The sequence below is a fragment of the Flavobacterium pectinovorum genome, from assembly GCF_022802975.1.
Taxonomy (GTDB): Bacteria; Bacteroidota; Bacteroidia; order Flavobacteriales; family Flavobacteriaceae; genus Flavobacterium; species Flavobacterium pectinovorum_B.
Genome location: NZ_JAFEVZ010000009.1, coordinates 115344 through 173014 on the forward strand (window position 1 = coordinate 115344; position 57671 = coordinate 173014).

General features: G+C 33.2%; 42 protein-coding genes and 1 pseudogene (2 of these 43 cut by a window edge). 30 read left to right on the forward strand and 13 right to left on the reverse strand.

The window, feature by feature from the left end; all coding sequences use genetic code 11:
• The 4 genes in view from FLV_RS14010 to FLV_RS14025 are tightly spaced (at most 57 nt apart) and all read left to right on the forward strand, a layout consistent with a single transcriptional unit that may run on beyond the window.
• On the forward strand, positions 1-962 hold the 3' portion of the coding sequence (locus FLV_RS14010; RefSeq protein WP_243234690.1) for a GNAT family N-acetyltransferase. It extends 16 nt beyond the left edge of the window; the window shows 962 of its 978 coding nt (coding positions 17-978); its start codon lies beyond the left edge, outside the window; the stop codon is at positions 960-962.
• Positions 959-2080, forward strand: a complete 1122-nt coding sequence (locus FLV_RS14015) for a DegT/DnrJ/EryC1/StrS family aminotransferase (RefSeq protein ID WP_243234692.1) — start codon at positions 959-961, stop codon at positions 2078-2080. The genes FLV_RS14010 and FLV_RS14015 overlap by 4 nt, the downstream gene beginning before the upstream one ends.
• 18 nt (positions 2081-2098) lie before the next feature.
• A complete protein-coding gene (locus tag FLV_RS14020; RefSeq protein WP_243234693.1) occupies positions 2099-3415 on the forward strand; it encodes a CDP-glycerol glycerophosphotransferase family protein in 1317 nt (438 codons plus the stop codon).
• A 57-nt stretch (positions 3416-3472) separates the two neighbouring features.
• Positions 3473-4924 carry a lipopolysaccharide biosynthesis protein gene (locus FLV_RS14025; RefSeq protein WP_243234694.1) on the forward strand — a complete coding sequence of 484 codons (1452 nt, stop codon included), beginning with the start codon at positions 3473-3475 and terminating at the stop codon, positions 4922-4924.
• A gap of 24 nt (positions 4925-4948) precedes the next feature.
• On the opposite strand, the gene FLV_RS14030 is transcribed toward FLV_RS14025, so the two are convergent.
• Positions 4949-6079, reverse strand: coding sequence for a glycosyltransferase (locus FLV_RS14030; protein ID WP_243234695.1), 1131 nt, complete (start codon positions 6077-6079; stop codon positions 4949-4951).
• A gap of 39 nt (positions 6080-6118) precedes the next feature.
• Here FLV_RS14030 and FLV_RS14035 point away from each other — a divergent pair, with 39 nt between their 5' ends.
• The 3 genes from FLV_RS14035 to FLV_RS14045 are packed head-to-tail and all read left to right on the forward strand — an operon-like array spanning position 6119 to position 8698.
• Positions 6119-7207, forward strand: coding sequence for a glycosyltransferase (locus FLV_RS14035; RefSeq protein WP_243234697.1), 1089 nt, complete (start codon positions 6119-6121; stop codon positions 7205-7207).
• Positions 7208-7217: 10 nt separating this feature from the next.
• Entirely contained in the window at positions 7218-7610 is a 393-nt protein-coding gene (locus tag FLV_RS14040) for a sugar 3,4-ketoisomerase (protein WP_243234701.1), read from the forward strand.
• Positions 7607-8698: a glycosyltransferase family 4 protein gene (locus FLV_RS14045; protein ID WP_243234702.1), complete on the forward strand. Its 1092-nt coding sequence runs from the start codon at positions 7607-7609 to the stop codon at positions 8696-8698. The genes FLV_RS14040 and FLV_RS14045 overlap by 4 nt, the downstream gene beginning before the upstream one ends.
• On the opposite strand, the gene FLV_RS14050 is transcribed toward FLV_RS14045, so the two are convergent.
• On the reverse strand, positions 8695-9579 hold the full coding sequence (locus FLV_RS14050; RefSeq protein ID WP_243234704.1) for a glycosyltransferase family 2 protein: 885 nt from the start codon (positions 9577-9579) through the stop codon (positions 8695-8697). The genes FLV_RS14045 and FLV_RS14050 overlap by 4 nt on opposite strands.
• A complete protein-coding gene (locus FLV_RS14055; protein ID WP_243234708.1) occupies positions 9579-10262 on the reverse strand; it encodes a cell division ATP-binding protein FtsE in 684 nt (227 codons plus the stop codon). The genes FLV_RS14050 and FLV_RS14055 overlap by 1 nt, the downstream gene beginning before the upstream one ends.
• Before the next feature lie 353 nt (positions 10263-10615).
• Here FLV_RS14055 and FLV_RS14060 point away from each other — a divergent pair, with 353 nt between their 5' ends.
• The 3 genes from FLV_RS14060 to FLV_RS14070 all read left to right on the forward strand — a co-directional run bounded on the left by FLV_RS14060 (position 10616) and on the right by FLV_RS14070 (position 16470).
• The gene (locus FLV_RS14060; protein WP_243234710.1) at positions 10616-13630 is read left to right on the forward strand and encodes a tetratricopeptide repeat protein; all 3015 of its coding nucleotides are present in this window, start codon (positions 10616-10618) and stop codon (positions 13628-13630) included.
• Positions 13631-13717: 87 nt separating this feature from the next.
• Positions 13718-14581, forward strand: coding sequence for a PhzF family phenazine biosynthesis protein (locus tag FLV_RS14065; RefSeq protein ID WP_243234712.1), 864 nt, complete (start codon positions 13718-13720; stop codon positions 14579-14581).
• A 134-nt stretch (positions 14582-14715) separates the two neighbouring features.
• Positions 14716-16470, forward strand: coding sequence for a TonB-dependent receptor (locus tag FLV_RS14070; protein WP_243234715.1), 1755 nt, complete (start codon positions 14716-14718; stop codon positions 16468-16470).
• Positions 16471-16537: 67 nt separating this feature from the next.
• Here FLV_RS14070 and FLV_RS14075 read toward each other — a convergent pair whose 3' ends face one another.
• The gene (locus tag FLV_RS14075; protein WP_243234716.1) at positions 16538-17083 is read right to left on the reverse strand and encodes a DUF2911 domain-containing protein; all 546 of its coding nucleotides are present in this window, start codon (positions 17081-17083) and stop codon (positions 16538-16540) included.
• A 175-nt stretch (positions 17084-17258) separates the two neighbouring features.
• On the opposite strand from FLV_RS14075, the gene FLV_RS14080 reads away from it, so the two are divergent.
• From FLV_RS14080 to secDF, 6 genes are all read left to right on the forward strand, one after another.
• Positions 17259-17708 (forward strand): GreA/GreB family elongation factor, encoded by a 450-nt coding sequence (locus FLV_RS14080; RefSeq protein WP_243234718.1) that lies wholly within the window; start codon positions 17259-17261, stop codon positions 17706-17708.
• A 330-nt stretch (positions 17709-18038) separates the two neighbouring features.
• Positions 18039-19712 (forward strand): asparagine synthase B, encoded by a 1674-nt coding sequence (asnB, locus tag FLV_RS14085; protein ID WP_243234720.1) that lies wholly within the window; start codon positions 18039-18041, stop codon positions 19710-19712.
• A 213-nt stretch (positions 19713-19925) separates the two neighbouring features.
• Positions 19926-21542 carry an asparagine synthase B gene (gene asnB, locus FLV_RS14090; RefSeq protein WP_243234721.1) on the forward strand — a complete coding sequence of 539 codons (1617 nt, stop codon included), beginning with the start codon at positions 19926-19928 and terminating at the stop codon, positions 21540-21542.
• Between the two features lie 318 nt (positions 21543-21860).
• Positions 21861-23801, forward strand: a complete 1941-nt coding sequence (gene gyrB / locus FLV_RS14095) for a DNA topoisomerase (ATP-hydrolyzing) subunit B (protein WP_243234722.1) — start codon at positions 21861-21863, stop codon at positions 23799-23801.
• A 138-nt stretch (positions 23802-23939) separates the two neighbouring features.
• Positions 23940-24875, forward strand: coding sequence for a malate dehydrogenase (gene mdh, locus FLV_RS14100; protein ID WP_243234726.1), 936 nt, complete (start codon positions 23940-23942; stop codon positions 24873-24875).
• Positions 24876-25102: 227 nt separating this feature from the next.
• Positions 25103-28075 carry a protein translocase subunit SecDF gene (gene secDF / locus FLV_RS14105; RefSeq protein WP_243234727.1) on the forward strand — a complete coding sequence of 991 codons (2973 nt, stop codon included), beginning with the start codon at positions 25103-25105 and terminating at the stop codon, positions 28073-28075.
• Between the two features lie 421 nt (positions 28076-28496).
• Here secDF and lgt read toward each other — a convergent pair whose 3' ends face one another.
• The 6 genes and pseudogenes from lgt to FLV_RS14135 form a co-directional block, all read right to left on the reverse strand.
• Complete coding sequence (lgt, locus tag FLV_RS14110) at positions 28497-29459, reverse strand: prolipoprotein diacylglyceryl transferase (RefSeq protein WP_243234733.1); 963 nt, start codon at positions 29457-29459, stop codon at positions 28497-28499.
• Positions 29460-29525: 66 nt separating this feature from the next.
• Positions 29526-29765, reverse strand: a complete 240-nt coding sequence (gene yidD / locus FLV_RS14115; protein WP_056186540.1) for a membrane protein insertion efficiency factor YidD — start codon at positions 29763-29765, stop codon at positions 29526-29528.
• Between the two features lie 22 nt (positions 29766-29787).
• A complete protein-coding gene (gene cysS / locus FLV_RS14120) occupies positions 29788-31266 on the reverse strand; it encodes a cysteine--tRNA ligase (RefSeq protein ID WP_243234738.1) in 1479 nt (492 codons plus the stop codon).
• A 135-nt stretch (positions 31267-31401) separates the two neighbouring features.
• Positions 31402-31685: pseudogene (locus FLV_RS14125) on the reverse strand (four helix bundle protein).
• A 95-nt stretch (positions 31686-31780) separates the two neighbouring features.
• Positions 31781-32452 (reverse strand): GTP cyclohydrolase I FolE, encoded by a 672-nt coding sequence (folE, locus tag FLV_RS14130; protein ID WP_243234745.1) that lies wholly within the window; start codon positions 32450-32452, stop codon positions 31781-31783.
• Between the two features lie 201 nt (positions 32453-32653).
• Complete coding sequence (locus FLV_RS14135) at positions 32654-33850, reverse strand: pyridoxal phosphate-dependent aminotransferase (RefSeq protein WP_243234746.1); 1197 nt, start codon at positions 33848-33850, stop codon at positions 32654-32656.
• 123 nt (positions 33851-33973) lie between these two features.
• On the opposite strand from FLV_RS14135, the gene FLV_RS14140 reads away from it, so the two are divergent.
• The 5 genes from FLV_RS14140 to FLV_RS14160 all read left to right on the forward strand — a co-directional run bounded on the left by FLV_RS14140 (position 33974) and on the right by FLV_RS14160 (position 41739).
• Positions 33974-35293: a PDZ domain-containing protein gene (locus tag FLV_RS14140; RefSeq protein WP_243234747.1), complete on the forward strand. Its 1320-nt coding sequence runs from the start codon at positions 33974-33976 to the stop codon at positions 35291-35293.
• Between the two features lie 145 nt (positions 35294-35438).
• The gene (locus FLV_RS14145) at positions 35439-38066 is read left to right on the forward strand and encodes a gliding motility-associated C-terminal domain-containing protein (protein ID WP_243234749.1); all 2628 of its coding nucleotides are present in this window, start codon (positions 35439-35441) and stop codon (positions 38064-38066) included.
• Between the two features lie 29 nt (positions 38067-38095).
• Positions 38096-39025, forward strand: coding sequence for a type IX secretion system membrane protein PorP/SprF (locus FLV_RS14150; protein ID WP_243234750.1), 930 nt, complete (start codon positions 38096-38098; stop codon positions 39023-39025).
• A 10-nt stretch (positions 39026-39035) separates the two neighbouring features.
• Positions 39036-41165, forward strand: a complete 2130-nt coding sequence (locus FLV_RS14155; RefSeq protein WP_243234751.1) for an OmpA family protein — start codon at positions 39036-39038, stop codon at positions 41163-41165.
• A 94-nt stretch (positions 41166-41259) separates the two neighbouring features.
• A complete protein-coding gene (locus FLV_RS14160; RefSeq protein ID WP_243234752.1) occupies positions 41260-41739 on the forward strand; it encodes a hypothetical protein in 480 nt (159 codons plus the stop codon).
• Positions 41740-41825: 86 nt separating this feature from the next.
• On the opposite strand, the gene FLV_RS14165 is transcribed toward FLV_RS14160, so the two are convergent.
• Complete coding sequence (locus FLV_RS14165; protein WP_110348558.1) at positions 41826-42206, reverse strand: DUF1573 domain-containing protein; 381 nt, start codon at positions 42204-42206, stop codon at positions 41826-41828.
• A gap of 284 nt (positions 42207-42490) precedes the next feature.
• On the opposite strand from FLV_RS14165, the gene FLV_RS14170 reads away from it, so the two are divergent.
• The 3 genes from FLV_RS14170 to FLV_RS14180 all read left to right on the forward strand — a co-directional run bounded on the left by FLV_RS14170 (position 42491) and on the right by FLV_RS14180 (position 47723).
• Positions 42491-45124, forward strand: a complete 2634-nt coding sequence (locus FLV_RS14170) for a valine--tRNA ligase (RefSeq protein ID WP_243234753.1) — start codon at positions 42491-42493, stop codon at positions 45122-45124.
• Between the two features lie 152 nt (positions 45125-45276).
• Positions 45277-47130 carry an AAA family ATPase gene (locus FLV_RS14175; protein ID WP_243234754.1) on the forward strand — a complete coding sequence of 618 codons (1854 nt, stop codon included), beginning with the start codon at positions 45277-45279 and terminating at the stop codon, positions 47128-47130.
• Positions 47127-47723, forward strand: coding sequence for a retron system putative HNH endonuclease (locus FLV_RS14180; RefSeq protein WP_243234755.1), 597 nt, complete (start codon positions 47127-47129; stop codon positions 47721-47723). The genes FLV_RS14175 and FLV_RS14180 overlap by 4 nt, the downstream gene beginning before the upstream one ends.
• Before the next feature lie 98 nt (positions 47724-47821).
• On the opposite strand, the gene FLV_RS14185 is transcribed toward FLV_RS14180, so the two are convergent.
• On the reverse strand, positions 47822-48499 hold the full coding sequence (locus FLV_RS14185; RefSeq protein ID WP_243234756.1) for a DUF4294 domain-containing protein: 678 nt from the start codon (positions 48497-48499) through the stop codon (positions 47822-47824).
• 82 nt (positions 48500-48581) lie between these two features.
• Between FLV_RS14185 and FLV_RS14190 the strand changes: the two genes are divergently transcribed.
• From FLV_RS14190 to FLV_RS14215, 6 genes are all read left to right on the forward strand, one after another.
• Positions 48582-49670 (forward strand): M42 family metallopeptidase, encoded by a 1089-nt coding sequence (locus FLV_RS14190; protein ID WP_243234757.1) that lies wholly within the window; start codon positions 48582-48584, stop codon positions 49668-49670.
• 64 nt (positions 49671-49734) lie between these two features.
• The gene (locus FLV_RS14195) at positions 49735-50415 is read left to right on the forward strand and encodes a response regulator transcription factor (protein ID WP_243234758.1); all 681 of its coding nucleotides are present in this window, start codon (positions 49735-49737) and stop codon (positions 50413-50415) included.
• Complete coding sequence (locus FLV_RS14200) at positions 50412-51770, forward strand: sensor histidine kinase (RefSeq protein WP_243234759.1); 1359 nt, start codon at positions 50412-50414, stop codon at positions 51768-51770. Before FLV_RS14195 ends, FLV_RS14200 begins: the two co-directional genes overlap by 4 nt.
• Positions 51771-51961: 191 nt before the next feature.
• A complete protein-coding gene (locus tag FLV_RS14205) occupies positions 51962-53209 on the forward strand; it encodes a TolC family protein (protein WP_243234760.1) in 1248 nt (415 codons plus the stop codon).
• A gap of 11 nt (positions 53210-53220) precedes the next feature.
• The gene (locus tag FLV_RS14210; RefSeq protein WP_243234761.1) at positions 53221-54306 is read left to right on the forward strand and encodes an efflux RND transporter periplasmic adaptor subunit; all 1086 of its coding nucleotides are present in this window, start codon (positions 53221-53223) and stop codon (positions 54304-54306) included.
• Positions 54307-54309: 3 nt separating this feature from the next.
• Complete coding sequence (locus tag FLV_RS14215) at positions 54310-57408, forward strand: efflux RND transporter permease subunit (RefSeq protein ID WP_243234762.1); 3099 nt, start codon at positions 54310-54312, stop codon at positions 57406-57408.
• Between the two features lie 148 nt (positions 57409-57556).
• On the opposite strand, the gene FLV_RS14220 is transcribed toward FLV_RS14215, so the two are convergent.
• On the reverse strand, positions 57557-57671 hold the end of the coding sequence (locus FLV_RS14220) for an ankyrin repeat domain-containing protein (protein ID WP_243234764.1). The gene runs 269 nt beyond the window's last position; only the last 115 of its 384 coding nucleotides appear in the window; its start codon lies beyond the right edge, outside the window — the gene reads right to left on this strand; the stop codon is at positions 57557-57559.

Consider the following 57671-nt stretch of genomic DNA (forward strand, 5'->3'; position numbering starts at 1 on the left):
TAAAAAAATATTCTGAAACCGATTTTAAAACCTGGAACAGCTTTATTGTTCAGGCTAAAAATGCTACTTTTTTATTTCATCGTGATTTTATGGAATATCACAAAGACCGTTTTGAAGATTATTCCTTAATGGTTTTTGAAGGAGAAAAACTGGTTGCCGTTTTGCCGGCTAATGTATCAGGAGAAACACTGTACTCGCATCAGGGACTTACTTATGGAGGTTTGGTTTATAATGAGAAGCTTAAACTGGCTTCGGTAGTTACAATTTTTCAGAAGGTTTTGTTTTTTTTGAATGAGAATAATATTCAAAGAATACAGTTAAAGTTAATACCTTCAATTTACCATCAAAAACCAGCTGAAGAGTTGAATTATGCTTTGTTTTTGTTGAATGCAAAATTAATTAGACGGGATTCTTTGGCGGTTATTGATTTGTCGATTCCTTATTCATTATCGAAAATTAGGAGAAGAGGAGTAAAAGCAGGAATGAGTAATGGTTTGGTTATTAAAGAAGTGGGGGGGTTTGCTGGTTTTTGGAACGAAGTACTAATTCCAAACCTAGCTCAAAAACATCAGGCTAAACCAGTACATAGTCTGGAAGAGATAACCAAATTGAAAACATTGTTCCCTGAACAAATCCGTCAATTTAATGTTTATGAAAATGATATTATTGTTGGAGGAACCACTATTTTTGAAAGTACAACAGTAGCTCATAGTCAATATATTTCTGGGAAAGAAAACAAAAACGAATTAGGAGGACTTGATTTATTATTTTATCACTTGATAACTGAAGTCTTTAAAAACAAACGTTTCTTTGATTTTGGAATTTCAAATGAAGATCAGGGTCGAAAACTAAATGATGGTTTGTCTTATTGGAAAGAAAGTTTTGGAGCGAGTAGCATTGTTCATGATTTTTATGAGGTTGAAACTGCTAATTATGGACTATTGGAAACCATTTTGATATGATACAATTCCTCGATTTAAAAAAAGTAAACGCACTTTACGAAACGGAATTTCATGAAAAACTGAAATCGGTTTTAGAAAAAGGCTGGTATATTTTGGGCAACGAAGTTGCAACTTTCGAAAATAATTTTGCCAATTATTGCGGAACAAAACATTGCATTGGAGTAGGTAATGGTTTTGATGCCTTGGTTTTAATTTTTAAGGGCTATATTCAATTAGGAAAGCTGCAAAAAGGTGATGAAATAATTGTTCCTGCTAATACTTATATCGCCAGTATTTTGGCAATTTTAGAGGCTGATTTGGTTCCTGTTTTAGTAGAACCCAAGATTGAGACTTACAACATCAATCCCGATTTAATTTCGGAGAAAATCACATTCAAAACTAAGGCAATTTTAGCTGTTCATTTGTACGGACAATTAGCAGAAATGGATAAAATAAATCAAATAGGCATTCAATATAATTTGATTGTTGTGGAAGACGCAGCTCAGACACATGGGGCTATTTTAGTCGAAAGTCGAAAGCCAAAAGTCGAAAGTCAAAAGGCCGGAAATTTGTCAAATGCTGCAGCTTTTAGCTTTTACCCTGGGAAGAATTTAGGAGCTTTGGGTGATGGGGGAGCGGTTACAACCAATGACAGTGAGTTAGCAAAAACGATTCAATCTCTTCGAAATTACGGGTCGGAAGCCAAATATCAAAATGAATATATTGGTGTCAATTCAAGATTAGATGAATTGCAAGCCGCTTTTTTGAATGTGAAATTGCCTAATTTAGACGCTGAAAATAATTCACGAAGAAGAATAGCAAAGCGTTATTTATCTGAAATTAAAAATGAAAAGATTATACTGCCTTTTTGGGATTTATCTGAAAATCATGTCTTTCACTTGTTTGTTATTAGAACAGAAAACAGAAACCATTTGCAACAGTATTTATTAGAAAACGGAATTCAAACGATGATTCATTATCCCATTCCACCACACAAACAAAAAGCTTTTTCTAATTGGAATCATTTGTTATTCCCCATCACCGAAAAAATACATAATGAAATTTTAAGTTTACCTATAAGTCCAGTGATGGCTGTGGATGAGGTGGGTCTTGTTGTTTCAGTTTTAAATCGATACTAACTTGGGCTTTATAAAAAAATGAGAAAATTAAAATTAATTGTTAAGCAATATTTACCTGCAGAAGTGTGGGGCTTACTTGTTAAAGCAAAAAGTAATGTGTATCATAGTTGTATCGATTTATACAACCTATATTTTATTAAAATAGCACCTAGAAGACACCGGAAAGCACTTGAAATAGTAAGAAAAAAAGAAGTGATAAAAGTAGCTTTCTTTTTGAATCATGAATCGGTGTGGAAATATGAGGTGTTGTATGATTTAATGTTGCAGCATTCTCGATTTGAACCTAAAATATTTGTTTGCCCAGTCGTAAATTTCGGTATGGAAAATATGCTGTTTGAAATGGATAAAGCCTTCGAGGCTTTTAAAAAAAAAGGTTATAACGTTGTTAAAACATATAATAATGACACAGGAGAATATTTAGATATTAAAAATACCTTTTCTCCGGATATAGTTTTTTTTACAAATCCACATGAGGGGTTACAAGATTACAGATATTATATTTATCAATTTGCAAAAACTTTAACCTGTTATGTTCCTTATAGTATTACAACAACTAATTATGAGTTTGCCTATAATTTAGGTTTTCATGGTCTTGTTTGGAAAATTTTTTCAGAAACTCCCTTTCATAAAGAAATAGCGTCACACAATAAATGGGGCAAAGGAAAAAATAGTGTTGTAACAGGCTATCCAGGATTCGACCCACTTTTAATTAATAAAACGCCAAAAGAGGTATGGAAAAATAAAAATCCACTTTTAAAAAGAATTATATGGACACCACATCATTTAATGAACGAGTTAAGCAAACTGTCTAATTTTTTAGAATATTATGATTTCTTTTTAGAAATAGCTGATATTTATAAAGATAAATTGCAAATTGCATTCAACCCACATCCTTTATTAAGAGTCAAGTTAGAAAATGATCCGAACTGGGGCAAAGAAAAAACTGATAATTACTTCAATAAATGGGAAAAATTAGAGAATGGTCAGTATGGAGATGGTTATTATATAGATCTTTTTTTAACCTCAGATGCACTGATTCATGATACTGGGTCGTTTATGGCTGAATATCTTATTACAGAAAAACCAGTTCTTTATATGATTAGAAATGAATCTATTATGGATTACTGGAGTGTTTTTGGAGAAAAAACATTAGCAGTCCATTATCTATCCAGAAACCAAAAACAAGTAATTGATTTTATTGAAAATGTGGTGCTGAAGGAAAACGATTCGTTGAAAGAAGAACGCAATGCTTTTGTGAAAAATACGTTGTTGCCAAAGAAGAACTTAACTGCATCTGAAAATATATTAAATTATTTAGAAGAAGAGATTTTTTAATAATTCACATAAAATAGACGTTCAGCTTTAGAATAAATAAATTTTAAATTTTTTTAAATGCACAATACCTCTCTAAAATCAGCTGCAACGAAAGGGATTTTATGGTCAGCAATTGATAAATTTGCTGTTCAAATAGGCCAATTTATTGTGAGTATAGTTCTTGCTAGAATTTTGGTGCCTGAAGATTTTGGATTAATAGGAATGTTGTCCATTTTTATTGCGCTTTCTCAAGCTTTTATCGAAAGCGGTTTGGGAGTAGGTTTAATTCAAAGGCAAAATAGGGAAGAAATTGATTTTTCGACCATGTTTGTGTTTAATTTAGCTGTAAGTTGTTTCTTTTATTTATTGTTGTTTTTTACAGCTCCTTATATTGCTTCTTTTTTTGGGCAACCACAGTTAACCATTTTGACAAGGATATTAGGATTGAGTTTGTTTATAAATGCTTTAGCAATAGTACAACGAACAAAATTAACAATTGAAATTGATTTCAAATCCATTGCCAAAAGTAATGTAATAGGGTTTGTGATTGGGGGATTATGCGGAGTAATTGCTGCAATAAGTGGATATGGGGTATGGTCCTTGGTTATTCAAACCCTAATCGGATCATTGGCTTCGTCACTGTCTTTATGGTTTTTTAGTAATTGGAATCCTTCTATTGCTTTTTCAAAAAAATCATTTAAATCATTATTCGGTTACGGTTCAAAATTATTGATATCAGGTATTTATGCTCATATATTAAACAATGTAAATAATATTTGCGTTGGTAAATTCTATCCTTTAGCTTCTTTGGGTTATTATACTAGAACAAAGAATTTTGCTGATATTTCTTCGGGAACAATTGTTAGTGTTATGCAACAGGCGACATTTCCAATACTAACAATGGTGCAAAACGATAAAGATAAATTGATTTCTATTTATAGAAGACTGATTCGTATGTCAGCTTTTTTTATTATTCCGATTATGACTCTTCTTGCCTTGCTGGCAAAGCCAATTGTTATACTGTTACTTACTGAGAAATGGATTGCTCTAATTCCACTTTTGCAATGGATGGTTTTTGCACGCATTTTTTCCCCAATGAGTACACTCAATATGAATTTATTAAATGCGGTGGGGCGTTCGGATTTATATCTAAAAGTTGATTTATCTAAATTACCATTAACTGTTTTAGGTATGATAATTACAATTCCTCTGGGAGTAAAAGCTATGATAATCGGGCATGTTGTTACATCTGCATTAGCTTTTTTAATAAACGCCTATCTTCCGGGGAAATTCTTTGGTTATGGTCCATTTCAGCAATTGAAAGATATGTTGCCTTTTTTTGTTGCTACAATCGGAATGGTTATTTCGGTAACATTTATGGTTTACTTAATAGATAATTTAGTCTTACAATTATTTATTGGAGGGATAATAGGGGTAATTACATATTTATTTATTTGTTGGTTATTAAAATTAGAAGAGTTAACAGAAGTTTGGAAACTATTTTTAAAGTTAAAAAATAGGACTTTGTAAAAGAGTTAATTGATTTTCTGTTAGTTATTGCCAAATTTCTAAATAGCGTTGAGCTATTTTTATATAATCATGTTCCTTTTCTACGAATAATCTAGCTCGTTTTCCAATCGCAATTATTTCATCTGGATTTTCTATTAAAAAAGACAACTCTTTTACTAAATAATCTACATCTGGTTTGGCATTAATACAAACAGCTTTGGTTATTTTATAATAATCTACAAACTCTGGTTCTGCACCAGTAAAAACTACTTTCCCTTTTGTCATTGCTTCGAGGGCATTATATCCTTGGTCATAACTGTATGCTTGATCTAAAAGAATATGAGCTTTGTTGTATAATTTAATATACTCTCGATAAGGAATGTTTTTAGTAATTGTAATTTCGACTTTTTCGGAATATTTTTGAGAAATAATTTCTAAAGCTTTTTCAAAATAATAAATGCCTTTTTGGTAGTAATTAAATTCGTTAATGCCTAAAAAAATATTTATTTTATTCTCTATTTTTAATTCTTCAAAATTATTTTTTTTTAAATTTATTGGATATGGAATTAACCCTAGGTACTTTTGATGTTTTTTTATAGCTTCTATATAATCTAAATCATTGGCAATAATTCCGTTGCAATTTGCTAATACAAATTCATGTACTTTTTTATGGTTTTCTTTTAATAAATCAAAATAAGAAGCGTATTCTTTGGTTAAGTTCGGATTTTTAAAAAAAGCTTGTAGTATTGACTTTTTGTTTTTGTTTTCAATATCATATTTCATATTCAAAAAATCTGCACCACAGGATAGAACAAAAACTTTTTTGTTTTGTTGGAAAATTTTTTTCAACAAAATAAATTCTATCTTTTTATTTGTTTTTATAGGATTTTCACTTATAAATTGAACGATTTCGAAATTTTTAAAATTATTAGATAATAAATAAAAGCGTAACCCTATTTCTAATGTTGCAATGTCAAAACCCAAGATTCTGAAGATAGATTGTCTAAAAATATTTATAAACTTTGTATTGCAAAATTTTGATTCAGTTGAAAAATCTACTGGAAATTTCCTGAAATCACTATTTGATACTATAGAAACATCATGCCCGAGTTCAAGGAGTCCTTCTTTTAATGAATTATGAAACCGGCTATATTCCCCGATAAGTAAAATGCGCATAAATGATTATATTTGAAGCTAAAATAGATAATAAATTAAATGAGTGACAGAAAAAGTACATTTAAAATTGCATTGATTGGAGATTGTTTAGCCGGTGGGGGTGCTGAAAAAGTACATGCTACATTGTCTACTTTTTTTTTTCAAAATAAAATAGAAGTTCATAATGTCATTTTTATCGATTGGGTCACCTATGATTTTTCTGGAGAATTGGTCAATTTAGGAAAAATGAAATCGGTTACGATTTTAGATAAATTAAAACGTCTTTATTTCTTGAAAAATTATTTACTTCAAAACAAGTTTGATTTTATTATCGATTTTAGATATAGAGTGAATGCTATAAATGAGATTTTGATTTCTTATTTAGTTTATAAATCACCAACAATTTACACAGTACATAGCGGAATTATTGAAAATTATATTCCCAAGAGCAGTTTTTTGGCTAATTTAATTTATGGTAAACAGACAATTGTAACTGTCAGTAAGTCAATTGAAAATATTTTGAAAAAGAACTTAAATTCTGTGTTAACAACAATTTATAATCCGTTTGATATCGATAAAATTCAAATTTTGGCTAATGAATTTATTCCTGAAGAAAAGAATTATATTTTGGCAGTTGGGCGAATGAACGAAAAAGTAAAACAATTTGATAAACTTATTGAAGCTTATAGTATTTCAACGCTGCCCAATAAAGAAATCAAATTACTCATAATTGGTGAAGGAAAATATTTGGAAGAGTTGAAAGAATTGGTTTTTGAAAAGAAACTACAAGACAAAGTAATTTTTAAAAATTATCAATCTAATCCACATCCTTATCAAAAAAAAGCACTTTTTACGGTTGTTTCAAGTAAAAATGAAGGCTTTCCAAGTGTGATTATCGAAAGTTTAATCGTAGAGACACCCGTAGTGTCTTTTGATTGTTTTTGTGGACCTGGTGAAATTATAGTAAATTATGAAAATGGTGTTTTGGTAGAAAATCAAAATATTATGGGATTAGCACAAGCGATGGATGAAATGGTTGAAAATAAATTATTATATTCCAATTGTAAAAAAAATGCTTTGCAGTCCGTTACAACTTTTTCAGTAGCGAACATTGGAAAACAATGGTTAAATTTGATGCAATTAAAATAAGTAAGCAAAAATGAAGGTTACTATTATTGAAATTCCTAAAATTGAGAATAGTCTTGGGAATATTGCCGTTATTGAAAATGATACCGTACCTTTTGAAATTAAAAGAGTATATTATCTTTTCGATATTCCAAGTAATGCTACTCGTGGAGGGCATGCTCACAAGAAATTACAGCAGGTTTTAATTGCAATTAGTGGTAGTTTCGACGTGGTCTTAAATAATGGGAAAACTCAAAATACGATAACACTGAATAAGCCAGATAAGGGATTGCTTATTGAAAACAATACTTGGAGAGAGTTAGAAAATTTTTCTTCGGGAGCAGTGTGTCTTGTTTTGGCTTCAAACGAATATGATGAGGATGATTACTTGAGGGATTATGAAGAATTTTTAACTTCTATAAAATGAAAATTCTTTTTATAACGCCAAAAATTAATAACCAAGGTGGTGTGGCAAGAGTTCTTTCGTTAAGGTCAAACTATTTTATACAAAATAAAAATTATCAAATACACATTCTAACCCAAAACAGCAGAAACTTCCCATTGTTTTTTGATTTTGATAAAAGAATTGTATTGCACGATATGTCTCTTTTAGGTAATCCAATAAAGTTTTTGCTTAGCTATAGGAAAGGGCTAAATGAATTGGTTGCAAAAATAAATCCTGATGTTATTTTTGTGTTAGACAATGGTTTAAAATCTTATTTACTTCCTTATTTTTTAAAAACAACTATTCCTCTAATTTTAGAAATTCACGGTTCTAAATATGTTCAAGAAAAGAAAGTGACAAATAAATTATTTGATTTTTTTTCTATCAAGATTAAAGAAATCGGAATAAAAAGATACACTAAAGTCATTTTTTTGTCAAATGAAAGTGCTTTAGAATGGAATTATAAAAAACCAATAATAATTTCCAATCCAATTTCATTTTTGACTAATGATTTTTCAAACTTATCATCAAAAAAAGCAATTGTAGTTGCCAGACATTCCTATGAAAAAGGATTGGATAGAATGTTGAATATCTGGAAACGAATCATTGAAAAATACCCTGATTGGAATCTCGAAATTTATGGAAAATCGAATGAAAATCAAGATTTACAAGAAATGGTAAATTCTTTGGGTATTGGTAGTAATGTTACTTTTTTTGAACCCGTAAAAAATATTTTAGAAAAATATTTAAATTCTTCTTTATTTCTTATGACTTCACGGTCAGAAGGATTCCCAATGGTTTTGTTAGAAGCCATGGCTTTGGGTTTGCCAGTTGTGGCTTATGACTGCCCTTGTGGACCAAGAGCGATTATTAAAAATGGCGAAAACGGATTTCTAGTAGAAGATAGTAATGCAGATTCATTTGTTGAAAAGCTTGAATTGCTAATGAACGATGAAAACTTGAGAATTCAAATGGGGTTGAGTGCTAGGGAAAGTGTGAAAAAATACAATTTAGAAAACATAATGGTGCAATGGAAAACTCTTTTCGAAGAAATGGATAGTGAAATTTAGGATTCAATACTGCAGTAATAGCCTAATTTATATAAGTCAAATAATCTCAATGATGGTTTTGAAGAAAGCAAGTTATTTGTGATTGGTCTCTCTGTTTTTTTGAATAAAAAGGATATAAGCGAAGTTAAATATAGCTTTTTCAATAAATTATAAATTTTCAAAATTTTACTTTCTGAATGGTCTAAATTAGTATTTTGGGTGATGAATTTTAAATTTTCTAAAGCAATTTTGGTCTTGTTTAAAAACTGTTCGGAAGTTTCTAATCCTAAATGATAGGTAGGATTTTCGATGTGCTTAACGATAACGCCTTTCTTTTTTAAATCGGATAAAAACACCAAATCTTCATAGCCGTATCTCGTAATAGATTCATCAAATTGATTCGAAAGAAATACATTTCTTTGAATCAATAAATTAGAAGTCAAAGCCGAATACGCAGGATTTCTATTTCGGTCGTTTACAGATAAAGCTTCTCTTTTTTGTCCATAAACCCAACGCAGTAAAGCCTCTTTTTCAGGTTTTTCGTTTTTGTAAACAATTCCTCCAAATATAATTGAGTTATTAGCAGTAGCTTTTAAATAGTTTTCAATAAATTTTTTTTGAGTAGGGAAAGTATCACAATCTAAAAAAAGTATCCATTCAAATTTTGCTTTAGCAACTAAAGAGTTTAAGTTTTTACCTCTTCCAAGATTTGACTCGTTGCTAAAAAAAGAGCAGTTTTTAAGTGACGTAATTTCTTCGTTTGCACTATTTAGTTTAGAATCAGAACAGTCATCCTGAACTAAAATTTCATAATCAATTCCTAAACAATCAGCTTGTTCCTTAAGTTCTGAAACAAGCGGAAAAGCATTGTAATTATAAGTAGGAATAAGTATGGAAAGCATTACACTGAACGCTGTACAACTTCAAAAATTCTCTCATCTTCACATTTTAGTGTTTTAGATGGGAATTTCATCAGCAAGGCATAATCGTGCGTTGCCATGATAATCGTTTTTCCGTTGGCGTTGATTTTTTTCAAAACCTCTAAAACTTCAGAACTTGTCTGCGGATCTAGATTTCCTGTTGGTTCGTCGGCAAGGATAAATTCAGGGTCGTTTAACAAAGCTCGTGCAATAGCAACACGCTGTTGTTCACCACCAGAAAGTTGATGTGGCATTTTGTTCATAAAATCCTTCATGCCAACTTTGTCCAAAACTTCATCGATTTTGTGCTGCATGGCTTCTTTTTCTACCCAGCCGGTTGCTTTAAGGACAAATAACATATTGTCTTTTACAGTTCTGTCCGGAAGCAATTTGAAATCCTGAAATACAATCCCGATTTTACGTCTCAAATACGGAATCTGGCTTTCTTTTAGTGTAGCCAAATCAAATTCTACAATATGTCCTTCACCTTCAGAAAGAGGTAAATCACCGTACAAAGTTTTCATGAAACTACTTTTTCCGGAACCGGTTTTTCCAATTATATAGATAAATTCTCCATGTTCAACTTCTAAATTGATGTGTGATAAAATTTTTCTTCCTTCCTGAAATATAGTGACATCTTTAAGAGATAGTACGGTTTCTGACATAATAAACTGATTTGAATGTAAAAGTAGTAAGTTAACGCTTGGATTCAAAATAAATTTTAATCATTTCTCAGAAAATATTGAAACGAAAATTTGAAGCATGTAAGTGATATAAGTTCATTTTAACAAATGGCATAAAGGAGTTTTTTATTTACTAAACTTATAGGAGTTTATCATATTAACTAAATGATAAAATGCCTCGTTTATAATTACTTATATGATTTACAGGGTTGAGAAAAATCCTTTCAGAAGCTGTTAAATCAAAGCTGTTAAAATTTTTGTTCATAATAAAAGCAAGAAACATTTCGTTATAAACCGTATAAAAATAATACATTTGAATACTAAATATAATTAAAATGCGTAAACTTTCCTGGGTCTTTTTAATACCATTTGCCCTTTTTTCGGCTATGGTTTCGGCACAAAAATCAGCTATATATACCTACGAATTAAAGGACTTTGACAAAGCACTGGCTTTATACAAGGACAAACAATATGCTTCGGCCCAACATATTTTCGAATATGTAAAAAATCAGCCCAATACTGAAGAGGTTAAATCAGATTGTGCTTATTACATTGCCAACTGCGCTATTAGAACCAATCAGGCAAATGCAGATGAACTGATGGAAAAATTTGTTAGCGATTATCCAACAAGTACCAAACAAAATCAGGCGTATATTGAGGTCGCCCATTATTTTTTCGAACAGGCAAATTACCCAAAAGCCTTGCAATGGTTTGACAGAGTTGACGAAAGTTATATGAGCAAATCTGATTTGGATAAGTTCAATTTTCAAAAAGGATACAGCTATTTCAATGCCAAAAAGAAAAAAGAAGCCACAGCCTATTTTAACAAGGTGGTAAATTCAGAAGAATTTGGTTCGCAAGCTAAATATTACTTAGGTTTTATGGCCTATGAAGGCGATGATTATAAAGAAGCGACCAAATATTTTGACGAGGTTTCGGGCGAAGAAAAATACAAAGAAAAGCTATCGTATTTTCAGGCTGATATGAATTTCAAATTAGGTAATTTTCAAAAAGCAATCGATTTGGGGTTAGCAGCCATGAGCCAATCAAATGAACTTGAAAAATCGGAGCTAAATAAAATTATTGGCGAGAGTTATTTCAATTTAAAACAATACGGTAAAGCGATTCCGTTTTTAGAGCAATACGCAGGACGCAAAGGAAAATGGAACAATACCGATTTCTACCAGTTAGGCTACGCATATTACGAGCAAAAAGAGTACGAAAAAGCCATTTCGCAATTCAATAAAATCATTGAAGGAAAAGATTTTGTAGCGCAAAACGCCTATTATCATTTAGGTTTAGCCTATTTAAATACGGGTAAAAAACAAGAAGCTTTAAATGCTTTTAAAAATGCTTCTGAAATGGATTTTAATGCCCAAATTCAGGAAGATGCAGCTTTGAATTATGCTAAATTAAGTTATGAAATTGGAAACGTTTATCAAACCGTTCCCGGAATTTTACTTGATTTCTTAAAAAAATATCCAAACAATTCAAGCAGGGCCGAAGTTGAAAAGCTATTGGTAGATTCTTATATTTCTTCTAAAAACTACAAAGAAGCTTTAGTTTTACTCGAGAAAAACAGAACTCCGGAAAATAAACCCGCCTATCAAAAAGTACTTTTTTACAGAGGTTTAGAATTATACAATGAATCTAATTATACCGAAGCATTAAAAATGTTTAACGGAGCTGTTAAAGAACAAAAAAATCCTGAGTTTACAGCCCGCGCCACTTTCTGGAAAGCAGAATCTGAATATGTAACTGATGATTTTCAGAATGCATTATTAAGCTATAAACAATTCGCCGGTTTAGCTGCTGCAAAAACAACAGACGAATATAAAAATATCAATTATAATATTGGATACACGTATTTTAAACTGAAAGAATACGATCAGGCAGGAAATTCTTTTCAGGCTCAAATTGATAATGCTCCGGCAGATAAAGTTCGTTTAAACGATTCGTATCTGCGTTTGGGTGATTGCCGATTTGTAACTTCAAAATATGCTCAGGCAATGGAAGCGTACGGAAAAGCAATCAATGCCAAAGGAGTTGATGCAGATTATGCACAATTTCAAAAAGCGATTTCTTATGGTTTCATGTCCAGAAATGATAAGAAAATTGACGAGTTGAATAATTTTCTTCAGATGTATAAAAAATCAGAATATCGTGACGATGTTTTGTTTGAATTGGCTAATACGTATGTAACTGACAAAAAGAACGATCAGGCTATTAAAACCTACGATCAGTTAATTTCAGAATATAAAAACGGTTCGTTTACTTCAAAATCAATTTTGAGACAAGGTTTGATTTATTACAATTCAGATCGTGATGAACAGGCTTTGACGAAATTTAAAAAAGTAGCTGCTGAGTTTCCAAAAACACCTGAAGCCCTTGAAGCAGTTTCGACAGCCCGATTGATTTATGTCGATTCAGGAAAAGTAGATGAATATGCAACATGGGTAAGAACATTGGATTTTGTATCAGTTACAGATGCAGAATTGGATAATGATACTTATGATGCTGCTTTTAAACAATACAGTCAAAACAACAGCAAACAGTCTATTACAGGTTTTGCGGGCTATGTAAGTAAATTTCCATCAGGATTACATTCATTGGAAGCAAATTTTTATCTGGCACAATTGTATTATGCAGAAGGTTCAGAAACCAAATCGGTTTCAAATTATCAATATGTAATCGATCAGCCTAGAAATGAATTTACGGAACAGGCTTTAAACAGATTAGCTCAGATTTATCTAAAAGCCAAAGATTGCGATAAGTCCATTCCGGTTTTAATACGTTTAGAAAATGGAGCAGATTATCCTCAAAATAAAAGTTTTGCTCAGGCTAATTTGATGAAATGTTACTACGACAAAAAAGATTACGATAATTCAGTTGTATATGCTGACAAGGTTTTACAAAATCCAAAAGCAGATGCCAATGTAAAGTCTGATGCTCAAATTATCGTAGCACGTGCCGCAATGCAAACCGGTGAGGAAGACAAAGCAAAAGCAGCTTACGCAAAATTATCAGCAACATCCAAAGGAGAACTGGCAGCAGAAGCCTTGTATTATGATGCGTATTTTAAAACGAAAGAAAACAAATTTGAAGCATCAAATGCAGCGGTTCAAAAACTGGCTAAAAATTATTCCGGTTATAAATATTACGGAGCAAAAAGTTTGGTGTTGATGGCGAAAAATTTCTACGGATTGAAAGACAGCTATCAGGCAACTTATATTTTAGATAATGTAATTAACAATTTTACAGATTATCCGGATGTAGTTGAAGAAGCTAAAAGAGAATTGAGCGCAATCAAATTGGAAGAGTCTAAGACCAATTCGTCGATTACAAAATAGTTTTATAAGTGAGAAGTAAGATGTTATCTGTAAAATGAAAAGAACACAAAACATATTTTACATCTCACAAAACACATTTTACAAATTATGAGTTTACCTTTTTATATAGTTGATGTTTTTACAGATAAAAAATACGCCGGAAATCAATTGGCTGTTTTTTTAGATGCCCAAAATTTAAGTTCAGATGAAATGCAAAAGATTGCCTGCGAAATTAATTTTGCAGAAAGCACTTTTGTAACCAAATTGGATAAAGAAAATAATAAAGCCGAAATTAAAATTTTTACTCCATCTCAGGAAATGCAGTTTGCGGGTCATCCGATAATTGGAACTTCATGGGTTTTGATGAATAAAATTTTTGAAAATTCGCCAGAAAACATAAAATTAAATGTTCCGATTGGGCCAATTTTGATTCAACAGTCTGAAGATTTGATTTGGTTAAAAGCTGCACAGCCGAAATTTTGGGATATTTTTTCGAAAGAAGATTTTACATTGTTCAGTAATTTGAAAAATAGTGATTTTGAAAATCAATTTCCAATTCAGGAAGTGACGACAGGAAGCGCTTTTGTAATGGTTGGATTAAGCAGTAAAAGAGCCTTGGAAAGTTTGGTTTTAGATAAAGACAAAACCGATAAATGGCTGAAAAATAACTGTAAAACAGCTCATCAAGGTTTGTATTTTTATTATTTGGAAGGTTCAAAACTGTTTAGCAGATTGATGTATATAGAGCACAATCAATTAAAAGAAGATGCGGCTACAGGAAGTGCCAGTACATGTTTGCAGGCTTATCTTTTAAAAAATCACAAACCTGAATTAGAATTAATCAATTATCAGGGGGATTATATAAATCGTCCTTCTCAAATTCATTTCAAAGGGAAATTAACCGGAAACGATTTTGATGTTAAAATAGGAGGAAAAGCTCAGTTTATTGCTAAAGGAGAATGGGAAGTCTAATTAGAAAATTAGTTAATTAGAGAATTAAAAAATTAAAAAATGTACAATGTAAAATGTGAAAAGTAAAATGTGAAAATCTTAATAAAAAGAACATTTTACGTTTTACAAAATGCATTTTACGCAAAAAATAAAATATGAAAATTAATTTCCAGAATAAAACAATCATTTTGATTTTACTGTTTGTATTTCAGTTTTCATTTTCACAAAAGAAAAATGAAAATATTGGAACCGAAACTGTAAATGTAGTAAAGCCGTATTCGCCAACAATATCCGATGCTTTTAAAGTAAAAGAAACTCCTTCGCTGGACGATAGCGGTAATCAGCCAAAAGAAACAATTAAATATAGTATTTTATCAGTTCCTGTGGCTTCGACTTTTACGCCTTCAAAAGGAAAAGCGGCCAGTGTAGAAAAATCTAAGCAAGAACGTTTGTTTAATAATTATGCAACTGTGGGCGTTGGAAATTACAGTACATTAAATGCTGAATTGTTTGTGAATCAGGATTTAGGGAATGATGATTTTGTATCTGCAATGTTGCGTCACCATTCATCGCAGGGTGGAATTAAAGAGGTGCTTTTGAATGATGAATTTTATGACACTGCATTAAATGTTGGTTATGGGCAAAACAATCGAGATATGTCCTGGAATGTAGAATTAGGATACCAAAACCAGATTTATAATTGGTATGGACTTCCTGAATATTTTGGTTCGAATTTAATTCCGCAGGATCGTATCGATTTAATAAATAAAATTAATCCGGGACATACTTATAATACAATTTCTTTGGGTGGAAACATGGAATTTAACGAAAGTATTTTTAGTAAAGTAGCAGCAAAATTTACTCATTTTTCAGATAGTTTTTCTTCTTCAGAAAATCGTTTTTACCTAAAACCGACTTTTAAAGTTGATGTAATGGATCAGTCAATCAATACGAATGTGATTGTTGACCACGTAAGTGGAAGTTTTGAAAATAATTATTTTAAAACTAATACTGATGCTGTAAAATATAGTTTGACAAATTTTGGAATTGAGCCAAGTTTTGTAGTGACTGAAAACGACTGGACTCTTGAATTAGGAGCAGGATTATATTACGCATTGGACTCTGAAAATAGTGGAAACAAGTTTTATATCTACCCAAAAGTGAATGCTTCCTATAAGTTGGTTGGAGATTTAATGATTTTCTACACAGGAGTAAATGGAAGTTTGATCCAAAACTCTTATGCTGATTTTGTGACCGAAAATCCGTTTTTATCGCCAACTTTAAATATGACACCATCAAGTACGCAATATAATGTTTTTGCAGGTTTGAAAGGTAAACTGGCTAATAATGTAAACTATAATCTGACAGGTTCTTATTTGAATGAAAAAAACAAAGCGCTGTTTAAAAGTAATGATTATACAGAAGATTTTTCAAACGAAAATTATGCTTACGGAAATTCTTTTGGAGTTGTTTATGAAGACATTAGAACATTTCGTTTTTACGGAGAATTAAAAGCTGATTTTTCTGAAAACGTTACTTTTGGAATTAACGGAACTTTTAATAGTTACAAAACTGATGCGCCAGCAGAAGCATGGAACTTACCAACAATTAGATTAAGTTCTAATCTTGATGTAAATATCACCAAACAATGGTATGCGGGTTTGAACGTTTTTTATGTAGGTGAGCGTAAAGATATGCAGGTTGATTTATTAAGTGCAACTATGAATGCCCCTGTTACTTTAAAGAGTTATTTTGATGCCAATGCACACTTAGGATACAAATTTAGCGAACGTTTGACTTTCTTCCTGAAATTGAATAACATTGGAAATCAGGCTTATGAAAAATGGCTGAATTATCCTGTTCAGGGATTCCAGGTTCTTGGCGGTGCAAATTACAAATTTGATTTTTAAGAGAATTGTTTAGATAAAAAAATAGCTTCCAAATTCAGGAAGCTATTTTTTTTGAATTCAAAAGCTGTTATTCCGTAAAAGGAACAGCAACTCTAACTTTATCCCAGCCTAAGTTTAAAACAATTCCTTTGTCTGCTTTTGTAAAAACCATTGAGAAAGCTTCCAAAGAATCAGTCCCTTCAGTTACAGGTACTTTTAATCGGGCAACGTCATTAGCTTCTTTATAAGTATAAGAACCCCAAACATTCAGATCTTTGTTGATGATAATTGTATAAGAATCTTTTTCAGGAATGGTAAACAAAGTATAGGTGCCAGCTTTAATTTTAGTGTCTCCTAATTTTACATCTTTGTAGAAAGTGATTTCTGCAGCTTCGTTTGCTCCGGTTCTCCATACTTTTCCATTTGGAGCTAATTCACTCACAGGACGCCCTTTTAATTGAGGACGACTGTAGGTAATTTTTACAGTTTTGGCCGCATCTTTATAATCGTTTGGGTAAGCTGCTGCATCCATAGGGCTTTTGTCTAAACCCGGGAATTTTTGAGCATTTGCGTTTGATGATAATAAAATAGTAACTCCAAATGCAAGTGCTGTAATAAATGTTGATGTTTTCATAATGATGTTTAAATTTTAAGTGTTAAAATTATTGATTGTTTATCAAAAAATAAAAAACATCGTGTTAATTTTTCGATGCTAAAGAAAATCAGTATAATTGACGGCATAAAAATCTTTTGTGGCAGCAAAAAAACGGTTGCATCTTTGTAACTTAGAACCTCAGAATCTTTAAAAAATGATTTTCAAACAAAAAATATACGCACATTATTTACAAATGGTTCAGGACAGAATCGATGTTTTCAGGGATATGATTTCGGCTTTGACCGAAGATTCTAAAAACGATGCAAAAGGTTCTGCCGGCGATAAACACGAAACAGCTTTGTCGATGATGCATATCGAACAGGAAAAACTAACCAATAAATTAAAAGAAGCAATAGCTCAAAAAGCAATTTTAGACAAGATTGATGCTTCTAAAAATACTGAAAATATTATTTCAGGAAGTCTGGTAAAGGCAAACGGAATTTATTTGTATCTGAGTGTGGCACTTCCTAAAATTGCTATTGACGGAATAAATATTATTGCGCTTTCTCCACAATCGCCTTTGGGCACACATTTAATGGGCAACAAGGTCGGATTTAAGTTCGAAATTAATAAAACACATTACACGATTGAAAGTGTGGAATAAAGCGACTTCTAAATGCTAATATTGAGTAAAGAATAATTTCTGAACAGTTTTTCTTCTGCGCTTTGAGTATTTTTCAATGTTTCTTCAAAATCTAAAAATTTTATTCAAAAATCTCTTTAGAACTTTCTGTTTTACGCTTCATTTAGATTCAAAATTAAAATTTTCAAGTTTAAAGCTTTTATTTATATTAAAATTTTACATTTAGTATGTAAATTGCTTTTTTTGATTGATATTTGTAATTGATATTGTTATTTGTGTTTTTCAATTGTAACTAATACTTCATCTTTGCCCTATCAAAATAAAATTAAAAAAAAATAAAAATATAGAATTATGTGTGGAATCGTATGTGCCTTTGATCTAAAACAAAAAGCAGAAACCTTAAGACCTCAAGTATTAGAAATGTCTAAAATCATTCGTCACCGCGGACCGGACTGGAGCGGTATTTACAGTAATGATAAAGCGATTCTTTCTCATGAGCGTTTGGCAATTGTTGATCCTGCTTCTGGAAAACAGCCATTGTTTACTGAAGATAAAAAATTGGTTTTGGCTGCAAATGGCGAAATCTACAACCACAGAGAATTACGTAAACAATTTGAAGGAAAATATAACTTTCAGACAGAAAGTGACTGCGAAGTTATTCTTGCTCTTTACAGAGAAAAAGGACCACATTTTGTAGATGAAATGAACGGAATCTTCGGTTTTGCGATTTATGATGTTGATAAAGATGAATATTTTGTGGCTCGTGACCACATGGGAATTATTCCATTGTACATTGGTTGGGATCAGCACGGAACTTTCTATGTAGCTTCTGAATTGAAAGCTTTAGAAGGATACTGTACAAAAATTGAATTATTCCCTCCAGGGCATTATATGACAAGTAAAGATGGTGAATTTGTACAATGGTACAAAAGAGACTGGACGGAATATGATGCTGTAAAAGACAACGAAACAAGTATTCCTGCTATTAAAGAAGCTTTAGAAGCAGCGGTTCACAGACAATTAATGAGTGATGTTCCTTACGGAGTTTTACTTTCAGGTGGTTTAGATTCTTCTATTACTTCGGCTGTAGCCAAAAAATTTGCTCAAAAACGTATTGAGTCTGATGACACTACAGATGCCTGGTATCCACAATTACACTCTTTCTCAGTTGGTTTGGAAGGTTCACCTGATTTAGCGGCAGCGAGAAAAGTAGCAGATCATATCGGAACGATTCACCATGAAATTAAATTTACTATTCAGGAAGGTTTAGATGCGGTTCGTGATGTAATTTACAACCTTGAAACTTATGATGTAACTACGGTTAGAGCGTCAACTCCAATGTGGTTAATGGCAAGAGTTATCAAATCTATGGGGATCAAAATGGTTCTTTCTGGTGAAGGTGCAGATGAGTTATTTGGAGGATATTTATACTTTCACAAAGCGCCAAACGCAAGAGAATTTCACGAAGAAAACGTTCGTAAATTAGGAAAACTTCACATGTATGACTGTTTACGTGCAAACAAAAGTTTAGCAGCTTGGGGAATCGAAGGACGTGTTCCTTTCTTAGATAAAGAATTTATGGATGTTGCCATGCGCATCAAACCTCAGGATAAAATGATCAACAAAGAACACCCAATGGAAAAATGGGTAGTTCGTAAAGCTTTTGAAGATATGTTGCCGGAAAGTGTAGCATGGAGACAAAAAGAACAATTCTCTGATGGAGTAGGATACAGCTGGATCGATACTTTGAAAGAAGTGGTAGCCAGAGAAGTTTCAGACGAGCAATTGGCAAATGCGAGATTCAAATTCCCGTTACAGACTCCAACTTCAAAAGAAGAATACTACTATCGTTCAATATTCACTGAGCATTTCCCAAGTGATGCAGCAGCATTATGTGTCCCTCAGGAGGCAAGTGTGGCTTGTAGTACAAAAATTGCTTTGGAGTGGGATGAGGCTTTCAAAAACATGAACGATCCTTCAGGAAGAGCGGTTGCAAGTGTACACGATGATGCTTATCAAAAATAATAAAGTTTAATTTAGGGCTTAATATTACAGAAAACGTTCTCTCTGAGAACGTTTTTCTTGGTTTATAAAACTACCTTAATAATTTTATTTTGTGAGTTTAATTATTTGGGAGTTAAATGTTTATTTGAATTTTTTATATTTGGCTTTTGCTGAAAGAAGAAATTTTTGAGAATTAAGGAAAAAGAATAGAATATACAATAAAAAAAGAATAGTATGGGTGGAATATTAGCTGTTATAGGCAAAGGAAAAGACCCGCAGCTCGTAAAAGAACTTTCGAACAGAATGTCGCATCGGGGTGTTGATGAAAGCGATTTACAGATTATGGAAAATGGCAGCATTTTAGCCAGTGAACGTATGTCTATTATGGATTTACATTCAGGGAAGCAGCCAATTCAGGGTTCAAAAAAAGCGTGGATGGTTCATAATGGAGAAATTTATAATCATCAGGAATTAAGGGATGGAATTTTAAAGTACCACACATTCAAAACAAAATCAGATTCGGAAGTAATAGTTCATTTATACGAAGAATTTGGTTATGATTTTTGTAATTTACTGGATGGGGATTTTGCATTTGTAGTTGTTGATGGCGATGATTATATTGCCGGAAGAGATCCTGTAGGTGTCAAGCCTTTGTATTATGGACTAGACGAAAGAGGAAGAATTTATTTTTCTTCCGAAATGAAATCAATTGCGGATCAGTGTAAGTCATTTTCGACTTTTCCTCCGGGCCATTATTATACGGCAAAAACAGGTTTTGTTAAATATTATGAGCCTGAATATGAGGAGTATGAAAATGCGAATCAGCCACTTGATTTAGATTTGATAAGAGAATCCTTGATTGAATCTACCCGTAAACGTTTAATGGGTAATGTGCCGGTTGGAGTATTGTTGTCCGGAGGTTTAGACTCATCTTTGACTTCAGCTATTGCATCGAGATTATTAGCTGGAAGCAAAGAAAAATTACATTCATTCTCTATAGGTTTAGATGCTGATGCTCCCGATAATATTGCGGCAAGAAAAGCAGCGGAATTCTTAGGTACCCAGCATCATGAAATTCATTTTACCGTTGAAGAGGGAGTTGAGATTTTAGAAAAACTAATTTACCACATCGAAACGTATGATATTATTTCTGTACGTTCAGGTGTGCCAATGTATTTGCTGGCAAAAGCGGTAAAGGAGAAAGGTATAAAAGTGATACTTTCGGGAGAAGGAGCTGATGAGGTTTTTGGAGGTCATTTGTATTTTAGAAATGCGCCGTCTTCAGAAGAATTTCAAAAAGAAACTATCGAAAGGGTTCAGAAATTGTTTACTGCTGATATCTTACGTGCTGATAAATCGACAATGGCGCATAGTTTAGAAGCCAGGGTTCCGTTTTTGGATAAGGATTTTCTGGATGTAGCAATTCGGATTAAAACAGAAGAAAAACAACCAAAAACGTACGAAGCAATTGAAAAATATATTTTAAGAAAAGCTTTTGATACGCCTGACGATCCGTATTTGCCTCATGATATTTTATGGAGACAAAAAGAACAGTTTTCAGACGGTGTAGGTTATGGCTGGGTTAATGGGTTGATTGAATATTGTGCCGCTCAGGTTTCTGATGAGCAATTAGCAGGAGCGACAGTCGAGTTTCCGTACAATTCACCAACAACAAAGGAGGCTTATTTATACAGGTCAATTTTTCACAAATACTATCCGCAAGTCAGCTCAGCTCAGACAGTAAGAAAATGGATTCCAAAATGGCAGGATAATCCGGATCCAAGCGGTAGAGCGAATGCAGCACATTTAAATGCTGATGTTGAGATTGCAAAATCAGGTGTTGTTGTTTAAAACTAAATTCCAAATTCCGATTTGGACTAAATATGTAAAAGCTGAAATACATTCAAGTGTAGTTTCAGTTTTTTTTTTGTAATGATTTTTTAGTTATTGAAGTTTAGGGAAATATGATTTTTTATGTTATTCCTATTTTTGGAATTTGGAATTTATGAGTTTGGAATTTAAAGATAGGTTTAGGATTGATTTTTTTATGATTTTTGATAATTGTGTTAATAACTTAGGTGCTTTAAATGGTATTTTAAGAGGTATATAAATTGCGTTTTTATATATTTGCGTGTTAAGACAATAATTACATTTTTTAGAATAAATTATATGAGCGAAGAAATCAAGAAGAACAATTATTCAGCAGATAGTATTCAGGCATTAGAAGGAATGGAGCACGTAAGAATGCGTCCGTCGATGTATATTGGAGATGTGGGTGTTCGAGGGCTGCATCATTTGGTTTATGAAGTTGTGGATAACTCTATTGATGAGGCGATGGGAGGGCATTGTGATACTATTGGTGTCGCAATAAACGAAGATGGTTCTGTAACTGTTGAAGATAACGGTCGTGGTATTCCGGTTGATTTACATAAAAAAGAAGGAGTTTCTGCACTTGAGGTTGTAATGACTAAAATTGGTGCCGGAGGTAAATTTGATAAAGATTCTTATAAAGTTTCGGGAGGTCTTCACGGAGTTGGGGTTTCTGTTGTAAATGCACTTTCTGTTCACATGAAATCTACTGTTTTTAGAGATGGAAAAATCTACGAGCAGGAATACGAAAGAGGAAAATCACTATATCCGGTAAAACAAATCGGGGAAACAGATAAAAGAGGTACACGTCAGACTTTCTTTCCGGATGATACAATCTTTACTCAGACTACAGAGTTCTCTTATGATACGTTGTCAGCTCGTATGCGTGAACTTTCTTTCTTAAATAAAGGTATTACAATTACGTTTACAGATAAAAGAGAGGTTGATGAAAAAGGGGAGTTTAAAAGTGAAGTTTTCCATTCTCAGGAAGGGCTTAAAGAATATATTCGTTATTTAGACGGTAACCGTGAGCCTATTATTTCTCATGTAATCAGTATGGATCACGAAAAAGGTGAAATTCCGGTCGAGGTTGCTTTGATTTATAATACAAGTTATACGGAGAACATTTTCTCTTATGTAAATAATATTAATACACACGAAGGAGGAACGCATTTACAAGGTTTTAGAAGTGGTTTGACAAGAACACTTAAAAAATATGCCGATGCTTCCGGAATGTTGGATAAATTGAAATTCGAAATCTCAGGAGATGACTTCCGTGAAGGATTAACTGCGATTATTTCGGTAAAAGTTGCTGAACCTCAATTCGAAGGACAAACCAAAACAAAACTTGGAAACAGAGAAGTAGTTTCTCCGGTTTCTCAGGCTGTTGGGGAGATGCTGGAGAATTATTTGGAAGAAAATCCAAATGATGCCCGAATCATTATTCAAAAGGTTATTTTGGCTGCTCAGGCACGTCACGCTGCTAAAAAAGCACGTGAAATGGTACAGCGTAAAACCGTTATGGGTGGTGGAGGATTACCGGGAAAACTGTCAGATTGTTCTGAACAGGATCCTGCAAGATGTGAGGTTTATCTTGTCGAGGGAGATTCGGCTGGTGGAACGGCAAAGCAAGGACGTGACCGTGCTTTTCAGGCAATTTTGCCATTACGAGGTAAGATTCTGAATGTTGAAAAAGCAATGCATCATAAAGTATTCGAAAATGAAGAGATTCGTAATATTTTTACGGCTTTAGGTGTTACTGTTGGAACTGAAGAAGATAGTAAAGCATTGAATCTTTCTAAGTTACGTTATCATAAAGTAATTATCATGTGTGATGCCGATGTCGATGGTAGTCACATTTCTACCTTAATATTAACGTTTTTCTTCCGTTTCATGAAAGAATTGATTGAAGAAGGTCACGTTTACATCGCAGCTCCACCTTTATATTTAGTTAAAAAAGGAAATAAAAAGGAATATGCATGGAATGACGTTCAACGTGATCAGGCGAATGAAAGAATGGGAGGCAGTGCGGCGATTCAGCGTTATAAAGGTCTTGGAGAGATGAATGCTGAGCAATTATGGGAAACCACAATGGATCCAAATTTTAGAACTTTGCGTCAGGTAAATATTGATAGTTTAGCTGAAGCTGATCAAGTTTTCTCCATGTTAATGGGTGATGAAGTACCACCTCGTAGAGAGTTTATCGAGAAAAATGCTGTTTACGCAAACATTGATGCATAAATGCCCGAATGATTTTTTTAAGACTTGTGAAGAGTCTCAATTAAAATTTCTAAAAAGAAAAACATTTGACCAGTTAAGTGTTTAGCAATTTTGTAAATTGAACCTAAAAATTAATTAATAACCAATAAAGTATAAAATATGAAAGTTACCATTGTAGGAGCAGGAAATGTTGGAGCCACTTGTGCGGATGTTATTTCTTATAGAGGAATAGCCAGCGAAGTAGTATTGTTGGATATTAAAGAAGGTTTTGCCGAAGGGAAAGCGTTGGATATTATGCAATGTGCTACAAACACGGGTTTTAATACTCATGTGTCAGGTGTTACAAATGATTATTCCAAAACCGCAGGAAGTGATGTTGTTGTGATTACTTCAGGTATCCCAAGAAAACCCGGAATGACTCGTGAAGAGTTAATAGGTATTAATGCAGGAATTGTAAAAAAGGTTGCTGAAAATGTGTTGAAATATTCGCCTAATACGATTATTGTTATGGTTTCTAATCCAATGGATACTATGACTTATCTGGCATTAAAGTCTACAGGTTTGCCAAAAAACAGAATTATTGGGATGGGGGGAGCGTTAGACAGTTCCCGATTCAGGACTTATCTTTCTTTGGCTTTAGATAAACCGGCAAATGATATTTCTGCAATGGTAATTGGTGGTCACGGTGATACAACCATGATTCCGTTAACCCGTTTGGCATCTTATAATGGAATACCGGTTACTGAATTTCTTTCAGAAGAAGTGTTGAAAAAAGTAGCTGCTGATACAATGGTTGGAGGTGCTACACTTACAGGACTGTTAGGAACATCAGCATGGTATGCTCCGGGAGCTTCAGTAGCATTTTTGGTTGACAGTATTTTGAATGATCAAAAGAAAATGATTGCCTGTTCAGTCTTTATTGAAGGAGAGTATGGGCAAAGCGATATATGTATTGGGGTGCCGTGTATAATTGGTAAAAACGGTGTTGAGCAAATTTTAGAAATTCATTTAAATGAAGAAGAGAAGGCTTTGTTTGCTAAAAGTGCAGATGCAGTTAGGAGTATGAATGACGCTCTAAAATCGATTTTAACATAAAGATTTTCGAAAAAAAAGAAAAAGGCTGCACTTTTGCAGTCTTTTTTTTGAGATTAATTAATAAATAAATTGTTTAATCTTTTCGAGAATTATATATTTGCTCGGTTTAAAAAAAATGTTGTAATTCGTGATCACGATTTTTTAGTTTTAAAAACTCATGTCAGGGCTTATTTTATGGGAATTTAAAGCAAAAACAAACAATAAAACATAATTAATTTTTAGTAATAATGCAGAATAAAGGACTTATTAAATTTTTCGCAATTCTATTTGCATTGGTAAGTATTTACCAACTTTCTTTCACCTTTGTGGCAAATAATGTCAAAGAAGGAGCTAAAGCTTTTGCAGGAGATAATCCTGATAAAGAGCTAAAATATTTAGATTCTATTGGTAAAGAAAAAGTATTGAATCTTGGTTTTACAGATTTTACTTATAATGAAGTAAAAAACAAACAATTAAATAAGGGTCTTGACTTAGAAGGAGGAATCAACGTTATTCTTCAAATTTCTATTAAAGATGTTTTGAAAGGTTTGGCTAACAATTCTAAAAACCCGGTATTTAATAAATCATTAGCTGATGCAAGTGCGAATTTAGAAGGAAATAAAACCTATTTAAATAAGTTTTTTGAAGCTTTTGAAGCAAATTCAAAAGGAAGTGTAAAATTGGCTTCACCTGATATTTTTGCAAACAGAAGTTTACAGGGAGATGGTGGTATTGATTTTCAAATGTCAGATGCTCAGGCTCAAAAAGTAATTAAAAGAAAAGTTGATGAGTCTGTAGAAAGTGCTTTTAAAGTATTAAGAGAGCGTATCGATAAATTTGGTGTTACTCAGCCAAATGTTCAAAAATTAGGAGAAACAGGAAGAATCTTAGTAGAACTTCCGGGTGCTAAAGATGTTGACAGAATTAAAAAATTATTAGGAGGAAAAGCTCAATTAGAGTTTTGGGAAACTTTTAAAATTGAAGAAATCGGAAACTTTTTAGTTGCTACTAATGAAGCTTTAAAAAAGACTGAAGTTAAAATAACAGAAACTAAAACTGTTGTTAAAGATTCATTGAATGCATTATTAACTGATACAGCTAAAGATTCAGCTGATACTAAGAAAGGAAATAATCCATTATTTGATAAAATGCTTGGTCAGGGTGGTGGACCTGTTTTGGGTTACTTTGCGCCAAAAGATACCGCAGTAGTTAACGAGTACTTTAAAAGACCTGAAATCAGAATTTTATTGGCTGCAGACCAGCACAATGCAAAATTTGTATGGAGCAAGCCAACTACTACAAAAGATGCTAAAGGAAAAGATATTGAAGCTGTAGAATTATACGCTTTAAAAGGAAACAGAGATAATGCTCCTGCTATGAGTGGTGGTGTTGTTACAGATGCAAAAGATACTTTCGACCAATTAGGAAAACCGGCTGTTTCTATGCAAATGAACAGTCAGGGAGCTAAAATCTGGGAAGAACTAACAGGAAGAGCTTTTTCTCAAAAAAGTTATATCGCTATTGTTTTGGATAATGTAGTTTATTCTGCACCAGGAGTTACAAGCGGACCAATTGCAGGAGGAAGATCTGAAATTACAGGTTCTTTTGATGTGGCTGAAACTAAAGATTTAGCTAACGTTTTAAATGCAGGTAAATTACCGGCTTCTGCAGACATTATTCAGTCAACTGTTGTAGGGCCATCTTTAGGTCAGGCAGCTATTGATGCTGGTACAGTTTCATCTGTATTAGGATTTTTATTAGTTTGTTTATGGATGGTGTTCTATTATGGTAAGGCAGGTTGGTATGCAAACCTTGCATTATTATTAAACTTACTTTTCCTTTTCGGAATTATGGCAAGTTTTGGTTTTGTATTGACATTACCAGGTATTGCAGGTATCGTATTGACATTGGGTACAGCGGTAGATGCGAACATTATTATATTTGAAAGAGCAAAAGAAGAATTGCGTGAAGGTAAATCATTATCTGAAGCAGTTGCTGCTTCTTACGGATGGCATGGTGCAATGCGTTCTATTATTGATGCAAACGTAACTCACGTTTTAACCGGAGCGATCTTATTTATCTTTGGAACAGGTCCAATCAAAGGTTTTGCTTTAACATTACTTATTGGTATTGTAACTTCATTGTTTACATCTATCTTTATTGCCAGAATTTTCATTGACAGAAACATTGCCGGAAAAGGAGATTTAACTTTCTCTACAAATATCACTAAAAACTGGTTTACTAATTTCCACTACGACTTTATTAAAGTGAAAAAATTCACTTATATTTTCTCTTCTATTGTAACAGTTGTGAGTTTGGTTTCTATATTCTTCGTTAACGGATTAGATGAAGGTGTTGATTTTGTTGGAGGTAGAACGTTTCAGGTTAAATTTGAAAAACCTGTAGATGCTACAGTTGTTGCTGATGAATTATCTGCGGCTTTCGCAACTCCTGTTGAGGCTAAAATTTTAGGTGATGATGATCAGTTGAAAATCACTACTAAATATAAAATTAAAGAAGATGGTATAGCTGTCGATGAAGAAGTAAATCAAAAGTTATATAAAGCATTAGCGAAATATTTCCCTAATGTTACTTATGAAAAATTTACAAACACTTATGATGGTAAAAGAATAGGAGTTTTACAGGCATCAAAAGTAGGAGCTTCGATCTCTGAGGATATCAAAACTAACTCATATTGGGCAGTTCTTGGAGCAATGGCAGTTATCTTCTTATATTTGATGGTATCTTTCCGTAAATGGCAGTATTCATTAGGTGCGATTGCAGCTGTTGCTCATGACGTAATCTTTGTATTAGGAATTTATTCTTTATGTTATAAATTCATGCCTTTCCACATGGAAATGGATCAGCACTTTATCGCTGCGATTCTTACGGTTATTGGTTACTCTATGAACGATACTGTAATTGTATTCGACAGAGTTAGAGAATTTATTATAGGAAACCGTAAAGGAAATTTTGAAGATATCGTAAATGCTTCTATTAATACTACTTTATCCAGAACCTTGAATACTTCATTAATGATGATTATTGTATTGTTAACAATGTTTATTTTTGGTGGAGAATCAATTAGAGGATTTATCTTTGCAATGTTAATTGGTATTGTTGTAGGTACTTATTCGTCATTATTTATCGCTACACCCGTTTTGGTTGATACGATTTCTTCTGATGAGAAACATATAATTGAAGACAAACATAATAACTAATTTTAGTTTGACATATTAAAAGATCCAGTGAAAGCTGGATCTTTTTTTTTGCGATAAATTGAAGTTTTTTTGTTTTGGTATTGACCTGAATCGGTTATTCAAAAAAACACCTTGTATTGATACCTACAAAGCTGAACTCGATTATTATTTTTTGGAGCAGAAAGATTAGGGTTTTTATGCTTTCTTCTGAAAAATAGATTTTTAATTTAGCCCTGATTGGAGCGGTATCCTTTTTCTGGTTCCTTTAACCAGAAAAAGATATAGCGGACAGCAGGACTGAAAGTTTCTTATGAAAAGAATACTTCTGCTTCTAAAAGGGACTGTAGACAGAATTAAAATGAAGTTTAAAATTAAAGTATAGAGTAAAAAAATACCCAATACTTTTGAGTATTGAGTATTTTATATATTGATTAAACCTGATTTATGAAGTAGCTAAAGGATTTCGTTGTGCTCTAATAATAAAGAAAAGTCCGATTATAATAAATGGAATACTTAGCCATTGTCCTGTTGAGAAGTAACCTAATTCATTTTCAAAACCACCCTGGCTTTCTTTGACGAATTCTACAATGAAACGTACAACAAATAAAAGCACTAAAAATAATCCGAATAAATAGCCTGATTTTAGTCTTGCATTTGTTTTCCAATATAAGAAAAACAAGATGGCAAATACAAAAATGTAACAAAATGCTTCGTATAACTGTGTAGGGTGTTTTGCTGGAACCTGAGCTAATAAATCAGCAAACTTAGGGTCTGTTGCAATGGCAGTGTAAGCTTCTTTTGGGTTACCGATTTTAGTTGCATTAACGGCTTCGTTTTTGCTGAACTGGTCATGTAAAAAACGAATACCAAATGCAGAAGTTGTTTCGTTACCGATGATTTCAGAATTCATAAAGTTTCCAATACGAACAAAAATTGCCCCACTTGCCACCGGAATAACGATTCGATCTAAAATCCATAAAACTGAACGATGTAATATTTTTTTATTATAAAGATACATGGCAATAATAATTGCAATTGCGGCACCATGACTGGCTAAGCCTTGAAAGCCTGTAAATTCCCAACCATTGATGAATCCGAAGAGTGTTGATCCTTCATTTTCTCTAATTGGTAAAAACATTTCTAAAGGATGGTTTCTGAAGTAATTGTCTTCATCGTAAAAAAGAACTTGTCCTAAACGCGCACCAAACAAAGTTGCTAAAACAGTCCATACAAATAAAGAATCTAGCTTGTCGATTGATTCGTTTTCACGTTCGAAAATTTTTTTCATTAAGAACCAGCCCAAACCAAAGGCTATTACGAACATTAAACTATAGTAGCGAATCATAAAAAATCCTAAATCGATTCCCTCAGAAGGATTCCAAACGATGTTTAAAGCTTGTGTCATGTAGTATTGTGTTTTTAGATAGTTGTAAAAATAAATATTTAAAACAGAGTATGTCTTTATTAAAAGTTAATGTTTGTGCGAACATTTTTTTTCCGGAACAGGATCGTAACCAGTTCTCCCCCAGGGATGACAGCTTAAAATACGTTTCATTCCTAAGTATCCTCCATAAAATAATCCGTGTTTTTGCAGGGCTTCAATCATGTAGCTCGAACATGTAGGTTCAAACCGGCATGATGCTGGTGTAAAAGGCGAAATGGCATTTTGATAAAAACGTACTAATAAAACAAACGGAGTTATAACTTTCATGATTTATTAGAAAATAAATTGATTATATCGAAAAGCTGGTACCTTCTTTTCCGTCTTTCAATTGAATGCCTAAAGCAATCAGCTGATCCCGAATCTGGTCAGAAAGAGCAAAGTTTTTATCAGCTCTGGCTTGATTTCTCATTCCGATAAGCATGTTGATTACACCTTCTAATTTATCATTATTAGTGTCTGCAGCTTTATCATCACTCAAGCCTAAAACATTAAAAACAAAAGCATTTACAGCGGTTGTGAATATTTTTAGATCTTCTGTACTGATCGTTTCTTTTCCTTCTTTTAATAAATTGATGTATCGAACGGCTTCAAATAATTGTGCGATTAGAATAGGTGTGTTAAAATCGTCGTTCATGGCATCATAGGACAACTGTTTCCATGATGCTACATCAATTGAGCTTGTTGTACTTGTTGAAATGCTTGCTAAGGCATCAACGGCTTCCATCAGTCTTTTGTATCCTTTTTCTGCGGCCACAATAGCATCGTCAGAAAAATCTAAAATACTGCGGTAATGCGCCTGCAACATGAAAAAACGAGTTACAGATGCAGAAAACGGTTTGCTTAAAACGGTATTGTCTCCACTTAAAATTTCTCCCGGTAAGATATTATTTCCGGTTGATTTTGCCATTTTTTTTCCATTAAGCGTAAGCATGTTAGCGTGCATCCAGTAATTTACCGGAGATTGTCCGGTGCAGGCTTCGTTTTGGGCAATTTCGCATTCGTGGTGTGGGAATTTTAAATCCATTCCGCCACCGTGAATGTCAAAGTGGTTTCCAAGATATTTAGTACTCATGGCAGTACATTCAAGGTGCCAACCCGGGAAACCATCGCTCCAGGGAGAAGGCCATCTCATGATATGTTCCGGTTCTGCTTTTTTCCACAGTGCAAAATCCTGAGGGTTTCTTTTGTCAGACTGCCCATCAAGATCACGGGTGTTAGCAAGCATATCTTCGATATTTCTGCCACTTAAAACTCCGTAATTGTTGGTTTCGTTATATTTGACAACATCAAAATAAACTGATCCGTTGGCAATATAACCAATTCCGGTATCGATGATTTTTTTGATGATTTCAATTTGTTCAATAATATGCCCGGTTGCAGTTGGTTCAATACTTGGCGGTAAAAAGTTGAAAGCTTTTAAGATGTCATGAAAATCAACAGTATAGCGCTGAACGACTTCCATTGGTTCTAATTGCTCTAAACGAGCTTTTTTGGCAATTTTGTCTTCGCCTTCATCAACATCATCTACAATATGGCCAACATCAGTAATATTACGAACATAGCGAACTTTGTAATCCAGATGTAAAAAGTACCTGAAAATGACGTCAAAAGACATAAATGTCCTTACGTTTCCTAAATGCACATTACTATAAACCGTTGGTCCGCAAACATACATTCCAACATTTCCTTCATGGATTGGTTTGAAATTTTCTTTTTCACCCGAAAGTGAGTTGTATATTTTTAAGGGTTGTGATGTATATAATGGCATAGTCTTAATGTTTAATCGTTTAATCGTTAATTTGTTTAATTGTGATTATCGGATTTGTTCTTGTGAAAGATAATATTTTTTTAGATTGTTTATTTGATTACAAATTTTTTCAAGTTTTTCGCGACATTGAATGTATTATTGTTCTGAAATGTAGTTTAAATCTTTTGAAAGAATTAAATGGTTTAATGTTTCCATTGCTGAAGAATATGAAATTGTTAAAAATGTGCCTTGTCTTTATTTGTGTTTCTTGATGTTCCCTCAGCAATATTCGTAGCAATCGAAGAAGAACTTCTCTTTATCTGAGAGGTTATTCCAAATAATTCGTGAGAAGGAAATGCAATTGTCAATCTATAAATTTCTAAAATAAAAACTCGAGAATTTTGCCAGACTTCTAATTTTTCAAAAGAAAAGAGATACATGTTTTTTGTTTAATTTTTGATTTGTTTGATTGTTTAATCGAAAAATTAGGCTTCTGATGAAGCGATTAAACAAATTAACGATTAAACGATTAAACTTAAAATTGCGTATCCAATTTAATGTAATCCAGAAATTCTCTTTTCGTTTGCGGATCTTTGAATTTTCCGCCAAATTCAGATGTTACAGTACTGCTTTCGATGTCTTTAATTCCTCTTGAGTTAACGCAAAGGTGTTTGGCATCAATAACACAGGCAACATCTTCAGTTCCTAAGGCTTTTTGTAATTCCTGAACAATCTGCATAGTTAAACGCTCCTGAACCTGAGGTCTTTTTGCATAATATTCTACGATACGGTTCATTTTTGATAAGCCAATAACTCTTCCGCTTGAAATATAAGCAACGTGAGCGCGGCCGATAATTGGCAGTAAATGGTGTTCGCAGGTTGAATAAACAGTAATGTTTTTTTCGACTAACATTTCACCATATTTGTAATTATTGTCAAAAGTAGAGGCTTTTGGCTGTTTTGCAGGATTCAAACCTCCAAAAATTTCTTTTACAAACATTTTTGCTACCCGGTTTGGAGTACCTTTTATGCTGTCATCCGTCAAATCCATTCCAAGTGTCTGAAGAATGTTTTCAACATCTTTTTTTATTTTTTCTATTTTTTCTTCGTCACTTAAGTCAAATGCATCTTTTCTTAAAGGGTTTTGTGCATTGGTGCTAAAATGATTGTCTCCTATTTCGTCTAAAAAATCCTCGTTATTTATCATTAAAAACTACTATTAGTATGGGTATATTCTTTTAAGGCGGTAAAGATAATTAATAAATAGGAAACCTTTTCTATCGTTTTTACTATTTAATTGCTCCTTTTTGGATATAATTTAAATTAAAACCAAATGTATGTTTGTTATAAAGACAAAAGACAATAACCCAATAAGTTATTGTCTTTTATAAGTCTGTAATAGCTATTACTATTTTTTATTATAAATGATAAGCGCTTCTTTTAATATGTTAACAGCAGTAATCAAATCTTCTTTGTTTAATACATAAGCGATTCGAACCTGATTTAATCCCATTCCCGGAGTTGAATAAAAACCGGCAGCAGGTGCAACCATTACAGTTTGCCCGTTTAAATCGTAACTTTCTAAAAGCCATTGGGCAAAATCTTCAGAATTTTCTATTGGCAATTGTGCAATGCAATAAAAAGCTCCTTTAGGTTTGGTTACGATTACGCCATCAATTTTGTTTAGTTCGTTGATTAAAGTGTCACGACGACTTTTATATTCTGAAATTACTTCATCAAAATAACTTTGAGGGGTATCGATAGCAGCTTCGCAGGCAATTTGTTCGATTGTTGGCGGACTTAAACGTGCCTGTGCAAATTTCATTACCGTTGCTAAAACCTGTTTGTTTTTTGTTACTAAACACCCAATTCTGGCACCACACATACTGTAACGTTTGGAAACCGAATCAACCATGATGACATTTTGCTGTACATCATCTAAATTCATTACTGAAAAATGTTCGTCGTCTCCGTCGTATAAAAACTCACGATATACTTCATCGGCAATTAGATACAAATCATGCTTTTTTATTAAGCCTGCCAATTGTTTAATTTCTGATTCAGAATATAAATAACCGGTTGGATTTCCGGGATTGCAAATCAGAATGGCTTTTGTTTTAGGTGTAATTAATTTTTCAACCTCGTCAATATTTGGTAAAGCAAATGCAGTTTCGATTGTAGAAACAAGCGGTACTACAGTTGCACTTGTTGATGATGCAAATGCGTGGTAATTAGCATAAAAAGGCTCCGGAATAATGATTTCATCTCCGGGATCTGTAATTGTGGCCAGTGCAAAAAGTAAGGCTTCAGAGCCACCAGTGGTTACAATGATGTCTTCTGAGTTAACGTTTACATTTTGGCGCTGGTAAAAATGAGCTAATTTTTTTCTATAGCTTTCATATCCGGCAGACGGACTGTATTCTATAAGTGTTAAATCAATATTTTTTACCGCCTCGATGGCCACCTCGGGTGTCTTGATATCCGGTTGACCAATGTTTAAGTGATACACCTTGTGTCCTTTTTTCTTTGCTAAATCTGCAAAAGGAGCCAGCTTGCGTATCGGAGATTCAGGCATGTTTTTGCCTTTGTGTGAAATTGTTGGCATGAGTATAAATTATTGAAGTGCAAATTTGCATTTTTTTTTCGAATTTAACGTAAACAATAGAAGGAGTTGTGAAAATGTAACAATAATCAATTTTTTTAGTAATTTTATAATAAAAAATTATCAATGAAAAAATATATCATATTGTTTTTTGGGCTTTTGATATCTTTTACACTCCATGCTCAGGATGATTTTTTAATTGAAAAGAATAAAAAGAAAGTTGTAATTCCCTTTAAGCTAATTAATAATTTAGTTTTTATCCCAATAAAAGTTAACGGGGTTGAGCTGAATTTTTTATTAGATTCAGGTGTTGATGAAACGATTTTATTCAGTATGGAGGATAAAAAAGAGGTTAGTTTTAAAAATGTTCAAAAAATTAAACTCCGTGGATTAGGAAGCGAAGAGGAAATAGAAGGTTTAAAATCAACCAACAATATTCTGGAAACACATGGTTTAAAATCGATAAATCATTTGGTTTATATTATTTTAGATCAGAGTTTCAATTTATCCTCGCATATCGGAATTCCGGTTAACGGAATAATTGGATACAAGTTTTTTAAAAATAATGTTGTAGAAATTAATTATCAAAAGAAAAGAATTTTTGTACATCAAAATAATGAATTAGTTAGAAAAAAAATAGATAAAAAATTTACAATACTGCCTATTACCATTGAAAGGTCTAAACCTTATGTTATGGCTACAGCCTTAGTTGAAGATGAAAATATTCCGGCAAAATTACTTGTGGATATTGGTAACAGTGATTCATTTTGGGTTTTTGAAAATGACAAAATAAAATTGCCCAAAAAGAATTTTCCTGATTTTTTAGGAAAAGGCTTTAGCGGAGATATCGAAGGGCACAGGGCTAAAGTTTCTAAATTTTCGCTTGCCGATTTTGAATTTAAAAATCCGATTGTTTCCTTTCCTGATTCAATTTCCATAAAAAATGTAAAAATGGTTGCTAACAGGGTTGGTTCAGTTGGAGGTGAAGTTTTAAAAAGATTTACAATCGTTATGGATTACGCTGATAAAAAAATGTATCTGAAAAAAAACAACAAATTCAATGAACCTTTTAGTTATAATAAAAGTGGAATTACAATTCAGCATAATGGTTTGCAATGGGTGCAGGAAACGGTTCACTTAGAAACTGTTCGGGTCATTACTTCAATTGATGATAGTAATGAAGGAAGAAGGGATGATTTTAGATATAAATTTCAATTAAAACCTATTTATGAAATTGTAAATGTCCGTAAAAAATCAGCAGCTGAAAAATGTGGACTGCAAAAAGGAGATGTAATTATTAGCATAAATAATAATAAACCTTACAAATATACTTTACAGCAAATTAATAATCTTTTAAAATCTGAAGAAGAACTTTGGATTAATTTAGAGGTTGAACGTAATAACGTATTGTTAAAATTCCGTTTTCGATTAGAGGATGAATTGTAGCTTTTTTTGTGGTTTATTTTTTTTTAAACTTTGATAATTAGGTAGTTAATCAGATGTTTTTTTAGCTAAAATATTTAAATAAGAATATTTTTTGTAGTTTTATTCAATAATTTGAGTATTTTTAACAAAAAATTAATGATAATTTATGGTTAAAAAATACTTCTCTTTAATTGCTTTTAGCTTCTATCTATTTATTTTTCTGTTACTTCCCAATAAAAATTTTGCACAATGTGCAGGTAATGACAATGTAAACGAATTTATTTGTGATATTGCTGATCCTGTAAATCAAGCGATATCGTTATTTGCTTTGTTAGGAGGAAGTCCCGTACCCGGAGGAACTTGGTCGGATGATTATGGCGGCCGTGGACTCGATAAAGTAAACGGAATTTTAAACGGTCATGCAATTCCAAAAGGAGGAACCTATTCTTATACTTATACCGCTCCGGCTTCGGCAGGCTGTACAGACAATACAGCTACCGTAACCATTACAATTGGTGCATATGCGGGTGTTCCTGGTCAATTTGCAATTACCTGCAACCGACAAGGAACCTATAATCTTTTCAGCATGTTTGATGCAAATGTAATGGCGCCACATAGAAACGGTGTATGGACAAACAATGAAGGAGCAGTTGTAGATTCAAATGCTCCTATTTCAACATTAGACGGAATATATGATTATACATATACCGTTCCTGCAGTAACAGATTGTTCTCCGATACCACCAGCGCCTACAAAAGTTACTTTAAGAGTGTACAAATCACCAAATGAAGGAATTCCTACTGATAAATTATTATGTAATACTGAACTTGCTGGCTACACCAATTTTGACCTGAATGATTTACTTGCCGGAGAAGATACTGATGGATCGTGGAATGATCCAAGACTAACATCGCCTACCGATCATTATATAAATCTTCAGAAATTATATGAGACTTATGGCGAATCGACACATAATTTTACTTATACGGTTTTATCTAAAAATACAGTCTGTACTGACAGGTCAGCAACAGTATCGATTACATTTGAGAATAAACTTGATTTTACAGGAGCAAAGCTTGATATAGTATCTGATATTTGTGAATCTGATATTTCCACAGCAACTTATACAGCAATACTAAAACAAGGCGCGCAGCCAATTACCAACGGTTCATACAAAGTTACCTATATAGTATCAGGTCCAAATGGAGGAACACAAACTGTGACGGCAAATTTTGTAAATGGTGAAATGAGTTTTTCTGTACCACGTACTTTTTTTAGACAGGTTGGGAGTTTTACCATAACCGTTACAGATATTGTGGCAACAAGCAGCAAAGGAGCGTGTGTTAATATTGTTAATAATTTATCAGATGTTTTGCATGTTTATAAAACACCAGTTTTAACCGGGTCCGTACTGACATTGGCAACAACCTGTCAGAATAAAAGTTCTCAGGCTTTAATTTCAAATGCTTCAGGATTAGAAAACGGAGCTTATACGATTTTGTATAATGTTTCAGGATCAAATACAGCAACAGCTCAAACAGCAACAGTAAATGTTGCAAATGGAAGTGGAAGTTTTACGATTCCTTCAAATTTAAATTCAAATAGTGGTAATTCAATTATTACGATTACTAACATTACCAATGCAGCGACTCCATATTGTACTAATACTGCTAATTTAAACGGAAATTTGATTATAAATAAATTACCGGATGCAACAAACTTAAAAATTGAAGTTTCAGACAACTGTTTTAATAAAACTTTTTCAGCTTCTGTTACCGGTTTAGGAACACTGACGAATGTTACCATTTCATATTTGTTATCTGGTAGTAATTCAGCAGTACAGTCAGAAATTTTGACCGTTACGGATGGAAAAGCTAATTTTACTATTCCGGCTATTTTACTTCCAAATACTGGTTCTACGACTATTTCTATTACCAATCTGGTAAACAATGATACAACTTGTGATGTCAATCTGACAACAGTTTCTGATACTTTTGCGGTAAACCCAATTCCAACAGCTCCTGTTGCAGTCAATCAGCCTTTTTGTAAAGCTGATGGAGCTACGATTGCAAATTTAGTCCCAAATGGAACTTCGTATAAATGGTACAATTCATCAGCCCTTACCACACCTTTAGCTAATAATTATATTTTAAAATCAGAAGATTATTGGGTAACCGAAACATCTGCTGCTGGGTGTACATCTGCAGCTACAAAGATTACAGTTACGGTAAGTAATTTGCCGGCACCTGTTTTAGATTCAGATGGTCAAAATTTTTGTGGACTGGATAATCCTACTATTTTAGATTTGTCTAATAATACCAATGCATCAGCAACAGTAGTTTGGTACGATGCTTTGACTAATGGAAACTTACTGTCATCCACAACGCCACTTAACGATAATGCAATTTATTATGGGTTCGATTTTTTAACAGCTGCAAACTGTATTTCTGAGGATCATCTGGAAGTAAAGGTTTCCTTAAGCCATTGTGATGATTCTGAGTACGAAACATTTTTTGTTCCTGATGGATTTTCACCAAACGGAGATAATGTAAATGATACTTTTACGATTCTTAAAATTGATTTCTTATATCCAAATTATACCCTCGAAATTTACAATCGATACGGAAATGTCTTGTTTAAAGGAAATAAAAACAAACCTGACTGGGACGGGAAAACTTCTGAAGGAGCAGGCTTTGGTGACGGAATAGCGCCAAATGGAGTCTATTTTTATGTTATCCATTTTAATAAAGATAATAAACCGCCTCAGCAAGGCCGTCTTTACCTAAATAGATAACCTTCATTTACATTTTTAATACATCTCAAATGAAAAAAATAATACTTTTTATAAGTTTCCTTTTTTATATTACATCAGCATCAGCACAACAAGATCCCGAATACACTCATTATATGTACAATATGAGCGTGGTAAATCCGGCTTATGCTACTGGTACAGCGGCAATGTTAAATTTAGGAGGTTTGTACAGAACACAATGGGTTGGGGCAGTAGGAGCACCAAAAACATTTACTTTTTTTGGACATACAGCTTTAAGTGAAAAGATAGAGGTTGGCGCTTCATTAATATCAGACGATATTGGTGATGGTGCTAAAAAGGAAAACAATTTCTATGCAGATTTTGCCTACGTATTGCAGTTAGGAGGAAAAAACAAACTTTCTTTAGGAGTAAAAGCAGGGTTTACTTCTTTACAAACCAATTTTAACGGATTCCGTTTTACCGATACTGCAACAGATTTGGCTTTCGCCGAAAACATTAACGTGACTAAACCCAATATTGGAGCAGGGGCCTATTATTTTACTGATAAATATTATGTTGGATTATCAGTCCCAAATTTATTAAGTTCAAAACACATCGAAGAAAGATCAGGAATTAACGCTTTTGGTTCTGAAAACATACATACTTTTTTAACCGCAGGGTATGTTTTTCAGATAAACGATGCATTTAAATTAAAACCGGCATTTATGTCCAGATTTGTACCCGGAGCACCGGTTTCTGTTGATATTACAGTCAATGTTTTATATAATGAAAAATTTGAATTGGGAGCTGCTTATAGAATTAATGACGCCGTAAGTGCCTTGATGAATATCAATGTTACGCCGTCTCTTAGAATAGGATATGCTTATGATTACACCACTTCAAATTTAGGACAGTTTAATTCCGGAACCCACGAAATTATGCTGCTTTTTGATTTAGATTTATTAGGAAAAGGATACGATAAATCACCAAGATTCTTTTAAAATGAAAAATATGAAAAAACTATTCGTTATTATATTCGTATTTTCTATACAGTTTATAAACGCCCAAGATCAGGATTTGGTAAGAGCCAAACGTTTTTTTGACAGAACATATTACGCTGAAGCCATTACTTTATATGAGAAATTAGTATACGAAAAACCATCTCAGGAGGTTATTAAAAACCTGGCAGATTCTTATTATTACACAAATGATTTAATAAAAGCCCAGCGTTATTACCGATCCCTGATTAAAAATTATGATAAAGATTTAGATCGAAATTATTATTTTAAATACGCTCAAACCTTAAAAGCTACTGGTAATCTTGAAGAAGCAAATGAAGTTTTAAAAACCTATTTCTCAAAATCTGAAAATAGTGAAGATTTAAGCAATTTTGAAAAAGACATTAAAACGTTAGGAAATGTTTCTGCAATTGGAAATCGTTTCGAAATTAAAAACTTAGCTATAAATACACCAAATTCCGAGTTTGGAGCAGTAAAACACAATGACAGTCTGGTTTTTGCAGGTGTAAAATTAAAACCGGGATTATTTGATAAAAAGTATAAATGGGATAATGCAACCTACCTGAACTTGGTAGCAATACCAATTAAGAATATTAATTCCCCAGATCAGATTACGCATTATTTTTCGAATGAATTAAAAACCGGAATGCATGAGTCGAATGCTGTTTTTACAAAAGATGGCAAAACGATTTATTTTACACGCAATAATTCTAAAAACGGAAGTAAAAGAAAAAACGAGGAGAAAATCTCAAATCTTCAGATTTTTAAAGCCGAATTGGTTAATGGAAAATGGACCAATATCGTTTCGCTTCCTTTTAACAGTGATAATTATTCGGTAGAGCATCCTGCATTAAGTGCTGATGAAAAAGTATTGTATTTTGCTTCTGATATGCCGGGAACATTAGGGTCTTTTGATATTTATTCAGTAAATATCAATCTGGGGGCTTTTGATATTCCTAAAAACTTAGGGTCAGTTATCAATACAGATAAAAGAGAACAGTTTCCGTTTGTTTCAAAAGACAATAAGCTTTATTTTTCATCTGATGGACATTTAGGATATGGGTCACTCGATATTTTTGTTTCCGAAATTAAAGGAAAAGAATACGAAAAACCCGTAAATGTTGGGATGCCTGTTAATTCAAATTTAGATGATTTTTCGTTTTATTTTGATTCGGATACTAAAGAAGGTTATTTTGCTTCAAACAGAAAAGGCGGGAAAGGCAGCGACGATATTTATCAGTTAAAAGAAATTAAGGATCTGGTTGTGGAAGACTGCAAACAATTTATTGCCGGAATCATAACAGACGCTGATACAAAATTAGCTTTAGAAAATGCCATTGTAGAACTTCAGGATTCAAATAAAACACAATTGAATGTAGTTACAACAACTGCCGACGGAAAATTTAGCTTTACTGTACCTTGTGAAACTTCTTTTACTGTATTGGCTTCTAAGGAAAATTATACAAGCAACTTAAAATCGTTAACTTCAGGGAAGACCAGAAATGCAAATAATGATGCTTCGATGACATTAAAATCTTTAGAAATTGTCAAACAGGAAGAAAAACAGATTGCAGAGAACAAAAGAAAACAGGAACTTATTATAGAAGAAGAAAATAAGAAAAAAGAAGCTCTGGCTGTAATCGTTTTAAAAGAAGCTGACAAAAAAGCCAAAGCTGATAAAATTGCAGCGGCCGAAGTAAAGAAAAAAGAAAAAGTTAATCAGATTTTAGCTCAGGAAAAAGATGTTGTAAGAGATAAAGACAGGCTTATCATTAAAACTGACCCTATTTATTTTGACTATAACATGTGGTACATCCGAAAAGAATCAAAAGTGGTTTTAGGAAGAGTGGTAGAGTTAATGAAGAAATACCCCGAAATGGCAATCGAAATTGGTTCACACACCGATTCGAGAGGAAATGCTAAATTCAATGAAGATTTATCGCAAAAAAGAGCAGCCTCTACCAGAGAATTTATCATACAATCCGGTATTGATGCTAAAAGAGTTACAGCCAAAGGCTATGGAGAATCTGTTCCAATTATAAAATGTAAAACAGATGAAGCCTGTTCAGAAGAAGAACACGAATTGAACCGAAGATCTGAATTTGTAATTAAAAATTTATAAGTTTTTAATTAATAATTTTAACTAAGAAACCTTTTCATTGGCTTCTTTTTTATTATTTTTATGCATATAACCATGAAATTAAAAATATTCAATTATGAAAAAGTTAGTTTTATCCTGCCTGATTTTGTCTTTAATCGGACTGCAAAGTTGTAAAAACAGTGAAAACCAGAAAGAAACTGAAGCTTCAAATGCCGAAGTTGAAAAAATTGTAAGTACTCAATGTTATAAAGCAATTTATGAGGATGATACTATTGATTTAAAACTGAATACTTTGAAAAGCGGAAAAATAAGCGGAAATATGGCGATGAAAGTTTCCGGTGCCGCAGAAAGAATCGGTGAAATAAAAGGAGAGTTTCATGGAGATACCTTATTTGCAGATTATACTTTTATAGAAGGAGCAAACAAAAAAACGTTTAAGAATCCAATGGCGTTTTTGAAAAAAGACAAACAGCTTATTTTAGGAAACGGAACAATGCAGACTACAATGGGCGTAACATACCTGGTAAAAGACAAACCAATAGATTTTGAACGTGTAAAATATAAATTTGACACTATTGATTGCGTTGACAAATAAATTAAAGTGACTAATTAAGAAACTTTACATAAAAAAACCGTTTCAAACTAATGAAACGGTTTTACTATTTTTCGTTGAAATTATTTTTATAAAACTTCACCTTTAATTTTAAGAGCTACTCTTCCGTCAGGGTAATTTACAGCATTGGTTTCAACGGTAATCGTTTTACGGATTGGTCCTGCAGTCATGTTGTATTTTACGTCAATTTTCCCTTTTTTGCCAGGTAAAATAGCTGCGCTTGGTTTTGTAACGACTATCGTGCTTAGTGTTGATTGGGCAGAAATTATCGTTAAGGGAGCATCACCTGTATTTGTAAATTCAAAAGATCTGACAGCATTGTCACTTTTTGAAATTTTTCCGTAATCAATAGTGTTGTCCTGAGCTGAAAATTCAATTTTAGGACCGTTTTGAGAATAACCCGCTACGCTAAACAGTACGATTACAATAAATTTAATAACATTTTTCATTTTGAAATTGTTTTTAAGATAGGAGTAAATATACTTTCTTTTAATTAATACACAAATTATTAATTCGTTTTTTATAGTGTACTTAATTATTTACTTTTGCTGTCAGTTATAAGTACAAAAATTAAACCAATTTTTTGTTTAACTGTTTAATCGACATTTCATCTATCATTTTAGATTGAATTCTAAATAATGTCATTAGTGCAGTTAAATATCTAAAAAGTAATTTTTGAATAAATAAACATTGATTAAAACAATTAACAAATTCAACGATTAAACCTATTTAAATGACAATTCCAGCACAATTTGACGCTAAGACGATTGAGAACAAATGGTATGAGTATTGGATGAAAAACAATTATTTTCATTCAGAGCCGGATCATAGAACACCGTACACTATTGTAATCCCGCCGCCAAATGTCACTGGAGTCCTTCACATGGGGCACATGTTGAATAATACGATTCAGGATGTTTTAATTCGCAGAGCACGTCTTAAAGGGTTCAACGCTTGCTGGGTTCCGGGAACGGATCACGCCTCTATTGCTACTGAAGCAAAAGTGGTAGCAAAATTAAAAGCAGAAGGAATCAATAAAAACGATTTAACCCGTGAAGAATTCCTAAAACATGCTTGGGAATGGACGGATAAATATGGCGGAACGATCTTAGAGCAGCTTAAGAAATTAGGCGCTTCATGCGATTGGGAACGTACTAAATTTACAATGGACCCTGATATGTCTGCTTCTGTAATTAAATCGTTTGTTGATTTATATAACAAAGGATTAATTTACAGAGGATACCGAATGGTAAACTGGGATCCGGAAGCGAAAACAACTCTTTCTGACGAAGAAGTTATTTATGAAGAACAACAAGGAAAATTATTTTTCTTAAAATATAAAATCGAAGGTTCAGAAGATTTTCTGACCATTGCTACAACACGTCCGGAAACTATTTTTGGAGATACTGCCATCTGTATCAATCCGAACGATGAGCGTTTTACACATTTAAAAGGTAAAAAAGCGATCGTTCCAATTTGCGGAAGAGTAATCCCGATTATCGAAGACGAATATGTAGATGTAGAATTCGGAACAGGATGTTTGAAAGTAACGCCTGCGCACGATATGAACGATAAAACTTTGGGTGAAAAACACAATCTTGAAATTGTTGATATTTTTAATGAAGATGCGACTTTAAACAGCTTCGGATTACATTATCAGGGGAAAGATCGTTTTGTAGTTCGTACTGAAATTGCAAAAGAACTGGAAGAAATTGGAGCTTTGGCGAAGACCGAAATCCATTTGAATAAAGTGGGAACTTCAGAAAGAACCAAAGCGGTAATCGAACCAAGATTATCGGATCAATGGTTTTTGAAAATGGAAGATTTGGTAAAACCGGCAATTCAATCAGTTTTGGTTGATGGTGATATTAAATTGCATCCAAAACGTTTTGAAAACACTTATGCACATTGGTTAAACAACATTCGCGATTGGAATATTTCACGTCAGTTATGGTGGGGACAACAAATTCCGGCCTATTATTACGGAGACGGAAAAGAAGATTTTGTTGTTGCTAATGATAAACATGAAGCTGCAGCAATATTGGAGGAAACCAAAGGAATTATTATTACTGATTTTGACGAATTACGTCAGGACTCTGACGCCTTAGATACCTGGTTCTCATCATGGTTATGGCCAATGTCAGTTTTTGGAGGTATAATGGATCCTGAAAGCACTGATTTTAAATATTATTACCCAACAAATGATTTAGTAACAGGTCCGGATATTTTATTTTTCTGGGTTGCGAGAATGATTATTGCAGGTTACGAATATGCAGGAGAAAAACCATTTACAAATGTTTATTTGACAGGTTTGGTTCGTGATAAACAACGTCGTAAAATGTCTAAATCATTAGGAAATTCTCCTGATCCTTTAGATTTAATTGATGCTTTTGGTGCCGATGGAGTTCGTGTAGGATTGCTTTTAAGTGCTTCTGCAGGAAACGATATTATGTTTGATGAAGAATTGTGTAATCAGGGAAAAGGGTTTTCAAACAAAATCTGGAATGCTTTTAAACTGATTAAAGGTTGGGAAGTTTCAGAAACTATTCCACAGCCGGAATCTTCAAAAGTTGCCATCGAATGGTATGAAGCGAAATTACAGCAGACTTTAGTTGATATTGAAGATAATTTTGAGAAATACAGAATTTCAGATGCATTAATGGCAATCTATAAACTAGTTTGGGATGATTTCTGTTCCTGGTTCTTAGAAATGATCAAACCGGCGTACCAACAGCCAATTGACAGCGTAACTTTTGCGAAAGCAATCGAAATGTTAGAAAGTAACTTGAAATTGTTACATCCTTTCATGCCTTTCTTAACGGAGGAAATCTGGCAGTTAATTGCAGAAAGAACACCGGAAGAAGCTTTAATCGTTTCAATCTGGCCGGAATTAAAACCATTTGATGCAAAATTAATTGCCGATTTTGAAAATTCTATTGAAGTAATTTCAGGAATCAGAACGATCAGAAAAGATAAAAACATTCCTTTTAAAGATGCAATCGAATTAAAAGGAATCAACAGCGAAAATGTTTCAACTTATTTTGATTCCATCATCACGAAATTAGGAAACGTTTCTGCTTTCGAATATGTTTCTGAAAAAGTAGATGGCGCATTGTCCTTCCGTGTAAAATCAAATGAATATTTCATTCCGATTACAGGAAATATCGATGTTGAAGCTGAAATTAAAAAGTTGACAGAAGAGTTGAATTATACCAAAGGATTCCTGAAATCTGTTGAAGCAAAACTTTCTAACGAGAAATTCGTTAACGGAGCTCCGGAAAAAGTTTTAAATATAGAAAAACAAAAACAAGCAGATGCTTTGGCAAAAATTGCTACAATAGAGCAGAGTCTCGCTGGTTTGAAGTAAAAATCAAATTTAGTTTTTAAATACTAAACCCGACAGATTTTAAAATCTGTCGGGTTTTATACTTATTAGTCCAGTTTGAAGTTTTTAATAAGCATTGTTTATTTACTTAAAAAATATGTAATTTAGAGAAATCTTTAAGAGAGAAATCAAAAATGAAAATAAAAAGCATACATATACAAAATTTTCGTAGTGCAAAGGATTTAAAAATTGACTTTGATGATAGCTTGAACGTTTTGGTTGGAGTTAATGGTGCAGGAAAGACTACAATACTAGAGACTTTAACATTATGTATGTCTTGGTTAATTAAAAGAATTCAGAGACAAAATTCTTCTGGGTTAATGATTTCTGATACGGATATTCGTTATGAATCTTCATTTGCAAGTGTTAGAATTGTCTGTACTGAAAATAATCACGATTCTTCTTGGGAATTAATAAAATTTGCAAATGGTAAAATCATTGATAAAAAATCAGATTTAGTAGAAGTTTCTAACCTTGCATTATATTTTCAAATGATGTTAGAAGTTGAAAATAGATTGCCAGTAATTTGTTATTATCCAGTTACAAGAGTTGTAGATAAAATTACTCCAGAAGTAAAATTTGATGATGCTTTTTCTACATTAGATGCTTATGATAAAGCCTTAGATGGAAAGCAAAACTTTAGTGCTTTCTTCGAATGGTTTAGGCAGCAAGATGATATTGTAAATGAAAAGGCCACAAGCAGAAGTAAATGGGTTTTACAAAATAAAATTTCAATAAAGAGAAGAGTTGATAAAATATTGAAACTATTAAAGCCTTCAATTTCAGATGAAAACTTTATTGTAGAAGAATTTGATTATTTGAAAAGAAGAGTTAGTAAAGATGATTTTATTTATGAAGAACCTCGTTTTCTTTTTCATGAAATATCTAGATTAATGGATTATAAATATCCTAAATCCAGATCAAGACGTATTTTTCATGATTTAGAATATATGTTCCATAAAATAGAGCTTCAAAATAGAGAAGAAAAATATGATTCAAGATATTATGAATTAGCTTATATAGATACATTTCATCGAATATTAGAGAATTTTTACTCAGATAATGAAAAGATAGGAATTAAAGAGGATTTTTTCTCTGCCTTTATTGAAGTATTTGTTTTTGCAAATGAATTTAGTCTATGGTGGCTAAGCGATATATCACGAAGAAAAATTGAAAGTTTATTACGTACGACCCTTATTGAAATTGATAATAGTAAATTTAAAAAAGAACAAGAATTTTATTCAGAAATAAAACAATTGGAAAATTCTATTTTTAGAATTATTGATGATGAAATTAAAAAGAAGAAAAATCTAAAAGGAAATGACGGAAGAGAGATGTTGTTTGTAAAAAAGGCAATCGAAAAATTTCTTCCCAATTACACTAATTTAAGAGTTCGAAGAAGTCCTAGGCCTCATATGCTTATTGATAAAGGAAACCTTGAATTTAATCTTAATCAGTTATCTGATGGAGAAAAGAATTTAATTACACTTATAGGAGATATTGCTCGTCGATTATCAATAGCAAATCCAGAAAGTGATAATCCGCTTGAAGGAAACGGTATTATTATGATTGATGAAGTTGACTTACATTTACATCCAAAATGGCAGCAACTAATGATTCCTCAATTGGAGAAAATATTTCCTAATTGTCAGTTTATAGTTTCAACACACTCACCTCAGGTTTTAAATAATGTTCAACCAGATAACATTATATTATTAGAGAATAATAATAATGTTTTGAAGCACTCTTTTGCTATCGAATCTTATGGAAAGAATTCAGATAGGATTTTAGAAGATTTATTAGGTGTGGATGCTCGCCCAACAAATATTAAAAATGAAATAGAAGAACTTTATAGATTTATTGAATTAGGAGAAATAGATAGCGCCAAGAATTTATATAAAGATTTATCTAATAAAATAATTGGAGGAGATCCAGAACTTACAAAGGCAAATGTTTTGATTAAGCGTAAAGAGGTAACTGGTAAATGAAATATATAATAAAGCAAGCAGAACCAGAGTCTTTTATTGTTTGGAAAAATAAAGAAAATGATGATTGGAAACCAACTTATGCAAATCTTGATAGACAAGAACGAATAGATTTATTTAAGTCTTTAAAAGAAGAGCAAGGTTACATTTGTTGTTATTGTGAAAGAGAATTAAATGAAGGAGATTGTCACATTGAACATTTTAGACCAAAAGATAAAACAAAATTTCCAAAACTAGAATTAGTATATAATAATTTACTTTGTTCATGTCAGGTTAATACCGAAAAAGGCGAGCCTTTACATTGTGGAAATAGTAAAGGGAATTGGTTTGATGAAAATCTATTAATATCTCCTTTAGATTCTACTTGTGAAGGTAAATTTAAATATACTTTTGATGGTCAAATACTTCCTTTTAATGAGGATGACGATGCGGCGAAAATAACAATTGAGAAGTTACAGTTAAATATAGATAAATTAAAAGATTTAAGAAAAAGTGTTATTGATGCTTTATTTGAAGACGAAGATATTGGTTGGTATTTAGAACTAAAAGATGGTAGATTTAATGAATTTCACACAACAATTAAATATCTTTTTTAGTAATTGCTATTAATAAGGACGTTACTGACGCTGTTTAAAATATAAAACCCCGACAGAGTTTTTTAAATCTGTCGGGGTTTTATATTTTTTTGAAATACTTATTTCTTATTAAGCTCTTCGGCCTTTTGTTCCCAATGTGTTTCAAGCTTACTATAGTCAATTGGATCTGAAGAGGGTTGATTAGCTAATCTGCCCGATTCAAATGCCCGGACGAGAATGGTTTCAATCAGATAATCCTCGTTGACTTCAAAAGGCTTATATTCTCTTTTTAAACTGATGTCAAACATATTGGCGGTTGCATTGGAGACAAAAGCCTTAAAGCCGCTTTTTAAGGTTTTAACCAATTCGTATGTTGTTATTCCGGTCTGTCGATGAATGAGTTTTACCAAAATCTGACCTTGTTTTCGTGAAAGCTTTTTTAGTCGGGCTTCGAACTCATTGTTAAGGTAATCTTCAACGATTTTAAAATATTTTTTCTTTTCCCGACTGGTTTTCAAACGAGCCATTCCCTTGTTTAAGGCTGTTAGCCGGTCAGCAGCCAGTTTTGCATAAGGATAAACTTTATAAACCCTGTTTTGAAGAATCAGAAATTGTTTTTTCGCTTCAGGATCCAGCTTTTCTTTTGAAATAAGAATTTCAGGCAGTTCAATAGTGTCTCCTAAAATCGAATCATTTTCTGTAAGTGTGTAACCCATTTCATTTTCTTTTGGCGTAATTTGTGCTTTTGCAGCAAAAGAAATTAAAAGAAAACATAAAATACAAGTTGTAAATCTCATCGAATATATATTTAAGTGTAAAATTATACATTATATACACAACTGTAATACCAAATTTATAAATTAGCAAAAAAATATTTTCATGAGTACAAAATCTATCTTAAATGATACCTCAATCGCTTTTTTAGAAAGCTACCTAAATAACGCTTCACCGACTGGTTACGAAAGCGAAGGACAAAAAATCTGGATGAATTATCTGGAACCTTATGTAGACACTTTTATTACTGATACTTACGGGACAGCTGTTGGTGTTATCAATCCGGATGCTCCATTCAAAGTGGTAATTGAAGGGCATGCTGATGAGATTTCGTGGTATGTAAACTATATTACAGAAGACGGTCTGATATATGTAATTAGAAATGGAGGATCCGATCACCAGATTGCGCCTTCAAAAAGAGTAAATATTCATACCAAAAAAGGAATTGTAAAAGGTGTTTTTGGATGGCCGGCGATTCACACGCGTTTGCGTGATAAGGAAGAAATTCCGAAGTTAAGCAATATCTTTATTGATTTAGGATGTGAAACCAAAGAACAGGTTGAAGCTCTTGGAGTTCATGTAGGCTGTGTGATTACCTATCCTGATGAATTTATGATTTTAAACGAAAATAAATTTGTCTGTCGTGCCATTGACAACAGAATGGGCGGTTTTATGATTGCTGAAGTAGCACGTTTGCTGAAAGAGAATAATAAAACGCTTCCTTTTGGTTTGTACATTGTGAATTCTGTTCAGGAAGAAATTGGTCTTCGTGGTGCCGAAATGATTTCGCAGCGCATCAAACCAAACGTTGCCATAGTTACCGATGTTTGCCATGATACTACAACACCAATGATTGATAAAAAAGTCGAAGGCGATCTTAAAATTGGCAAAGGTCCGGTGATAGCTTATGCTCCGGCAGTACAAAATAATTTACGAGATTTAATTGTAAACACAGCCGAAGAAAACAAAATTCCGTTTCAGCGTCATGCAACTTCCAGAGCTACAGGAACTGATACAGATGCTTTCGCTTACAGTAATGGAGGCGTAGCTTCTGCATTGATTTCACTGCCATTGCGTTATATGCACACAACCGTAGAAATGGTCCACAAAGAAGATGTTGAAAATGTGATTCAGCTGATTTATGAATCATTATTGAAAATTGAAAACAATGAAACTTTTTCTTATTTTAAATAAGAAATCATTTAAAACGTTAATTCGGTTGTTTTACGATAGCCGAATTAACTAATAAAAAACAAGCATGAAAATTTTACTGCTCGAAGACGATTTTACTTTATCCAAAGAAATAGCTGTGTTCTTTGCTTCAAAACATTTCGAGTGTGTTCCTTATTATGATGGTGCATTGCTGTTAAGGAAATATTTTCCGTATGATTATGATCTGATCATTCTCGACATCAATGTTCCGGGTATAAACGGAATTGAAGTTTGTAAAAAGATTCGGGAAGTCGATAAAAAAACGCCCATAATCATGCTGACTGCTTTTAGTGAAATCGAAGACAAACTGGCTTCTTTTGATAGTGGAGCCGATGATTATCTGGTAAAGCCTTTTCATTTTGAAGAATTATACGCCAGGATTTCTTCTCTTTTAAGACGAAAAGAAATTCCGCAGCAGGCAGAAGATAAAATTGTAATTCAGGATCTGGAAATTGCTGAATCCGAAATGAAAGTTTTTCGCGCAGACGAAGAAATCAAACTTACGCCTAAAGAATTCAAACTAATCCTGATTTTGGCTCAGGCCAAAGGAAAAGTGCTTTCAAAACAATTCATAGCCGAAAAACTGTGGGATTATCATATAGAAACCAATCAGAATACCATTGAAGTTTACATTAATTTTCTTCGAAAAAAAATCGACAAAGACCACGAAACAAAACTAATCCGGACTAAAATTGGCTACGGATATTATCTAAGCGATCAGGAATGACATTAAAAAACAGGATATCACTTTTAGTAAGTCTGCTCTTTACAATCCTTTTTGGGCTGGCTTCGACTGTGATTTTTGTTTTGTATTCTAATTTTAGAAAGGAAGAATTTCGGGATCGTTTAGAAATAAAAGCACTTTCGAATATTAAGCTTTTGGTAAATGTAAAAGAAATTGACGATCAGCTTTTAAAAATGATTGACCAGAATTCAATAAATAAATTATATGATGAAAAAACACTGGTTTTCGATTCCCATTTCAAACTCATCTACAGTAGTATTGACGATGCCAAAATTGACTGGTCTGTTAATGATTTGAAATACCTTAAAAAGCACAAAACGTTTTTTAAACAACAGGGAGATTACGAAGTTTACGGTGTTTTTTATGATACCAAAGACAAAGATTTTTATGCCTTAATATCAGCAACAGATGATTATGGCAAACGAAAATTACTTTTTTTACGATATACCTTAATTATATCTTATATCTTTTTTACCTGTATTTGTTGGGTTTTGACTTCTTTAATGGTGAAAAAAGCCATGAATCCGTTAAGTATTTTTCATCAAAAAATTAAAAATATAAATGAGAATAATCTCGATACCCGTGTTGAATCCAAAAGCAATAAAAACGAAATTGATCTGATTGCCAATGAGTTCAATTTTATGATGGACAGAATCGAGGTTTCGTATCAAAAACAAAAAGAATTTACGGCTCACGCTTCTCATGAACTCAGAACTCCTTTGTCGAGAATAACAGCGCAAATTGAAAATACAATTGCCGATTCGGGAACATCCGCTAAAGGAAAAACTTTTTTAAACACTATTTTATCAGATGTCAATCATTTGTCAGAACTGATTCATTCTTTACTGGTATTGTCAAAAATAGACACCAATGTGACCGGCAACGATGAAATTCACAGAATGGATGAAATTCTGTTTTCGTCGATAGAAAATTTAAATAAAACCTTTCCTGATTTTGTTATTCTTTTTGAAATAGAAGAAAGTGAGAATCTGGATACGGCTTTAGAAATCAAAGGAAATAAAAACCTTTTGGAAATTGCTATAAGTAATGTTCTAAAAAATGCCTGTGTTTATGCTGACAACAAACAGGCAAAAGTCAAAATTAGTACTCAGGAAAATCATTTGGTCATCTCGGTTTTAAATACCGGAAAAACGCTGAGTGAAAAGGAACAGAAAAATCTTTTCCAGCCTTTTATGCGTGGCGAAAATTCAAAAGGAACTTCCGGTTTCGGACTGGGGTTGCGTATTGTAAACCGGGTTTTAATACTTCATAATGCAAAAATCAGGTATAGCGTACCAGAAGAAAAGACCAATTTATTCGAATTGATTTTTCATTAGTAAACCTATTGTATTTAATTAAAAGAAGTGTCAGGCTGAGTCCATTCGGCTTCGCTCAGGATAAACTTAGTCGAAGCTCTTTCGGACTTAAAATTCATCAGTTTTCAATTTTTTTAAGCACTTTTTAAGGTCTTTCTTAAGGTGTCTTAAAGTCTTGCAATAGCATATTTGTATCAAATAAAAATGATACGATGAAAAAGTTATTTGCATTATTGCTGCTGATTGCCATGAATCAGATGGTTCTGGCTCAAAAAACAGTCACTTTAGAAGATTGTGAAAGTCAGTTTCTAAAAAACAACCTCTTTCTGCTGGCTTCACATTACAACGTCGATGCCTCAAAAGCGTTGACTATTCAGGCTCGCATTTGGGACAACCCAGTGATTTCCGCAGAACTGAACGCTTACAATCCGGATCGTGATAAATATTTTGATATCGGGAAACAAGGCCAGAAGGTATTTGGCATCGAACAGCTGATTTATCTGGGCGGAAAAAAACGTAATGAAGTAAAATTAGCGAAAACCAATGAACAGCTGGCAGAACTTCAATTCAATGATTTGCTCAGAACGCTGAAACTGCAATTACGTAAAAGTTTTTACACAGTTTATTACAATACAAAAAGTCTGGAAACCACAGACAAACAATTGGCTCATATTGAAGATTTAATCAATTCGTACTCCATTCAGGCGCAAAAAGGGAATATTCCTTTGAAAGATGTTGTGCGTCTGCAATCGCTTTATCTAAATTTTAAGAACGAGCGAATGGAAGTAGTAAATAACAATATAGAAGAACAGGCGAATTTGAAATTGCTTATGAATTCTACCGAAGAAATTGTTCCGAATGTTTCAAAAGACGAATTCAGCAAATACTTAAAAACGATTGATTTCGATTTAAAATCTTTTGAAAATGAAGCCATTGCTAATCGACCGGATTATCTGGCGAAACAAAAAGAAATCGATGCCAATGAACTGAACGTAAAATGGCAAAAATCGCTTTCGGTTCCGGATATCACTTTAGGAGCCAAATACGATCAGCGAAGCGGCGCTTTTAATAATGAAGCAAATGTTACCGTTGGAATTCCGTTGCCGCTTTGGAATCAAAATAAAGGAAATATCAAGTACGCCAAGACCATTCTGGAGCAATCAAAAATTGAAAAGCAGAATTTCGAATTACAGCTTCAGACCGAAATTACATCCGCCTGGAATAAATGGGAAGAATCCCGTAAAAACTATGTCGTGATAAAACCAACCGTGAATTCAGATTTTGAAGCCGTTTATAACGGAATCCTAACCAATTTTCAAAAGCGAAACATTAGCTTATTAGAATTTACAGATTTTATGGAAAGCTACAATCAGGCAAATATTCAGGTAAACGAGTTAAAGAAAAAACTGGCGCTGTCTGCAGAAGAATTAAACAGTACAATCAATAAAGACTTATTTTAAAACGAAATAAAATGAAACATAAATTAATTATAGGAATTGCAATTGTGAGTTTATCCATCGCAGGCTGTAAAAAAGAAGTAGAAAATCCGCAGATTAATACCTCTTTTGCTTTAAGCGATAACATGCTAAAAACGACAACAACGGCAGTTGCTCAAACACAGCCCGTAACAAACGAATTGAGTTTTTACGGTAAAATTACGGCCGACAACAATAAAATGATCGATGTTTATCCGCTTGTAGGGGGAAACGTAATCAAGGTAAATGTAGAGCTTGGAGATTATGTGAAAAAAGGGCAGGTGCTCGCAACTATAAAAAGTACTGACATTGCAGATTTTGAAAAACAATCGCTCGATGCCAAAAGTGATTTGCTGGTTGCCAAAAATAACCTGAAAGTGGCTCAGGAATTATTTGACGGAAAATTAAATTCTGAAAGCGATGTGCTTCAGGCCAAATCTGAGGTGAATAAAGCACAGTCTCAATTAAGCAAAGTTCAGGAAACGTATAAAATCTACAACATTAAAGCTGGTTCCATTTACGAAGTAACAGCACCAATCAGTGGTTTTGTGATTCAAAAAAGCATCAATCAGGATATGCTTTTGCGCTCTGACCGCTCAGAAAATATTTTTGACATTGCCGAAATAAGCGAAGTCTGGGCAATGGCAAACATTAACGAAATCGACATTAATAAAGTAAAATTAGGAATCGATGCAGATGTTACGACTTTAAGTTATCCTGATCAGGTTTTTAAAGGAAAAGTAGATAAAATTTTTAACGTGATTGATCCGGAAACCAAGGCAATGCAGGCGAGAGTTAAACTGCAAAACCCGGGATTTTTACTGAAACCGGATATGAATGCCAACATCAAATTGTCTTTTAAAGAAGATAAATCGATGATTGCAATTCCGAGTGATGCTATTGTTTTCGATAAAAGTAAAAACTTCGTCATGATTTTCAAAGACCGAAATAACATCGAAACGAGACAAGTTGAGGTTTACCGGGTGGTTGGAAAAACTACCTACATCTCAAGTGGTTTAAAAGAAAATGAAAAAGTCATCACGAATAATCAGCTATTTATTTACCGTGCTTTAAACGAATAAGACATGAACAAATTCATACGAAATATTATTGCTTTTTCGCTTAAGAATAAAGCATTTACCTTTTTTTGGGTAGGATTACTGGCCGTTGCAGGATTTATTTCCTTCAAAAATATGCCCATTGATGCTTTTCCTGATGTAACGAATACCCAGATTATCATCATTACACAATGGAACGGAAAAAGTGCTGAGGAAGTAGAACGTTTTGTAACTTCTCCTATCGAAATCTCCATGAACTCGGTTCAGAAAAAGACCAGTGTACGAAGTATTACCATGTTTGGATTATCGGTTATCAAAATCATTTTTGATGATGGGGTAGATGATACATTTGCGCGTTTTCAGGTCAATAATTTGCTAAAAAATGTTACGTTGCCTGATGATGTCGAACCTGATGTACAACCACCTTATGGACCAACTGGAGAAATTTTCAGATACATTGTAAAAAGTGACAGCCGTGACAGTCGTGAATTATTAACCTATCAAAACTGGGTAATCGACAAACAGCTTCGTTCTGTTCCTGGTGTGGCCGATTTGAATGTTTTTGGAGGTCAGACTAAAACGTACGAAGTGGGTGTTGATCCCGTTAAATTAGCAAAATACAATATTACGCCGCTTCAGGTTTACAATGCTGTGGATGCAGGAAACTTAAATGTTGGTGGTGATATCATTGAAAAAAATGGACAGGCATTTGTGGTTCGTGGAGTCGGACTTTTAAAATCCCGAAAAGATATTGAAAACATCATTGTGGATCAGGCGGGCGGAAATCCAATTTTGGTTAAAAACGTAGCTTCAGTTTACGAAAGTTCCATGCCAAGAGTAGGACAGACGGGTATTGGCAAAAATGATGATGCCGTAGAAGGGATTGTCGTGATGCGTAAAGGCGAAAATGCGCAGGAAACTTTGGCTTTAATCAAAGATAAAATCAAAGACTTAAATGAAAATGTACTGCCGAAAGATATTAAAATAGAAACTTTTTACGATCGTGATAATCTGATGAATTTCACGACAGAAACGGTAATGCACAATTTATTCGAAGGAATTATTCTGGTTACCTGTGTTGTGTTTCTTTTCATGGCCGACTGGAGGACTACTTTTACAGTTTCGATTGTGATTCCGCTTTCTTTATTGTTTGCTTTTTTATGTCTGAAAATGATGGGAATGAGCGCTAATCTGCTAAGTCTGGGAGCGGTCGATTTCGGAATTATTATTGACGGTGCGGTGGTGATGGTCGAAGGATTGTTTGTGGTTTTGGATCATCGTGCGCATCAATTAGGAATGACAGCTTACAATAAAATTGCAAAAGGAAGCCTGATCAAAAAAACCGGAACAGAAATGGGTAAAGCCATCTTCTTTTCTAAGTTAATCATCATTACGGCTTTACTACCGATATTTTCTTTCCAGAAAGTAGAAGGAAAAATGTTCTCGCCTTTGGCCTTTACGCTAGGTTTTGCTTTAATGGGAGCTTTACTTTTCACTTTGACACTCGTACCGGTTTTGTCACATATTCTTTTAAACAAAAATGTAAAAGAAAAAAACAATCCTTTTGTGAATTTTTGGGACCGAATTGTAGGCAAAGGTTTTGCCTGGACATTTAAACACAAAATAAAATCGTTAGTTATTTCAATTTCGATTATTGCGGTAACCTTCTTTTCCGCTTCGTTTTTAGGAACTGAATTTTTGCCTCAATTAAACGAAGGGGCTTTGTGGGTAACAGCAGAATTACCAATGAGTACGTCACTTCCGGAGAGTGTTAAGACAGCGGCACTCATCAGAAAAGATCTGGAAACTTTTCCGGAAGTAAAAAAAGTGCTTTCGCAAACCGGCCGAAGCAATGACGGAACAGACCCGAACGGTTTTGGATTTATACAGCTTCAGGTAGATTTAAAACCTAAATCAGAATGGACTCGTAAAATCAATATGGATGAACTGATTAACGAAATGGACCAGAAATTAAAAGTGCATCAGGGAATTACGTATAATTATTCACAGCCGGTTATTGACAACGTAGCCGAATCTGTAGCAGGTTTTAAAGCTTCAAATGCAGTGAAAATCTACGGAGATGATTTGGATAAACTGGATGAATTATCGAATCAGGTTCTGGAAAAAATTAAAAATATTCCAGGAATTAAAGACGTCGGAATTCTGAGAAACGTTGGTCAGCCAGAAATCAGTGTGATTCTGGACAGGGAGAAAATGGCGGCTTACGGCGTAACTTTGGGTGACGCTCAGGCTGTTTTAGAATTGGCTTTTGGAGGAAAAACCGCCACTCAAAAATATGAAGACGAAAAGAAATTCGATGTAAGGGTTCGTTTCTCCAAAGAATATAGAAAAGATGAAGAAGATTTGGCTGAATTAAAAGTGCCAACAATCAGCGGAGCCAAAATTCCCCTGAAAGAAATCTGTGATATTAAAACTGTTACAGGTCCGGCCTTTATTTACAGAGACAATACCAAACGATTTATTGGTGTGAAATTCTCAGTTCGTGATCGCGATTTAGGAAGTACAATTGCTGAAGCACAGGAAAAAGTAGCCGAAGTAAAAATGCCTGCGGGTTACACAACAGGCTGGACAGGTGAATTCGAAAATCAGGTTCGTGCAAGCGCCCGTCTGGCTCAGGTTGTACCCATCAGTTTAATAGGGATTTTTGTGTTGCTGTTTATCTTATTCGGAAATATAAAAGATTCGCTGCTTGTTTTATCGAATGTTCCGTTTGCCATAATCGGTGGAATAATAGCATTGCACTTGACGGGAATGAATTTTGGAATCTCAGCAGGAGTTGGTTTTATTGCCTTGCTCGGAATTTGTATTCAAAACGGAGTTATCCTGATATCCGAATTTCATCATAACCTCAAGGCTAAATTTTCTCTCGAAGAATCTATTTTCATGGGGGTAAAAGCCAGAACCAGAGCCGTAGTAATGACAGCTTTGATGGCTTCGATTGGTTTGCTGCCGGCAGCCATTTCAACCGGAATTGGTTCTGAGTCACAAAAACCATTAGCCATTGTAATTATTGGAGGATTAATCACTGCTACAGTTTTGACTTTGTTGGTTTTCCCAATTCTGTTCTGGATATTCAATCGTAAAAAACATGCTCCAATTGAATAAATAGTAATAGTTGGTTATTTTAATTTGAGAAGAAAAGCATCATTATTTTTTTAATGGTGCTTTTTGCATTATTAAAAAATAAAACGACCTTCTGCTCAGGAAGGTCGTTTCAATTACTAACTCAAACTTTTATAAATTTTCAGAGATTTTATTTCACATCTTTCAAAATGGCAACTGCTTCTGCTGCATTAGATAATTCTGCATATTTCAAAGCGGTAAAACCTTTTTCATTCTTAATATTAGGTTTTGCTCCCTGTGCCAAT

Coding starts and splice junctions, on each gene's coding strand:
- FLV_RS14035 (WP_243234697.1), top strand. CDS start 6,119: ATGAGTGACAGAAAAAGTACATTTAAAATTGCATTGATTGGAGATTGT.
- FLV_RS14030 (WP_243234695.1), bottom strand. CDS start 6,079: ATGCGCATTTTACTTATCGGGGAATATAGCCGGTTTCATAATTCATTA.
- FLV_RS14215 (WP_243234762.1), top strand. CDS start 54,310: ATGAACAAATTCATACGAAATATTATTGCTTTTTCGCTTAAGAATAAA.
- FLV_RS14170 (WP_243234753.1), top strand. CDS start 42,491: ATGACAATTCCAGCACAATTTGACGCTAAGACGATTGAGAACAAATGG.
- FLV_RS14200 (WP_243234759.1), top strand. CDS start 50,412: ATGACATTAAAAAACAGGATATCACTTTTAGTAAGTCTGCTCTTTACA.
- FLV_RS14020 (WP_243234693.1), top strand. CDS start 2,099: ATGAGAAAATTAAAATTAATTGTTAAGCAATATTTACCTGCAGAAGTG.
- mdh (WP_243234726.1), top strand. CDS start 23,940: ATGAAAGTTACCATTGTAGGAGCAGGAAATGTTGGAGCCACTTGTGCG.
- gyrB (WP_243234722.1), top strand. CDS start 21,861: ATGAGCGAAGAAATCAAGAAGAACAATTATTCAGCAGATAGTATTCAG.
- FLV_RS14145 (WP_243234749.1), top strand. CDS start 35,439: ATGGTTAAAAAATACTTCTCTTTAATTGCTTTTAGCTTCTATCTATTT.
- FLV_RS14055 (WP_243234708.1), bottom strand. CDS start 10,262: ATGTCAGAAACCGTACTATCTCTTAAAGATGTCACTATATTTCAGGAA.
- lgt (WP_243234733.1), bottom strand. CDS start 29,459: ATGACACAAGCTTTAAACATCGTTTGGAATCCTTCTGAGGGAATCGAT.
- FLV_RS14025 (WP_243234694.1), top strand. CDS start 3,473: ATGCACAATACCTCTCTAAAATCAGCTGCAACGAAAGGGATTTTATGG.
- FLV_RS14185 (WP_243234756.1), bottom strand. CDS start 48,499: ATGAGATTTACAACTTGTATTTTATGTTTTCTTTTAATTTCTTTTGCT.
- FLV_RS14045 (WP_243234702.1), top strand. CDS start 7,607: ATGAAAATTCTTTTTATAACGCCAAAAATTAATAACCAAGGTGGTGTG.
- FLV_RS14190 (WP_243234757.1), top strand. CDS start 48,582: ATGAGTACAAAATCTATCTTAAATGATACCTCAATCGCTTTTTTAGAA.
- FLV_RS14050 (WP_243234704.1), bottom strand. CDS start 9,579: ATGCTTTCCATACTTATTCCTACTTATAATTACAATGCTTTTCCGCTT.
- asnB (WP_243234720.1), top strand. CDS start 18,039: ATGTGTGGAATCGTATGTGCCTTTGATCTAAAACAAAAAGCAGAAACC.
- FLV_RS14210 (WP_243234761.1), top strand. CDS start 53,221: ATGAAACATAAATTAATTATAGGAATTGCAATTGTGAGTTTATCCATC.
- asnB (WP_243234721.1), top strand. CDS start 19,926: ATGGGTGGAATATTAGCTGTTATAGGCAAAGGAAAAGACCCGCAGCTC.
- FLV_RS14075 (WP_243234716.1), bottom strand. CDS start 17,083: ATGAAAACATCAACATTTATTACAGCACTTGCATTTGGAGTTACTATT.
- FLV_RS14065 (WP_243234712.1), top strand. CDS start 13,718: ATGAGTTTACCTTTTTATATAGTTGATGTTTTTACAGATAAAAAATAC.
- FLV_RS14155 (WP_243234751.1), top strand. CDS start 39,036: ATGAAAAAACTATTCGTTATTATATTCGTATTTTCTATACAGTTTATA.
- cysS (WP_243234738.1), bottom strand. CDS start 31,266: ATGCCATTATATACATCACAACCCTTAAAAATATACAACTCACTTTCG.
- FLV_RS14135 (WP_243234746.1), bottom strand. CDS start 33,850: ATGCCAACAATTTCACACAAAGGCAAAAACATGCCTGAATCTCCGATA.
- FLV_RS14040 (WP_243234701.1), top strand. CDS start 7,218: ATGAAGGTTACTATTATTGAAATTCCTAAAATTGAGAATAGTCTTGGG.
- FLV_RS14195 (WP_243234758.1), top strand. CDS start 49,735: ATGAAAATTTTACTGCTCGAAGACGATTTTACTTTATCCAAAGAAATA.
- folE (WP_243234745.1), bottom strand. CDS start 32,452: ATGATAAATAACGAGGATTTTTTAGACGAAATAGGAGACAATCATTTT.
- FLV_RS14150 (WP_243234750.1), top strand. CDS start 38,096: ATGAAAAAAATAATACTTTTTATAAGTTTCCTTTTTTATATTACATCA.
- FLV_RS14060 (WP_243234710.1), top strand. CDS start 10,616: ATGCGTAAACTTTCCTGGGTCTTTTTAATACCATTTGCCCTTTTTTCG.
- FLV_RS14140 (WP_243234747.1), top strand. CDS start 33,974: ATGAAAAAATATATCATATTGTTTTTTGGGCTTTTGATATCTTTTACA.
- FLV_RS14175 (WP_243234754.1), top strand. CDS start 45,277: ATGAAAATAAAAAGCATACATATACAAAATTTTCGTAGTGCAAAGGAT.
- FLV_RS14205 (WP_243234760.1), top strand. CDS start 51,962: ATGAAAAAGTTATTTGCATTATTGCTGCTGATTGCCATGAATCAGATG.
- FLV_RS14180 (WP_243234755.1), top strand. CDS start 47,127: ATGAAATATATAATAAAGCAAGCAGAACCAGAGTCTTTTATTGTTTGG.
- FLV_RS14070 (WP_243234715.1), top strand. CDS start 14,716: ATGAAAATTAATTTCCAGAATAAAACAATCATTTTGATTTTACTGTTT.
- secDF (WP_243234727.1), top strand. CDS start 25,103: ATGCAGAATAAAGGACTTATTAAATTTTTCGCAATTCTATTTGCATTG.
- FLV_RS14015 (WP_243234692.1), top strand. CDS start 959: ATGATACAATTCCTCGATTTAAAAAAAGTAAACGCACTTTACGAAACG.
- FLV_RS14165 (WP_110348558.1), bottom strand. CDS start 42,206: ATGAAAAATGTTATTAAATTTATTGTAATCGTACTGTTTAGCGTAGCG.
- yidD (WP_056186540.1), bottom strand. CDS start 29,765: ATGAAAGTTATAACTCCGTTTGTTTTATTAGTACGTTTTTATCAAAAT.
- FLV_RS14080 (WP_243234718.1), top strand. CDS start 17,259: ATGATTTTCAAACAAAAAATATACGCACATTATTTACAAATGGTTCAG.
- FLV_RS14160 (WP_243234752.1), top strand. CDS start 41,260: ATGAAAAAGTTAGTTTTATCCTGCCTGATTTTGTCTTTAATCGGACTG.